At 70.3% G+C, this 57671-nt stretch carries 45 protein-coding genes and 3 pseudogenes (2 of these 48 cut by a window edge); 21 read left to right on the top strand and 27 right to left on the bottom strand.

The window, feature by feature from the left end; translation table 11 throughout:
* Nucleotides 1-655, top strand: the 3' portion of a protein-coding gene (locus JHY01_RS06730) for a hypothetical protein (RefSeq protein ID WP_205324840.1). The gene continues 161 nt to the left of window position 1, outside the view; only the last 655 of its 816 coding nucleotides appear in the window; its start codon lies beyond the left edge, outside the window; the stop codon is at nt 653-655.
* A 9-nt stretch (nt 656-664) separates the two neighbouring features.
* On the opposite strand, the gene JHY01_RS06725 is transcribed toward JHY01_RS06730, so the two are convergent.
* The 8 genes from JHY01_RS06725 to JHY01_RS06690 form a co-directional block, all read right to left on the bottom strand.
* Nucleotides 665-1804: a DUF5685 family protein gene (locus tag JHY01_RS06725; RefSeq protein WP_240192493.1), complete on the bottom strand. Its 1140-nt coding sequence runs from the start codon at nt 1802-1804 to the stop codon at nt 665-667.
* Nucleotides 1805-2117: 313 nt separating this feature from the next.
* Complete coding sequence (locus JHY01_RS06720) at nt 2118-3458, bottom strand: alginate lyase family protein (protein ID WP_205324838.1); 1341 nt, start codon at nt 3456-3458, stop codon at nt 2118-2120.
* A 422-nt stretch (nt 3459-3880) separates the two neighbouring features.
* Nucleotides 3881-4567: an SRPBCC family protein gene (locus JHY01_RS06715; protein ID WP_205324837.1), complete on the bottom strand. Its 687-nt coding sequence runs from the start codon at nt 4565-4567 to the stop codon at nt 3881-3883.
* A 25-nt stretch (nt 4568-4592) separates the two neighbouring features.
* The gene (locus JHY01_RS06710; protein ID WP_205324836.1) at nt 4593-6281 is read right to left on the bottom strand and encodes an RICIN domain-containing protein; all 1689 of its coding nucleotides are present in this window, start codon (nt 6279-6281) and stop codon (nt 4593-4595) included.
* 442 nt (nt 6282-6723) lie between these two features.
* Nucleotides 6724-7632, bottom strand: a complete 909-nt coding sequence (locus tag JHY01_RS06705) for a glycine betaine ABC transporter substrate-binding protein (protein WP_205324835.1) — start codon at nt 7630-7632, stop codon at nt 6724-6726.
* Between the two features lie 64 nt (nt 7633-7696).
* Nucleotides 7697-8596 (bottom strand): proline/glycine betaine ABC transporter permease, encoded by a 900-nt coding sequence (locus JHY01_RS06700; RefSeq protein ID WP_205324834.1) that lies wholly within the window; start codon nt 8594-8596, stop codon nt 7697-7699.
* Complete coding sequence (locus JHY01_RS06695) at nt 8593-9639, bottom strand: glycine betaine/L-proline ABC transporter ATP-binding protein (protein WP_205324833.1); 1047 nt, start codon at nt 9637-9639, stop codon at nt 8593-8595. The genes JHY01_RS06700 and JHY01_RS06695 overlap by 4 nt, the downstream gene beginning before the upstream one ends.
* A 281-nt stretch (nt 9640-9920) precedes the next feature.
* Nucleotides 9921-10820, bottom strand: a complete 900-nt coding sequence (locus JHY01_RS06690) for a hypothetical protein (RefSeq protein WP_205324832.1) — start codon at nt 10818-10820, stop codon at nt 9921-9923.
* Nucleotides 10821-11149: 329 nt separating this feature from the next.
* Between JHY01_RS06690 and dxs the strand changes: the two genes are divergently transcribed.
* Entirely contained in the window at nt 11150-13075 is a 1926-nt protein-coding gene (gene dxs / locus JHY01_RS06685) for a 1-deoxy-D-xylulose-5-phosphate synthase (RefSeq protein WP_240192463.1), read from the top strand.
* Here the strand turns inward: dxs and JHY01_RS06680 are convergent.
* Both JHY01_RS06680 and JHY01_RS06675 read right to left on the bottom strand, forming a co-directional pair.
* Complete coding sequence (locus JHY01_RS06680) at nt 13072-13656, bottom strand: hypothetical protein (RefSeq protein WP_205324831.1); 585 nt, start codon at nt 13654-13656, stop codon at nt 13072-13074. The two genes, dxs and JHY01_RS06680, sit on opposite strands and share 4 nt — an antisense overlap.
* Nucleotides 13657-13884: 228 nt before the next feature.
* Nucleotides 13885-16524: an SCO7613 C-terminal domain-containing membrane protein gene (locus tag JHY01_RS06675; protein WP_205324830.1), complete on the bottom strand. Its 2640-nt coding sequence runs from the start codon at nt 16522-16524 to the stop codon at nt 13885-13887.
* A gap of 179 nt (nt 16525-16703) precedes the next feature.
* On the opposite strand from JHY01_RS06675, the gene JHY01_RS06670 reads away from it, so the two are divergent.
* Nucleotides 16704-17357 (top strand): NADPH-dependent F420 reductase, encoded by a 654-nt coding sequence (locus tag JHY01_RS06670; protein WP_205324829.1) that lies wholly within the window; start codon nt 16704-16706, stop codon nt 17355-17357.
* Nucleotides 17358-17554: 197 nt separating this feature from the next.
* Here the strand turns inward: JHY01_RS06670 and JHY01_RS06665 are convergent, their stop codons facing one another.
* From JHY01_RS06665 to JHY01_RS06645, 5 genes are all read right to left on the bottom strand, one after another.
* Complete coding sequence (locus tag JHY01_RS06665) at nt 17555-19840, bottom strand: SCO7613 C-terminal domain-containing membrane protein (protein WP_205324828.1); 2286 nt, start codon at nt 19838-19840, stop codon at nt 17555-17557.
* A gap of 237 nt (nt 19841-20077) precedes the next feature.
* Complete coding sequence (locus JHY01_RS06660; protein ID WP_205324827.1) at nt 20078-20920, bottom strand: hypothetical protein; 843 nt, start codon at nt 20918-20920, stop codon at nt 20078-20080.
* A gap of 366 nt (nt 20921-21286) precedes the next feature.
* Nucleotides 21287-22405: a hypothetical protein gene (locus JHY01_RS06655; protein WP_205324826.1), complete on the bottom strand. Its 1119-nt coding sequence runs from the start codon at nt 22403-22405 to the stop codon at nt 21287-21289.
* A gap of 279 nt (nt 22406-22684) precedes the next feature.
* On the bottom strand, nt 22685-24769 hold the full coding sequence (locus tag JHY01_RS06650) for a 3-hydroxyacyl-CoA dehydrogenase NAD-binding domain-containing protein (RefSeq protein WP_205324825.1): 2085 nt from the start codon (nt 24767-24769) through the stop codon (nt 22685-22687).
* Nucleotides 24769-25959 carry a thiolase family protein gene (locus JHY01_RS06645; RefSeq protein ID WP_205324824.1) on the bottom strand — a complete coding sequence of 397 codons (1191 nt, stop codon included), beginning with the start codon at nt 25957-25959 and terminating at the stop codon, nt 24769-24771. The genes JHY01_RS06650 and JHY01_RS06645 overlap by 1 nt, the downstream gene beginning before the upstream one ends.
* A gap of 423 nt (nt 25960-26382) precedes the next feature.
* Here JHY01_RS06645 and JHY01_RS28035 point away from each other — a divergent pair.
* From JHY01_RS28035 to JHY01_RS06635, 3 genes and pseudogenes are all read left to right on the top strand, one after another.
* Nucleotides 26383-26490, top strand: a pseudogene (locus JHY01_RS28035) (hypothetical protein); the annotation flags it as partial.
* 6 nt (nt 26491-26496) lie between these two features.
* The gene (locus tag JHY01_RS06640; protein WP_205324823.1) at nt 26497-26643 is read left to right on the top strand and encodes a hypothetical protein; all 147 of its coding nucleotides are present in this window, start codon (nt 26497-26499) and stop codon (nt 26641-26643) included.
* Complete coding sequence (locus JHY01_RS06635) at nt 26643-27062, top strand: type II toxin-antitoxin system VapC family toxin (protein WP_205324822.1); 420 nt, start codon at nt 26643-26645, stop codon at nt 27060-27062. Before JHY01_RS06640 ends, JHY01_RS06635 begins: the two co-directional genes overlap by 1 nt.
* 67 nt (nt 27063-27129) lie before the next feature.
* On the opposite strand, the gene JHY01_RS06630 is transcribed toward JHY01_RS06635, so the two are convergent.
* Nucleotides 27130-28344 carry an HRDC domain-containing protein gene (locus tag JHY01_RS06630; protein WP_307814288.1) on the bottom strand — a complete coding sequence of 405 codons (1215 nt, stop codon included), beginning with the start codon at nt 28342-28344 and terminating at the stop codon, nt 27130-27132.
* A 255-nt stretch (nt 28345-28599) separates the two neighbouring features.
* Here JHY01_RS06630 and hemE point away from each other — a divergent pair, with 255 nt between their 5' ends.
* The 12 genes and pseudogenes from hemE to JHY01_RS26450 all read left to right on the top strand — a co-directional run.
* Nucleotides 28600-29655: a uroporphyrinogen decarboxylase gene (gene hemE, locus JHY01_RS06625; protein ID WP_205324821.1), complete on the top strand. Its 1056-nt coding sequence runs from the start codon at nt 28600-28602 to the stop codon at nt 29653-29655.
* A gap of 5 nt (nt 29656-29660) precedes the next feature.
* Nucleotides 29661-31058 (top strand): protoporphyrinogen oxidase, encoded by a 1398-nt coding sequence (gene hemG, locus JHY01_RS06620; protein ID WP_205324820.1) that lies wholly within the window; start codon nt 29661-29663, stop codon nt 31056-31058.
* A 40-nt stretch (nt 31059-31098) separates the two neighbouring features.
* Nucleotides 31099-31812, top strand: coding sequence for a hydrogen peroxide-dependent heme synthase (gene hemQ, locus JHY01_RS06615; protein ID WP_307814287.1), 714 nt, complete (start codon nt 31099-31101; stop codon nt 31810-31812).
* A gap of 9 nt (nt 31813-31821) precedes the next feature.
* Nucleotides 31822-32025: a hypothetical protein gene (locus tag JHY01_RS06610; protein ID WP_205324819.1), complete on the top strand. Its 204-nt coding sequence runs from the start codon at nt 31822-31824 to the stop codon at nt 32023-32025.
* Nucleotides 32012-32437: a S24/S26 family peptidase gene (locus JHY01_RS06605; protein WP_205324818.1), complete on the top strand. Its 426-nt coding sequence runs from the start codon at nt 32012-32014 to the stop codon at nt 32435-32437. Before JHY01_RS06610 ends, JHY01_RS06605 begins: the two co-directional genes overlap by 14 nt.
* 198 nt (nt 32438-32635) lie before the next feature.
* On the top strand, nt 32636-34480 hold the full coding sequence (gene ilvD, locus JHY01_RS06600; RefSeq protein ID WP_205324817.1) for a dihydroxy-acid dehydratase: 1845 nt from the start codon (nt 32636-32638) through the stop codon (nt 34478-34480).
* 108 nt (nt 34481-34588) lie between these two features.
* On the top strand, nt 34589-36274 hold the full coding sequence (locus JHY01_RS06595) for a hypothetical protein (RefSeq protein WP_205324816.1): 1686 nt from the start codon (nt 34589-34591) through the stop codon (nt 36272-36274).
* Between the two features lie 164 nt (nt 36275-36438).
* Nucleotides 36439-39210 carry an EAL domain-containing protein gene (locus JHY01_RS06590; RefSeq protein WP_205324815.1) on the top strand — a complete coding sequence of 924 codons (2772 nt, stop codon included), beginning with the start codon at nt 36439-36441 and terminating at the stop codon, nt 39208-39210.
* 226 nt (nt 39211-39436) lie between these two features.
* Nucleotides 39437-41296 carry an acetolactate synthase large subunit gene (locus JHY01_RS06585; protein ID WP_205324814.1) on the top strand — a complete coding sequence of 620 codons (1860 nt, stop codon included), beginning with the start codon at nt 39437-39439 and terminating at the stop codon, nt 41294-41296.
* Nucleotides 41296-41817, top strand: a complete 522-nt coding sequence (ilvN, locus tag JHY01_RS06580; RefSeq protein WP_205324813.1) for an acetolactate synthase small subunit — start codon at nt 41296-41298, stop codon at nt 41815-41817. Before JHY01_RS06585 ends, ilvN begins: the two co-directional genes overlap by 1 nt.
* Nucleotides 41818-41835: 18 nt before the next feature.
* The gene (ilvC, locus tag JHY01_RS06575; protein WP_205324812.1) at nt 41836-42846 is read left to right on the top strand and encodes a ketol-acid reductoisomerase; all 1011 of its coding nucleotides are present in this window, start codon (nt 41836-41838) and stop codon (nt 42844-42846) included.
* A 374-nt stretch (nt 42847-43220) separates the two neighbouring features.
* Nucleotides 43221-44294: pseudogene (locus JHY01_RS26450) on the top strand (DUF222 domain-containing protein); the annotation flags it as partial.
* Nucleotides 44295-45157: 863 nt separating this feature from the next.
* On the opposite strand, the gene JHY01_RS26445 reads toward JHY01_RS26450, so the two are convergent.
* From JHY01_RS26445 to JHY01_RS06520, 11 genes and pseudogenes are all read right to left on the bottom strand, one after another.
* Nucleotides 45158-45568 carry a roadblock/LC7 domain-containing protein gene (locus tag JHY01_RS26445; protein ID WP_240192490.1) on the bottom strand — a complete coding sequence of 137 codons (411 nt, stop codon included), beginning with the start codon at nt 45566-45568 and terminating at the stop codon, nt 45158-45160.
* 14 nt (nt 45569-45582) lie between these two features.
* Nucleotides 45583-48141 carry an ATP-binding protein gene (locus JHY01_RS06565; protein WP_205324809.1) on the bottom strand — a complete coding sequence of 853 codons (2559 nt, stop codon included), beginning with the start codon at nt 48139-48141 and terminating at the stop codon, nt 45583-45585.
* Between the two features lie 30 nt (nt 48142-48171).
* Nucleotides 48172-48897, bottom strand: a complete 726-nt coding sequence (locus JHY01_RS06560) for an ABC transporter ATP-binding protein (RefSeq protein WP_205324807.1) — start codon at nt 48895-48897, stop codon at nt 48172-48174.
* Entirely contained in the window at nt 48890-50587 is a 1698-nt protein-coding gene (locus tag JHY01_RS06555) for an ATP-binding cassette domain-containing protein (RefSeq protein ID WP_205324806.1), read from the bottom strand. The genes JHY01_RS06560 and JHY01_RS06555 overlap by 8 nt, the downstream gene beginning before the upstream one ends.
* Nucleotides 50587-51465, bottom strand: a complete 879-nt coding sequence (locus tag JHY01_RS06550) for a branched-chain amino acid ABC transporter permease (protein ID WP_205324805.1) — start codon at nt 51463-51465, stop codon at nt 50587-50589. Before JHY01_RS06550 ends, JHY01_RS06555 begins: the two co-directional genes overlap by 1 nt.
* Before the next feature lie 53 nt (nt 51466-51518).
* Nucleotides 51519-52694, bottom strand: coding sequence for an ABC transporter substrate-binding protein (locus JHY01_RS06545; RefSeq protein WP_205324804.1), 1176 nt, complete (start codon nt 52692-52694; stop codon nt 51519-51521).
* A gap of 287 nt (nt 52695-52981) precedes the next feature.
* Nucleotides 52982-53317, bottom strand: a pseudogene (locus JHY01_RS28030) (TetR-like C-terminal domain-containing protein); the annotation flags it as partial.
* Between the two features lie 222 nt (nt 53318-53539).
* On the bottom strand, nt 53540-54328 hold the full coding sequence (locus JHY01_RS06535) for a methyltransferase domain-containing protein (RefSeq protein WP_205324803.1): 789 nt from the start codon (nt 54326-54328) through the stop codon (nt 53540-53542).
* A gap of 68 nt (nt 54329-54396) precedes the next feature.
* On the bottom strand, nt 54397-54972 hold the full coding sequence (locus tag JHY01_RS06530; RefSeq protein WP_205324801.1) for a methyltransferase domain-containing protein: 576 nt from the start codon (nt 54970-54972) through the stop codon (nt 54397-54399).
* On the bottom strand, nt 54957-55178 hold the full coding sequence (locus JHY01_RS06525; protein ID WP_205324799.1) for a hypothetical protein: 222 nt from the start codon (nt 55176-55178) through the stop codon (nt 54957-54959). Before JHY01_RS06525 ends, JHY01_RS06530 begins: the two co-directional genes overlap by 16 nt.
* 98 nt (nt 55179-55276) lie before the next feature.
* Nucleotides 55277-55903: a TetR/AcrR family transcriptional regulator gene (locus JHY01_RS06520; protein WP_205324798.1), complete on the bottom strand. Its 627-nt coding sequence runs from the start codon at nt 55901-55903 to the stop codon at nt 55277-55279.
* Nucleotides 55904-55993: 90 nt separating this feature from the next.
* Here JHY01_RS06520 and JHY01_RS06515 point away from each other — a divergent pair, with 90 nt between their 5' ends.
* The 3 genes from JHY01_RS06515 to miaB all read left to right on the top strand — a co-directional run.
* A complete protein-coding gene (locus tag JHY01_RS06515) occupies nt 55994-57034 on the top strand; it encodes an aldo/keto reductase (RefSeq protein ID WP_205324797.1) in 1041 nt (346 codons plus the stop codon).
* A gap of 176 nt (nt 57035-57210) precedes the next feature.
* Nucleotides 57211-57585: a hypothetical protein gene (locus tag JHY01_RS06510; protein ID WP_205324795.1), complete on the top strand. Its 375-nt coding sequence runs from the start codon at nt 57211-57213 to the stop codon at nt 57583-57585.
* A gap of 66 nt (nt 57586-57651) precedes the next feature.
* Nucleotides 57652-57671: the 5' end (the start) of a tRNA (N6-isopentenyl adenosine(37)-C2)-methylthiotransferase MiaB gene (gene miaB, locus JHY01_RS06505; RefSeq protein ID WP_307814282.1), read on the top strand. The gene runs 1486 nt beyond the window's last position; only the first 20 of its 1506 coding nucleotides appear in the window; its start codon is at nt 57652-57654; the stop codon falls past the right edge of the window.

The raw sequence follows: 57671 nt of genomic DNA, 5'->3' as shown, positions 1-57671 counted from the left end.
CGCGCAGCGGTGGGGCCTCCTGCCGATGGAGGACCGTCCGAAGCAGGTCACGTGGATGCTCCAGCTCCTGTGGATCTACCTGGCCGCCGCCGTGCTGCTCACGCTGCTGTCGCTGGCGTTCTCGGCCATGCTCGCCTCGTTCCTCGGCTCCGGCGTGGGGCTCGTGCTCAACCTCGTGTTCGGTCTGCTCGTCGCCGCGGTCACCCTGGTGCTCATCTGGGCGATCGCCCGGGAGAACCTGGGCCGCTTCGGCTTCCAGGATCCGAAGCTCGTCTTCTACATCGGACTCGGGTTCCTCGGGCTGGTCTCCCTGTGCGGCTTCATCGGCGCGCTCAGGGTGCCGTTCGCGCTCGTGCAGCTCCTCGCCGTCCTCGGCGTGCTCGGCCTGGTCTTCACCAAGCCCGTCGCCGCATGGCTCCGCGAACGGCCCGGCAACCAGTCCAAGAAGGTCCCCGAGCAGCGCTCGGCCGCCGACGACCACCCGTTCCCCGGCTACCAGCCGCCGCCTCCCCAGTGGAGGGACGCCGCGCCGCAGCCGCCCGCAGTCGGCCCCGCGGCGGGAGGGTTCAATCCGCCTGCACCGCCGGCGAACCAGCCGCCCCCCGGCCCTGCAGGCCCGACGGCCCCCCAAGGCTGGCCGCAGCCGCCGCGGTAGCGAACCGCCTCAGTCGCAGCCGCAACCGCAGCAATCGCCGTCGCAGGGGCAGCAGTCGCAGCAGTCGCAGTCGCGGCAGCAGCCCTCGCGGCGCTTCCGCGACCACGGCCCTTCGTACTCCTCGCGGCAGCACATCTGGCACGTGCAGCACAGCACGGTGAACGCGCACAGCCCCGCGAAGAAGTTCCGCGGTTCAGGGCGGTGATAGCCGTAGTCGTAGCGGCTCCGCCGCTCGTGCCGTCGCTCCCGGCGGTAGTCGCGCCGCTCCCGGTAGCCGCGGCGCTCCGCGGTCTGGTGCGTCGAGCACGTCGACCCGAAGGTCTTCGTGAACGCATGGCGCGCATAGCGGTCCAGCAGCAGCTCGGTCAGCGTCGCGTCGACGATCACGGCCGAGTCCAAGGCGCGCTTCATGTCCGCCAGCGCGACCTTCGCCAGCGCCCGAGCGTCCTCGATGCCCGAGCCGGTGGCGGCCAGCGGGTTCCACGCGCCGCGCTCGGCGTCGTCCTCGAAGTCTTCCGCCGCGTCGAGCAGGTGCGCCAGGCGACCGAACGCCGCGCCCGCGGTCCGGAACGCCCCGGCGTTCTCCGGGCGGCCGCCGATGATCGCGGCGTGCGCGAAGAGCTCGGCCGTGGCCGCCTCCGTCGGGGCGGTGACCGCGGTGAGCGGCGTGCCCGGTCCGCAGTCGGCCTCGATCCCGCGCTGCCCCTCGATCAAGGCGACGAGCGCGGCGGTGTCGAGGTCGATGGAGTTCCCGATAACGGTCGCCTTGGCGCGCAGGCGGTCTGCGGTCAACCCTGCGATGCCCCGTGCTCCGGGTTTCGCTGCGAGGCCGTCGCCGTCCTCCACGTGGTCGCGGATCTTCGCCGAGGCGAGCAGCAGCGAGGCGGTCGCGGCGAGGCGTGGGCCGCCGCCTGTGGCGATGCGCTGGCGGCGCATGCCGCGCAGGGCGCAGGGGCCGGCGTTGCGGCTGTCGGCCTCGTCGCCCTGCTGGGCTTCCACGAGCACGGAGAGGGCCAGGGCGTCGTAGTTGGTGGCGAGCCGGGCGAACTGGCCCGCGTCGTCGCGCAGTTCCAGGCACAGACCGCAGAAATGTCCCATCCAGCGGGGTTTGAGGTCGTCGGGGGTGCGGGAGGGGCAGGGCGCGAGCATGCCGAACAAGTGGTCTCCTAGCGCTCGACGGCGGCCGCAACGAGCGTCGCGGCTCGCCGTTGGGGGCGTTCTCCGCAGATGGTAGCGGTGGGGCGCAACGCGGTGGCTACGGTGGGACCGGGCCGGACGCCCGTGGGACGCAACGCGACCGCCGTGCGCGGGCGGCCGGCGGTCGCGTGCGGGAGGCGTTCAGGGCGGTTGGGCGCTCAGCGAGGGGGGCGGCCCGCGAAGCGCTCTCATATATTAGCACATACGCATGAATTCTGAGGTGTTTCGCGAACCGTGCGACCGCCCCCCACGCGGCCCGTCCGGTTCAGCGGGCGAAGGCGAGGGTGCCGAAACCCAGTGCGTCGTAGCCACCGGAACCGCCGCCGTAGTCGCCGCCCCCGCCTTCGGGGCCGTTCTGGGCGATCATGTCCGCCACGTTCGGCATCTCCCTTCCCTGCCGTCCCGCGTAGTGGTGGTAGATCGACTCCCACACCGGCCTGACCTGTCCGCGCTGCGTTTCGGAGATCACCGTCTGCTCCCGCGGGGCGCAGGTCTGGCCGTGGCCCCACTGGTAGGTCGTGAACGGGACGTCTCTGCCGAGGTTGTAGCGCGCCACGTATTCGGCGCACTTGGCGACCTTGCCGTCGTCGTAGCCGTACAGGTCCACCCCCTGGTTCCAGGCCATCTCGCAGATCGCACCCAGCAGGCCGGTGGCCATGAGCGAGTGCGCCTGGTCGCGCCCGCTCTCCTGCTGCTGCGCGAGGCCTCCGTCGTGGACGAACGGGATGGCGTTGTCGAGTGAGCCGTTGCCTTCGCCGTTGTACATGTAATCCACGGCCCGATCGAACAGGCTCTGGTCTTCGTTGAACACGCCGATCGCCATCACCGAGGCGAGGTTGCACAGATCCCAGTTCGACCAGTAATTGGTGACGCAGGCGTCGTTGTGGTTGGTGAGGAAGTGGTCGTTGAGCGGGTAGAACACGTCGGCCAGCATGTCCTGGAACCGTCCGAGCTCGAAGCCGTCGACGTCGCGGACGAGTTCGGCGGCGTTGGCCGCCTGGTAGCCGTAGATCCCGGCGGCCAGGAACCGGTCGGCGTTGCCGTTGATCTCGGTCAGGGTCGCCGACCAGGCGTTGAGGATCTCGACCGCTTTGTCGCGGTGGGCTTCGTCGCCGCTGATCCTCCAGCGCAGGGCGTTCTGGTAGGCGGCGTGGACGTCGGTGAAGAGGACCCCGACGTTCGACCCGTCGCCGCCGCGGATGACGACCGCCGTGGGCCGGGCCCCCCAGTCGGCATGGGAGCGGCCGTTGGCGGTCAAGCGGTTCCAGCCCTCGATCCAGGGCGACTCGCCCGCGGACACCTTCTCGGCCATGCGGTCGAAGTCATCCTGAGTGTGGAGGAGTCCCGGGTGTCCGCCCTTGCCGGGCAGGGCCCCGTCCTTCGTGCTGTTCGCCGCGCCGCGCTCGCCGTCGGGTTCGGGACTGGGGCTGGCGGACGGCTCGGCGGTGGGCGACGCGGACTCCTCTGCCGTTGGGGGAGTGGCGGGTTCGTCGTCACTTCGGGTGAGCCAGTATCCGGCGGCGCTCGCCGCGGCGAGGCCTCCGGTGGCGGCGGCGCCCACGATGATGCGGCGTCGTTTCACGTTGTTCGCGCGGTGCTTCGACATGGTGCTCCTGGCGGTGGGGCAGCGCGCGTGCCGGGGAGTGCCGCTGCCGGGAGGGTGGTCGTCGCGGAAGCCGCAATGCTTCCGCCACAATTCTCACACATCACCGAGAATGCTCGAAATCGAACAGGGCGTGGCACGGACAGGCGCCGGCCCGATCAGATTCGGGTCGGTGTCGGTCGTCGGGCGGCTCGTCCCAGGTGAGGCGCACGTGGGAGAGCGTGCCGAACCCGAGGGTGTCGAACCCGCCGGAGATCGGGCCGTAGTCGCCGCCGCCTTCGGGGCTGTCGGCGCCGGCGAGGGCGCTGAACGTTCGGCGGTGCGAAGCCCTGGCGTGAGGGAGGGTGGGGTATCCCGTTGGGGCGTAACGCGAAAGCAGGTTGCTCGTGAGGTGGGTTGCACGCTCAGCGAGCCGGCCTGAAACGTCAGCTTCCGCTCGCTTCCACCATGCGCTTGATATTGGTGACGCTGCGATGCATCCCGGTCGAGAGTTGGTCCTCCAGCGAGTCGTCGACCGGGAAGTCCGCGCTGACGGTGAGCTTGGTGGTGCTCGGTCCCAGGGACTCGAAGACGGCACGAGCGGGGATCTGCATCGAACCGTCCGTGATCAAGACGCCGAACGCCCGGTCGCGCTCGAACTCGACGACTTCCATGGTTCCTTCGACGGGCGTGCCGAACCGGCTGTTCCGTCTCTGGATGACCATGCCGACATCGAGGGGTTCGTCCGAGTCCAGCCACAGCTCGATGTTCGGATCCCAACGCGGATGGTTCTGGACATGATCGTCCGCGTAGAAGGTGAAGACCGTGCTGACCGGCCGTTCAACGACCTCGGACACTTCGATGCTGACGGTCATCTTCCCTCGCATTCCTGAATGCCCGGCAGGCGTATCCGGGCAATGGTCGATGAGAACATTGTGCGGGCACCGGCGGCTGAGTGCCTGGCGAACGCGGGGAACCGCCTGCACCGGGTCCGCGATGTCACCTTCGGCGAGGACCGCCTCCAGATCCGCACCGGCACAGGGCCGCGCATCATGGCCACGCTGCGGAACCTCGTCATCAGCCTGCTCCGCCTCCCAGGCGAAACCAACATCCCCGCGATGGGACCGGGCCATTGCCCGGTCCCATCGCACGCGTGGCTCAAGCGATCCGCTTCAGGTTCCAGCGCTGCTGGACCCCGCCGTTGTCGGCCCACTGGATCGCGAGGCCGCCGTTCGCCTCGCCGTTGCCGTTGTCGAGTGCCTTGCCCGAGTGCTGGCACACGAGCTTGACGGCCTCGCCGCCGACGTCGGTGATCCGCCACCGCTGCGCGGCGCCCCCGTTGTCGGTCCACTGGACCACCTTGCCGCGGTCGGCGGTGAGCGAGAAATTGTCGAGTGCCTTGCCCGAGTGGAGGTTCACGAGCTTCCAGTACCCGCTCCCGACATCCGTGATCCGCCAGCGCTGCTGGACCCCGCCGTTGTCGGCCCATTGCATCGCTTGGGCCCCTTCGGTGGTGACCGAGCCGTTGTCGAGGCACTTCCCGGAGCGCTCGGACATGAGCGAGTACACGCCGCCGGAGACGACCGCCGGGGTGGGCCTGGTGTGTGCGAGCGTCCCGAAGCCCAGGGTGTCGAACCCGCCCGAGGTGGTGCCGTAGTCCCCGCCGCCGCCCTCGGCGCGCACCAGGGCGGCCATGCGGGCGACGTTGGGCATCCGCAGTCCGCGCCTGACGCTGTAGTGGTTGTAGACCATCTCCCACACCGGGCGCAGCTGGCCGCGCCCGTCAGTGCCCATGGCGGTGTGCTCGCGGTAGGCGCAGTTCTGGCCGGTGCCCCACGTGTACTTGGTGAACGGCAGGTCGTCGTACCCGAGGTTGTAGCGCGCCACGTACTCGGCGGCCTTGCCGAACGCGAGGTCGCGGGCGGAGTACAGGTCGATGCCCTGGTTCCAGGCCATCTCCATGAAGCTCGACATGAGGCCGATGCCCATGATCGAGTGCCCCTGGTCGCGGCCGGACTCCTGCCATTGGGCGAGGAATCGGCTGTGGACGAACGGGATGGCGTTCTCGATCGAGCCGTTGCCCTCGCCGTTCCAGAAGTAGTCGACGGCCGCGTCGATGATGCCCGAGTCGTCGCAGATGATGCCGATGGCGAGCTTGCTCGCCATGTTGCACAGGTCCCAGTTCGCCCAGTAGTTCGTGACGCAGGCGTCGTTGTGGTTGGTGAGGAAGTGGTCGTTCATCGGCAGGAAGACGCTGGTCATCATGTCCTGGAACGCGCCGAGGTCGAACCCGGGAGCGCCGCGCACGAGATCGGCGGCGCAGCAGAACTGGTAGCCGTAGATCCCGCTCGCGAGGAACCGGTCGGCGTTGCCGGTGACCTCCTGCAGCGTGCCCGACCAGGCGTTGAGGATCTCGACGGCCTTGTCACGGTAGGCGGTGTTGCCCGAGACCTTCCAGCGCAGGGCGCACTGGTAGGCGGCGTGGACGTCGTTGTAGAGCTGCGGGTAGTTCTGCCCGTCGCCGCCGCGGATGATGGTCGCGGTCGGCCTCGCGACCCAAGTGGACTGGGCGTGCCCGTTCGCGATGAGCCTCTCCCAGCCGCTGCGCCACGGCTCCTGGTAGGTGCTGACCCTCGCGTACATGCGGTCGATGTCGGCCTGGGTGTGCAGCATCCCGGGGTGGACGGCTTGGACGCCGATCTCGCCGGTCTGCGCGTTCGCCGCGGGGCTCGCGGCACCGAAGGCGGCGAGGCCGCCTGCGGCCGCCGCGCCCTGGAAGAGTCGGCGGCGGGGGAGTGCGGGGGCGGTCGATGTCGGGTGGTGGGTGAACTCGTTGTCGTGCGACATGGTGCTCCGTTGCGCCATGCGGTGTGCGATGCCGGGGAATGCCACCGCTACCTGTGGCGGCCGGTTCGGGAACCGGGTGCCATACGCCATATTAAACGAAATATCAACGAATATCAATAATAACGAACAGGGTCGGGGGGGGGCCGGGGGCCCCGGGCCGCCCCGGGGCCGCCCCCAGGGGGGGGGGCGGCCCGCCGCGCCCCAACAACAAAAAACAAAAACCCCCCGGGGGGGGGGGGGGGCCCGCCCCCCCCCCCCCCCCCCCGGGACCGCCACCTGTGGGGGGAACGGCCCGACGCGCACGGGCGAGGGCAGCGCTAGAGGTCGGCTGAGTCCTCGTTCCTGCCGCGGGGCGACGAGCCCCGGCACCGCCCGCGCTCCGCGCGGTCTTCGGGGGTGGTTCGCGGGTGCCGGAACCGCGGCGCGGTCCCGGCACCGTCGACTAAGCGACCAGGTCCGAGAACTCGTTGTCCTTCAGCCAAGCGGCCACGCCGCCCTCGACGTCGCCGCCGTTGTCGGTGAAGACCGTGTTCTCCAGGTTCGCGAGCTGCTCGTCGCTCAGCCTGAACGTCTCGAGCGCGGCGGCCACGTCGGGGAACTCCTCGGTGAAGCCCGTGCGCCCCAGCGTGTTGATGGTCTCCACGTCGCCCAGCGTGCCCTCGGGGTCTTCGAGGTTCTTCAGCTCGTACTTGGCGTAGGCCCAGTGCGGCTGCCACAGGGTGACCACGATCGGCTCCTGAGCCGCGATGGCTGAGTCCAGTTCGGCGAGCATGGTCGCGGTGGACGAAGTCTGGAGCTCCAGGCCGTCGAGGCCGTAGGTCGGGATGGTGTTGTTCAGGACCGCCTCGGTCAGGCCCGCGCTGGGCTCGATGCCGACGATCTTGCCGCCGAACAGGTCGGCCTGAGCGTTCAGCTCCGCCAGCGAGTTCACGTCGACGTAGGCGGGGACCGCCATGGTCAGGGCCGCGTTCTCGTTCCACGTGCCGATCTGCTCGATCCGGTCCCCGTATTCGTCCATGTAGGACTTGTGGGTGACCGGCAGCCAGCCGTCGAGGAAGAGGTCGACATCGCCCGTTGCCAGGGCCTCGAACAGGAGTCCGGCCTCGGCGATCTCCTGCACGTTCACGGTGTATCCGGCGCCGGTGAGCGCCTGGCGCCACAGCTCGGTGGCCACCACGCCCTCGTCCCAGCCGGGGATGACGGCCATGTTGACGGTGCCGGAGCCCTTGGCCAGGCCGCCGTCGACCTCGGCGGCGCCGTCGGAGCCGCCTTCCTCTTCTACCGAGCAGGCCGCGAGAGCCGAGACCGCGCCGATACCGAGAGCGCTCTTCATCATGAGACGACGTTGCATGCTGTCCTACTTTCCAGTGATGGGGGTGCGGGGTCGTACCTTGCTTTTCGGTGCGTTCACGACGTCATCGGGCGAACGCGGCGGCCTTGGCCACCGGGGTGCGATCGGCCAGGCCCTGCATGACCCGGTCGAGGAAGATCGCCAGGATCACGACGGCCAGTCCGGCGTTGAACCCCTTGGCCATCTCGACGCGGCCCAGCGCGGAGACGATGACCGATCCGAGGCCGCCGCCGCCGACCATCCCGGCGATGACCACCATCGACAGGGCCAGCATGATGACCTGGTTGAGCCCGGCCATCACGGTCGGCAGCGCCAGCGGCAGCTTGATCCGGGCGAGGATCGCGGCCGGCGAGGCGCCGAACGCCTGCCCCGCCTCGACGACCTCGCGGTCGACCTGCCGCAGGCCCAGCTCGGTGAGCCGGACGCCGGGCGGCATGCAGAACACGATGGTCGCGATGATGCCCGGGACCACGCCGATCCCGTAGAACATGACCACCGGCAGCAGGTAGACGAAGCCCGGCAGGGTCTGCATGAAGTCGAGCACCGGCCGCATGGCCGTCGAGACCGCCCGGTTCTCCGAGGCCAGGATGCCCAGCGGAATGGCGAGGACGGTGGCGAAGAACGCCGCGACCAGGACCATCGACAGGGTCTGCATGGTCTCGTCCCAGTACGGCGTCCACGCGGCGATGAACATCCCGACGCCGACCGTCGCGGCCAGCTTCCAGCCCTTGGTGGCGAAGGCGATCCCCGCGAAGATCAGGACCATCAGTCCCGAGGGCAGGAACAGCAGCGCCTCGGTCAGGCCGGTGTAGAGCGATTCGAGGAAGGTCTCGGTGCCGTCGAAGAACACCGACCAGGCGTCCCGCACCCAGCGTACGAACGATTCCATCCAGTCGCCGAACGGCATGTCGGGCAAGGGCTTCCAGATATAGGTCCAGAACCAGTTGCGGAGGTATTCGATCATGCGGGCTGACGCTCCCCTTCGATGTCGCCGGCGAGGTCGGGCGACAGCGACTTGATGATGGACCTGGGCGTGACGACCCCGAGCGGATCCGAGTTGTCGTCCACGACCAGCAAGGGAGCCTTGGAGCTCAAGACCGACTCATAGAGCTCGTTCACGGGCACGTCCGATTCGACCTTGGGGAACGCGCTGGTGTCCCGGGTCCCGCACGGTTCCATGACGGCCTCGGCGGTGAGCACGCGCGAGCGGTCGACGTCGGCGGTGAATTCGGCGACGTACTCGTCGGCCGGGTGCATGAGGAGGTCCTCGGCGGTGCCCAGCTGCTTCACCTCGCCGTCGCAGATGGCGATCCGGTCGCCGATCCGCATGGCCTCGTTGAGGTCGTGGGTGATGAACACGATGGTCTTGCCGAGCTTCGACTGCAGGTCGAGCAACTGGTCCTGCATCTCCTGGCGGATGAGCGGGTCCAGGGCGCTGAAGGCCTCGTCCATGAGCAGGATCTCGGTGTCGGCTGCGAGGGCCCGGGCCAGGCCGACCCGCTGCTTCATGCCGCCCGAGAGCTGGGCGGGGAGCTTGTCCTCGTGGCCGGAGAGGCCGACGAGCTCGACGACCTCCCTGGCGCGCTCCAGTCGCTCGGTCTTGCTCAGGCCCTTGATCTCCAGGCCGAACGCGACGTTCTCGACGACGGTGCGGTGGGGCAGCAGCGCGAAGTGCTGGAAGACCATGCTGATCTTCTCGCGGCGGAGGCGGCGCAGCTCGCGGTTGGAGAGCGAGCCGAGCTCGACGCCGCCGATGCGGATCGTGCCGGACGTGGGCTTGATGAGTCCGTTGAGCATCCGGATCAGCGTCGACTTGCCGGAGCCGGAGAGGCCCATGACGACGAAGATCTCGCCGGGCTCGATCGACCAGTTGTGATCGATCACCGCAGCCGTGACGCTCTTGGTGGTCAACTGGTCGCGCGGGGTGCCGCTCTTCAGCTGGGCGACGGCGCTTCGGGCGCCTTTGCCGAAGACCTTGTACAGGGAATCAACTGCTATCGCTGACATCTCGTCCTTTCGCAGCAGGGGGTTCCGGTTGGGGGCGGGAACCGGTGAAACACTAGTCAACGCCTGTGTTTTTTCAACCCGAGCAGTGCGTGAGAAGATCAACACGAAACGTACGAGAGCAGCGTTTTAGCAGCTCATCGCCTCGATCAAGGATGTCAAACGAAGGCTGGTTCGATTGTCTACAATCCGATGTTCTGAAGAATTGACGCTTCGCGGAGACCAAGCTGAGGCCTATTCGTGACGCTTCGCCGCCGCATCATCGAATAGCGCCCGGCGGGGCCTCAGAGGCGGGCCGTCTTCGCCCGCGCCGTCATGACCGCCAGGTCCGTCTCGCTCAGCCCCAGCGCCCGCGCCTTCTCGTACTCGCCCGCGATGGTCGTGCCCATCCGCATCGGCGAGTCCGTGCCGAGCACCACCGCCATCCCGGCCTCCAGGAACCGCGGCAGCGGGTGGTCCTCGAGCTTCGCCACCATCCCCAGCACCACCGCCGAGGTCAGGCACACCTCCACGGTCACACCGCGATCGGCCAGCAGCCGCATGATCCCCGGGTCGCTCGCCGCGCCGACGGCGTGCCCGATCCTCCCGATCTGCTCGATCTCCGCCAGCGACGCCAGGTTCGAGGCGTTGAACGCCCCTGCCGGCACGGTCACCCCCAGGCCGGCCGCGCCCGCCGCCTCGGCCACGATCCGGCCCCTCGTCCAGTCCGCCTCGGCCGCATAGGGAACGTAGATGATCTCGATGCCCGCCAGGCCCGCCGCCGCCGCGTCGGCGAACGCGTCGCACAGCTCCCGCAGCATCGGGTCCCACAGGTTCATGCTCAGCACGGCGCCCGCGTCGAAGCCCGGGTACGCCTCTGACACGCGTGCGCACGCCGCCGCGAACCGCTCCATGAACTGCGGGTACACCACCGATTCCTGCGGCAGCCGCAGCTCGGTGTAGACCGCGCCGCCGCGCGCGGCCGCGACGAGCGCGTCTTCGAGGATGCCCTCGTAGACCTCCGGGGCCACCGCGTCGAGGTCGAACCGCGGCACGGCCGACATGCGCTGGAGCCGCGCCAGTCCGGGAGGGGCCGCGGCCTGCACGCTCTCGCGCCGGTCGGCCCAGTCCACCGGGGAGGAGCTCAACACCTGATCGAGGCGCGCGGGCCATTCCGTGTTCTGGTGCAGGTCGATGAGGTCCATGTTGGGATGATCACATTTCGATCACGAAGCGGCCCGGCTTTCGCCCGGCGTGTCCCTTTCGGGGACTGACCGCTATCCGACAGTCGGGTCTGCGGACGGCGCCCGCGACCCGGAAATCCTCGCAGCCGTCCCTCTTGCGGATGAACTTCCGGTGCGCGCGAGCGGAGATCGAACACCGTCCGGTCTCGTCACCGCCGCCCGCGCGGACCGTGACCGCCGCTTCCCAAGGCCGGCCGCGCAGATCACGGTCCCCGCGGGCCCATGAGGCACATCCCAGCCGCACTCGCGCAGCTACCGCGCGCACCGTGCCACCGATAGACTTCGGCCTTATGAGTTCGCATTCGCTGCCCGAGATGGGCCCGCTGCTGTCCGGCATCGGCAGGCTGGCCGATTTCAAGTCGCTGGACGAGGACGAGCTCCCCGCGCTCGCCGAGGAGATCCGCGAATTCCTCGTCGACGCGGTCGCCAGGACCGGCGGCCACATCGGCCCCAATCTCGGCGTCGTCGAGCTGACCATGGCGATCCACCGGGTCTTCGACTCCCCGCACGACCAGATCGTGTTCGACACCGGCCACCAGTCGTATGTCCACAAGGCACTGACCGGCCGCGCCGGGGAGTTCGGCGGACTGCGCGGGCGCGGGGGCCTCACCGGCTACCCCAGCCGGGCCGAGTCCCCGCACGACCTCGTCGAGAACTCGCACGCGTCCACCTCCCTGTCCTACGCCGACGGCCTCGCGAAGGCCCACGCGCTCAGCGGAGCGGACCGGCACGTCGTGGCCCTGGTCGGCGACGGCGCGCTCACCGGCGGCATGTGCTGGGAGGCGCTCAACAACATCGCCGACCGCGACGACCTGAAGCTCGTGATCGTCGTCAACGACAACGGCCGCTCATACGCGCCCACCGTCGGCGGCCTCGCCAAGCGCCTCTCGGGCCTGCGCCTCAACCCCGGCTACGAGCCCGCGCTCAAGCGGATCCAGGAGATCGTCGAACGCATCCCCGTGTTCGGTCGCGCCGCCTACCAGGGCCTCCACGCCGCCAAGACCGGCCTCAAGGACGCCCTCGCCCCGCAGGGCATGTTCTCGGACCTCGGCATCAAGTACGTCGGCCCCGTCGACGGCCACGACATCGCCGAGCTCACCGAGGCCCTCGACCGCGCCAAGCGCTTCGGCGGGCCCGTGATCGTCCACGCCCTCACCCGGAAGGGCCACGGCTGGGCGCCCGCCCGCGCCGACGAGGCCGAGCAGATGCACGCGCCTTCGGCCGCGTTCGACCCGATCACGGGCGAACCGCTCAATGCCTCGAAGCGCCGCTGGACCGGCGTGTTCGCCGACGAGCTGGTGGCGCAGGCGAACCTCCGCCCCGAGGTCGTGGCGATCACCGCCGCGATGCCCGGGCCGACAGGCGTCGACAAGCTCATGAAGCGCCACCCCGAGCGGGTCTTCGACGTCGGCATCGCCGAGCAGCACGCGGTCACTTCCGCTGCGGGCCTGGCGATGAACGGCATGCACCCGGTCGTGGCGGTCTACTCCACGTTCATGAACCGCGCGTTCGACCAGACGGTGCTCGACGTCGCCATGCACAAGCTGCCGGTGACGTTCGTGCTCGACCGCGCCGGGATCACCGGCCCGGACGGGCCGAGCCACTACGGCATCTGGGACACCTCGATCTTCCGCGTCGTGCCCGGCCTGCGCATCGCCGCGCCGCGCGACGCGGCCTCACTGCGCGAGGAGCTCGCCGAGGCGCTCTCGGTCGACGACGGTCCGACGATGCTGCGCTTCCCGACCGGCGCGATCCCCGACCACGACATAGCGGCGGTCGAAGTCCACGAAGGACTCGACCTGCTCGTCAAGCACGAGGACGACGAGCTCCTGATCGTCGCCTGCGGCTCGTTCGCCGCGACTGCGGTCGCGGTCGCCGAGCTCCTGGTGGAGCAGGGCATCCGCGCCACCGTCGTCGACCCGCGCTGGATCTCGCCGGTCCCGGACGCGCTCGTGAAGCTCGCGGGCCAGTACCCGCTGGTGGCGACGCTTGAGGACGGCATCCGCACAGGCGGTTTCGGCGACGCGCTCGCGCAGTCCCTGCGCGACTCGGGCGACGAGACCCCGCTCGTGGACTTCGCCGTCGAACGCGGCTGGCACCCGCACGGCACCCGCGCGCAGCTCCTCGCCGACCTCGGCCTGACGCCGGAGGCGATCGCCGACCGCCTCGCCGCCGAAGTCCACCGCCGCGGCGAAGCCGAAGCGCACCACCACTAGCGGTCGCCGGAGATTCGTTCGGCGCAGCGCTCCTCGTCGATCTCGGAGAGGAACAGGGGGAGCACTTCGAGCGTCGCCGTGTCGACCACGACTTCGGCGACGTCGTCCGCGGTGAAGACCGGATCGTCCTCGTAGCGCCGGATGTAGTCGCGGTGCTCGAGCGTCTCGCCGCCACGGGTACCGCAGCCTTCGGTGTAGATGTAGGAGACGTCGAGGACTTCGCCTGAGGCGTCGAGCGCCTGGACTTCGACACTCCACTGCAGACCCAGCTCTCCCGCGGCGATCGAATCCATCGCCTGCGCGGCCAGGTCCGCATACTCCCGCTCGCCGAAGACCTCCGGGGTGATTGCAAAGGCTTCCATCATCATCTGCACGATCTGCTCGTCGGCGGCGTGGTTCTCCACGCGGTACTCGTAGACGGCCACGGCCGACTCGGGATCGTCGCCACCGGCCGCCCGGAATCCCGTGATCTCCACGGTCACAAGCTCATCGGCGGGTTCCAGGGTGGCGGCGTCCGACACGCAGAAAGCTGCGAGTACCGTCGCCGCGACCATCGCGAGTCCTCGGAGTCCTGGCTGCATCCGTCGCCCTTCCATCGCAGTCTCGACACAGCGGCGGGGGGGGGGGGGGGGGGGGGCCCCCCCCCCCCCGCCGCGCGCGGACGCCCCGGCGGCTGCGCCTGCGGGGGGCGTGCGCCACCGCCCCCCCCTCCCCCCAACCCCCCCCGGGGGGGGGGGGGGGCCCGGGCCCCCCCCCCCACGCCCGGTGCTCTCCGTAAGACGCCTGGACTGAGGCATCCGGTTGCGCCGCTAACGCATCGCCTTCAGCCCTTCCCTGATGCGGCGCAGGTCCCGGCGGCGCCGTTCGAAGGTGGCGCCCACACTGATGAGGATCGCGCCGCCGATCGCGGGCGGGACCCACACCGGGATGTGGCCCCGCAGGAGCAGCAGTTCGTTGACCGTGATGACCGCCAAGGCGATCGAGCCGAGCACGAGCGGCGCCTGCCAGCGGCGCGTGAGACCGGCGATGATCACCGCGATCGCGGCGGCCCCGACGCCGACGCGCCGGATCTCGTTCCCGCCCTCGAGCGCCAGTATCAGACTCGGGGCGATGCCCACGAGGATCGGCAGCGCGAGCGTCGACCACGACCCGACGTCCGGCCGCTTCTCCAGCCGCCACAGTCCGATGAGGAACACGACCGCGGCGGGCGGCGCGGTGAAGAACTCAAGGGTGTGCACCTCGAGCGCGTCGAGCATCGACCACCAGCCGAGCGTGCCGGTGCACAGCGCCGCGATCACATAGCCCCACTTCCGGACCGGCGCCATGATCGCCGCCCCGGCGAGCGCGAGCGCGTAGACCCCGAACTGGGCGGCCGGGATCAGGTCGGCGCCGTCGTCGTACGTCCAGTCGAAGACGTTGACGAGTCCGCTGATCACGGCGGTGGTTCCGGCGAGCACGTGGGCGAGGACCGCGGCGAGCACCCGGTCGGGGCGGCTGCGACGCGGAGCGCCCACGGCGACCACGAGCATGGTGGCGGCGGTGACGGTGAGCCACAGCGGGATCCAGCCTTCGCCCGGGTAGAGCGTGTCGCTGTTCGCGGCGGCGGCCCCGGCGAGCGGGGCCCACACGGTGAGCGCGACCCAGCCGGAGCAGCGGCCGGTGAGCGTCCCGGAGAACAGCGCCGAGGCGAGGCCCATCGCGGCGCAGACGATGAGGCCGATCGTGGGCAGCGCGTCGAAGCGGGCCTGATCCTGGTCCCACAGGAGGATCGCCGAGGATGCGATCGCGAACGAGACGGCGAGGGCCGCCCCGTTGAACCGGAACCGCTGCGGCAGCAGCAGCATCGAGGCGACGGCGAAGCCCAGCAGGACCAGCGGCACTTCGGCGTCGTACAGCGGCCAGCCGAAATCGTGTCCCCAGAACAGGTACCCGAGGCCGGAGAGGGCGATCAGGGCGGCCACGGCTGCCGTGCCGGTGCCGAGCAGATAGGAGGCGGTGCGGAAGGCGCCGCCGAGCGGTTCCGCGAGGACCGGGGCGAGCAGCCGCGCGGCGAGGAACGCCCCGAAGTACGCGGTCAGGTCCGGTGCGTTGAACGTGACGGCGGCGAACGCGGCCAGTCCGCAGAGCCCGGCGAGCACGGCCGTGTTGAACGCCCATGCCCTCCGATGGGCCTTGCCGGCCACGAGCGGGGTGAACACGGCGGCGAGCAGCGCGAGCGACGGGATGACGAGTTCGGGCGAGTCGGAGCGGCCCGCGAGGACCCACGCGCACAGCACGAGCGACCCGGCGGCGGAACCGGCGATGAGCATCGTGGTGAGCGAGACGCCGAGGCGGTGGGCGAGGTGGACGCCGATGAGGTTGGCGGCGGCCAGGACCGCGACGGCGGCGGCGATCGCCGGGACGACGGGGTCGGCGACGCCGAAGGCCGCGCGCAGGCCCGCCGAGCAGGCCGCGACGACGGCGGCGCAGGTGAGGAGCCGCCCGGCCCACAGGTCCGAGTCGGTGTAGTGGCTGGCGTTCTTACCGGTGACCCAGGCCGCGGCGCCGAGCGTCGCGGCGATGGCGAGCATGAGCGCGATCGCGGTGCCGATGCTCCCGGCGGCGGCGTACGACGCGCCGACGAGGGCCAGCGGCAGCATGGCCCAACTGGTCGCGGTGAGCTTCGCGAACGCCCGGTAGGCGGCGAGGACGACGAGGACGCCGGCGGTCCACGCGCCCACCGTCTCCGGCCCGAAGTCGGCGCCCGGCGGCCGGTACAGGTAGTACCCGGCGAGCGTGGTGCACCAGAGCGCCAGCGCGGCGAGGGCCGCGAAGGTCTCGGCGGTGGCCCAGAGGCGGAACCGCTTGAACGCGAACGGAACCGCGAGGAGCAGGAGGGTGACGCCGCCGAGGACGCCGGCCCGGCCGCCGTTGCCCATGTTGCGCCAGGCGACGGCGGTGAAGATGATGAGCGCGGCGGCGACGAGGAGCCCGCCGAGGCTGAGAAGCACGGTCTGGACGGTCTTGGTGCCGACCTCGCCGCGTTCGGCCGGCGGCGGGTACGCGCCGCCGGGCGGGGTCAGCCCGGCCTGCGGGTACGGCCGGATCCCTCCGGCGGGGGGCACGGGCGGCGCGCCGCCGGGCGGAGTGTGCGGCGCGGCCTGCGGGGCGGTGACCGGGCCAGCCGGGGTCAGCTGGTACTGCGGCGAGGGCTGGGGCGACGATTCTGCGGTGGCGGCCCGGCGCTCCGCCTCGGCGAGGTAGCGGGCGGCCACCTTCGTGAGGTCCCCGAGCACGCCGCGCCGTTCGGCTTCGACGGCCGCGCGGCTCTGCAGGGTCGTGGGCATCGCCGCGAGCACGGCGTCGAGTTCGCCGAGTCGTTCGAGCAGCGGTTCGCGTCCGCGCCCGCACGCCGGGCACCGCTCGGCCGTCGAGGGACTGCCGCAGCGGGGGCAGTTGTACGTGTTCATGTGCACAGTGTGCTGGTCCTGTCAACCTGTGATTCGGGCAAAACGGACGCGCTTTGTAGACCTGCCACAACGGGCACTGCGTGCGGGCCCGCATCCGGCTCCCATTCTTTCAGGATTCCTCTAAACGGATCGCCACCGCGGGTCTGATTGAATCGACGTTCGACTTGAAGGGCGGCGACATGAAGATCGCAGTACTGGGGACCGGATCGGTCGGGCGAGCGCTGGCCGGGCGGTTCGCCGAGCTCGGCCATGAGGTCGCGGTCGGCACGCGCGACCCGGCGGCGACGCTCGCTCGCGGCGACTACGCGGCCTGGGCGGCGGAGCGGCCGGGCATCGCCCTCGCGGCCTTCGCCGATGCGGCGGCGGGCGCCGAAGTGGTCGTCAACGCGAGTTCCGGCGCGCATTCGCTGGCCGTGCTCGCGTCGGTCGGTGAGGCGAATCTCGCCGGGAAGGTCCTCCTCGACGTCGCCAACGAGATGACCCCGTCCGACGGCCTGCCGCTGGTCGGCGCGAACGAGACCGCCTCGCTCGGCGAGCGGATCCAGCGGGCCTTCCCCTCCGCACGCGTCGTCAAGACCCTCAACACGATGAACTTCGAGGTCATGGCGAATCCGGCGCTCGTGGCAGGCGGCGACCACACGGTGTTCGTCTCCGGTGAGGACGCCGAGGCCAAGCGGGTCGCGACCGCGCTCTTGGAGCAGCTGGGGCACACCGACGTGCTCGATCTGGGCGGCATCGAGTCCGCGCGGGGTGCGGAGACCGCGCTCGCGTTCTGGCTGCGGGTGCGGATGGCCCTGGGCCACAACCGCTTCAACTTCAAGATCGCCCGTTGACATCCTCTCCGCCTTGAAGGGGCGGAGATTCCCGGCTTGCGGTTCGTCGTTGACGTTCCGTCCACGGGTGGGTTCGTCGCTCGAACGCGGGACTGCGAGCAGGCGATCGCCCGGATGCACCTCCGCCCTGAAGGACGGAGGTGCATCCGGGAAACCGATAGCGGTCGGGCTCCGCGTCGCCCGTTCCCATCGCGGCGCTACCGCATGGCTTTGAGGGAGCGGCTGAGGCGGGCGAGGTCGCGGCGGCGCTGCTCGAGGGTCGCTCCGGCGGCGATCAGGATCGCCCCGCCCACCGACAGGGGCGCCCACTTCGGCACCAGGCTCCACACGAGCACGATCTCGTTGACCGCCAATGCGGTCAGTACGACCGCGGCGAGCACGAGCGGGGCCTGCCAGCGCCGGTTGGCCGCGAGCAGCAGCACCGCGAGGGCGGCGGCGCCGACGGCGACGCGCCGCCACGGTTCGCCGTCCGGGCCGAGTGCGAGGGCCAGGGAGGGCCCGAAGCCGAGCACGAGTGCGGGGGCGAGCGCGGTCCAGGACCCGGTGTCGGGGTCGCGGCGCAGCAGCCAGAGGCCGACGCCGAGGAGCAGCGCGGCCGGCGGGGCCGTGTAGTACTCGACCGTGTCGGTGCTGCTGTAGGCGGTGAGCAGGAGCTGTGCGGCGATCGCGGCGGCGCATGAGCCGAGCACGTGCCCCAGGCGGTGCCGCTCGTCGGCGAGTGCGGCGACGGCGAGCGCCGCCGCGTAGGCGAGGAACGCCAGGGGAGCGAAGAGGCTCACGCCGTCGATGGCGCACATGATCGCGAGGGCGGCCAGGTAGACGCCGATCGCGGCGTGCGCGCAGGCGCGGGCGGCGGTGCGCGCCATCGCGGAGGCCGGGGGCCTGGCGTGGACGGCGGCGAGCAGCGCGGCTGCGCCTGCCGCAGCGGCCATGAACGCGGGCTGGATGTCGACATCGTTGCGGGCGGGTTCGTACGCGGCGGCGAGTGCGGTGGCGGCGATCCACAGGTGCGCCGTGATCCATCCGAGGACGCGGCGGCGCGGGCCGGGCGAGGCGAAGGCGACGGTGAGCGCCGCGATCGCGGCCACCGTGAAGGACGCGGTGGGCGCCCACGGGCGGTCCAGCAGTCCGCCCGCGCCGAGTGCGGCGACGGCGGTGACGAGGGCGAGGTAGTCGCGTTTCCAGCCGGACCGGATCATGGTGGCGCCGACGGCGCATGCCGCGGCGGTCGCGGGGATCTCCCAGCGCAGCAGGTCGACCGGCGCGGCGCCGAAGGCGACCGGGAAGGCCGTGAGGCTCAAGGCGGCGCACCAGGCGAGGACGACGACACCGACCGTGGAGGCGGCGCGGCGCATGGCGGTGGACAGCGGGGCGGGGAAGGTCGCCGCGGCGGCGAGCGCGAGTGCGGTAGCCCCGGCGTAGGCGGTGAGGGTGGAGGCGTCGGTGGTGACCGCGCCCAGCGCGGCGACGGCGGTGATGGCGACGGTGGCGGTGGCGGTCGGCGCGATCCAGGCGACGGTCTCGTCGCGGTCGCTCCAGGAGGCGAAGGCGACGATGGCGGCGATCGCGAGCCCGAACGCGGGCACGGCCAGCTGCGGTTCCTCGGCGCGGAAGGCCAGGATCCAGGTGGTGGCGGTGAGCGTGGCGGCGGCCAGTCCGAGCACGAGGACGGCCGGGCGGGCCGTGCCGGTGCCGTGGGCGTGGACGTGGGCGAGGAGCGTGGCGGCGGCGAGCAGGCCGGCGACGGCGGCGACGGTGGGCAGCAGCGCCGCGTCGAGCCCGAAGGCGGCGCGCAGGCCTGCGAGGAACGCGGTGGTGATCCCGGCGGCGATGAGCACGCGGGCCGACCACTGGTCGGAGGCGGTGTGGCGGGTCGGGGCGGCCTTCACGGTCCATGCGGCACCGGCGAGCACCGCGCCGATGAGCCCCATGTGGAGCGCCGCCGTGACGGCCTCGCCGAACGCGGCGAAGGCCGTTCCGGTGGCGGCGAGCGGGAGCAGGGCCCAGCCGGGGGCGCTGACTCGGGCGGCGATCCGGTAGAGGATCGCGGCGACGAGCACCAGGGCGGTCCAGCGGGCGACCGCGACGGCGGTGAGCCCGGTGCCGCTCGGCAGGTACAGGTAGTACCCGGCGAGGGCCGAGCACCACAGGGCGAGCGTGGCGGTGGCGGCGAGGGTCTCGGCGGTGGCCCACAGGCGGAACCTGGTGAGCGCCAACGGGACCGCGAGCAGCAGGCCGGTAGCTCCGGCGAGGATGGTGAGGCGGCCGCCGTCGCCGAGCTGGCGCCAGGCGACGGCGGTGAAGACGATGATGCCCGCGGTCAGTAGCAGCCCGCCGAGGCACAGCAGGACGATCTGGACGGACTTGGTGGTGAGTTCGGCGCGCCGCTCGGCGCGTCCGGCGGGAGGGACGTCTCGCGAAGGAGGGTCGGGGTAGGGCTGCGGGCCTTCGGTTCCGGGCCGAGGAGTGGCGGTTCGGTTCATACGGTCAGTGTCGAAGCGCTGTCAAACCGTGAATGGGGCGAATCGGACGCGCTTTGTGGGGCCTGCACAACTACGGGGACGCGCGCTCCGGTCAGGGCCCCGGTATTTCGTGGATTCCTCTAAACGGTTCCCGCGCAAGAAAATAAGGAACGGGACCCCCTCGGCGACGCTTGCGAGCCGTGCATCGGCTCTGGTCGCAGCAGCGGGGCCCCGTTCCATCGGGAGGTGGGAAAAGCCTCAGCTCGCGCTCTTGTAAGCGTCGATGATGTCCCAGGCGAGGCCTTCCCACTGGGCGTAGTAGTCGGGGAAGGCGGAGATCTGCACGGACTGGGCCGCTTCGGCGATCGACATGTTCTGCCAGCCGTCGACGTCCTCGAGGGCGCCGTAGAACTTGCTCGCGGAGGTCGAGACGTCCATGAGCTCCTCGATCGAGCCCCAGCCCATCGAGGTGCGCTGCTGGAAGATGCCGACCGAGTCGTGATCGGAGTAGGTGACGTCCGAGTCGGTGTACTCGAAGCTCTCCGGGACGGCCTCGGAGGCGGCGTTGTAGAGCTTCGCCTCCTGCATCGCGGTGGCGAGGGCGACGGCCCAGCCCTGCTCGTCGAAGCCCATCTCCTTGCCGGTCTCGATGATGGTGACCGCGTTGGCCTCCTGCTCGTCGTCGATGTCGCTGACGTCGATGTCGACGGGCCCGGCGGGCGCCTTCTCGGGGGAGGGGGCGGGGGCGGCGGGGGCCTCGGTCGTGGCCGGAGCCTCGGTCGTGGCGGGTGCGGGTGCGGGTGCGGGTGCGGGTGCGGGTGCGGGTGCGGGGGCCGGGGCGGTGGTCGCCGGGGCTTCGGTCGTCTCGGCGGGCGCCGCAGCGGCGGTCTCGACGAGGGGCTCCTCGGTGTTGCTGATGGCCCACACGGCGGTGGCGCCGGTGCCGGTGAAGACGGCGGCTGCGATGCCGACGACGGCGAGGCGGCGGACCCGGTGGTGCTCGCCCTCGCCGGAGAGGAAATTGCTCGACCGCTGGAAGATACCGGCGGCGGCGCTCCGGACCGTGCCGGTCACGCCTTCCAAGATCTTGGCAAAATGCACCGGGCAACCGTAGGGACGGAAAAGCCCAGGTCAAGGGCGGGCTTCTCAGGGAATTCCCAGGTCGGAAAGGGGTTTCTCTACTGGTCGGTAGGACCACGGCATTTGCCCGGCAGCGGCCGTATCGCGGCAATCGTGCGCGATCCCGGTGATCCTGGCGTGTTCCGCTCCGCCATTCGGCGGGGGCGTCGGCGCCTGTCGGATGAAAATGAAACCACCGAATGTTGATGTGATCGCGCTCATGTCACCGGAGTCGTCGAATGGTGACGGAACGTGTTGGTTACGCCTGCGGCGCGTACGGGAACGGGCCCCGCAGCAAAGCTGCGAGGCCCGTTCCTTCGGGAGGCGGAAGAGAAGCTTCTTCGTGTGCTAGGACTTGGCCTTCTCATAGGACTCGATGATGTCCCAGGCCAGGTCCTCCCACTGGGCGTAGGCGTCGGGGAATGCCGAGACCTGGACGGTCTGCGCCGCCTTGGTGACCGACATGTGCTCCCAGCCGTCGACCCGCTTGAGCGCCTTGTAGAACTTGGAGGCCGACTTCTTCGGGTTCATGAGGTCTTCGACCTCGCCCCAGGAAAGGCGCTGCTGGAAGAGGCCGACCGAGTCGTGGTCCGAGCCTTCGGCCTGGTAGTCGTAGTCGTAGGACTCCGGGACGTTCACGTTCGCGTAGTTGCGGAACTTGGACTCCTGCATGGCCGTCGCGAGGGCGACCGCCCAGGCGTCCCGGCCCAGGCCCTCGTCCTTGCCGGCCTCGATGATGGCGACGGCGTTGGCCATCTGGAGCTTGCTGAGCCCGCCGACGGGCTTGGGCGTGGCCGCTTCCTTCTTCGCCGCCTCGGCCGCAGCCTTGGCCTCGGCCTCGGCTTGGGCCTCCGCGGCCGCACGCTGCTCGGCTGAGATCTGGTTCGCGGCGGCCGCTGCGGACTCCTTGGAGAGCTCGACCTCGGCCGCGAGGACGGTGCTCGAGGACGACTGGCCCGTCGTCGGCTCTTCCATGCTGGTGATGGCCCAGGCGGTGCCGCCGGTGGAGCCGATGAAGATCGCGGTGGCGGTGCCCATGACGGTCATGCGCAGGCCGAATCGGTGGACGACCTTGGAGACGAGCGGCTTCACCAGGTCGACGACCTTGGAGACGAGCGGCCTTGCCAGGTCGGCGACCTTCGAAGCGACGACGAAGGCCACGTCCTGCAGCAGGGCGGTCCAGGGCTGGAGGCGGCGGCGCGTCCAGGAGATCAGCGGCTTGACGCGCTCGATGGCCGGAATCGCGGCGGCTCGGACCCGCTCTACGGCGGGAGCCGTGAAGTCACGGAGTCGTCCGAGGAGGGTCGCCGCGGCCGGAGCAGCGGTGTCCCGAAGAAACACCACGAGGGCCGCCAGGAGCGCTCCCAGGCGGGAGCTCCAGTTCTGGAACCGTTCGTTCACCCCGCTGATCAGCGGTTTCAGTCGTTTACGGATGGAGAGGGCGGCGCTCTGGGCGAAGCCAGTCACGCCTTCATTCGTCTGGCGGTTTCGCACCGGCCAAACGTAAGAGCAGAAATAGCCAGCCAAAAACCGGTCACTTCAAAGGAAGCCCAACCCGGAAAGCAATCACGACCCAGGCGTTTCGACTTGGGGGATTCGCCGGGAAGCTGCGGTATACCGCTCCCGTTCGGCTTCCTGTCCATTCCTGCCGTGTTAGCGCCGACCCCGCCGGTCCAGGAGACGAGTCCGGCCTCATCCTTACGGACAGGACCGGACTCGCCTGAAAGATAACGTGACCGGCGACACTCAGCCTGCCGCCGCGAACGCCGAACCGGACACCGCGGACGAAATCCCCGCCCGATCAAGGTAGGGCGTCAGCCCTCCCAGCCAGAACGGGAATCCGGCGCCCATGATCATCGCGAGGTCGATCTGCTTCGGCGAGGGCACCACGCCCTCATCGAGCATGTACCGTACCTCCTCGGCCAGACCGCGCAGCACCCGCTCCTTGACCTCCTCGGCCGACGACGGCTCGTCGCCCAGCTCGATCAGGCCCTTCGCCTCCTCGGTCAGCCGCCCCTTGCCCTTCGCCGCGGCGTCGAACACCGGGAAGGCGGCCTCGGCCATGCGCCGCAGGTTCTGCGACGCCGGGAACCGCGGCCCCAGGTCCTCGTTCAGGTGCTGGCACAAGTGCCACGCCACCTGCAGCCCCACGAGCTCCAGCAGCGCGAACGGCCGCATCGGCAGCCCCAGCTCGTCGAGCGCCACATCGGCGACCTCGATCGGCGTGCCCGCGTCCACGGCACCCGTGACCTCCGCGAGCATCCGGCCCAGCAGCCGGTTCACGATGAACGCCGGACGGTCGGCCGAACCCACCGCGGTCTTCTTCAGCTTCTTCGCCACCGCGTACGCCGTCGCCAGCGTCTCGTCGTCCGTCTTGTCGGTCGCGATGACCTCCACCAGCGGCATGACCGCCACCGGGTTGAAGAAGTGCATCCCCACCAGGCGCTCCGGACGCGCCAGCTTCGAACCCATCGCCGTGACCGACAGCCCCGACGTGTTCGTGACCAGCAGGCACTCCTCCGAGACGATCGGCTCGATCTCCGCGAACACCGCCTGCTTGACGCCCAGCTCCTCGAACACCGCCTCGATCACCAGATCGCAGTCGGCGTACACGGACTTGTCCGCGCTGGCCGACACGAGCGAGCGCAGCTTCGCGGCCTTGAGCCTCGACGTGCGGCCCTTCGCCTCGAGCTTGTCGATCTCGGCCCGCACGTACGCCAGGCCCTTCTGGGCCCGGTCCTCGTCCAGGTCCGTCATCACGACCGGCACCTCGAGCCGCCGCGCGAACATGAGCGCGATCTGCCCGGCCATGAGCCCGGCCCCGACCACGCCGACCTTGCCGATCTCCTTCGCCAGCCCCGGGCTCGGCGCGCCCTCAGGGCGCTTGCCCAGGGCCCGAACGAGGTTGAACGCGTAGATGCTCGACTGGAACTGCGGTCCGGCCTCCAGATCCGCCAGCGCCTCGTCCTCGGCGAGCGAGCCCTCCTCGAACGTGGCGGTCCGCGCCAGCTCCAGCAGGTCCAGCGCCCGCACGGCCGCAGCGGAAGCGTTGTGGACCTTCTCGTCCACGAGCTGCCGCGCCCCCGCGATCACCGCCGGCCACACGTCCCGGTCGATCTCGGGGCGCTCCACCGCGGTCTCGCCGGAGACGACCTTGACGGCCCACTCCAGCGACTCCTCGAGGAAGTCCGCGCCCTCGAACTGCGCGTCCGCGATGCCCATCGGCACGAGGTCGGTGCCGCGCAGCATCTTGTTCTGGTTCAGCGGGTTGCCGACGATGACCTGCGCGGCCTTCTCGACCCCGATGAGGTTCGGCAGGATCTGCGAGCCGCCCCAACCGGGGATGAGCCCGATCGAGACCTCGGGCAGGCCCAGGCCGTTGGCGCTGGTGCTCACCGTGCGGTAATGGCAGTGGAGCGCCAGCTCGAAGCCGCCGCCGAGGGCGACGCCGTTGATGAAGGCGAACGTGGGGACGGCGGAGTCCTTGAGCCGCTTGTAGACCGCGTGCCCCGCCTGGGCGAGCATGAGGCCCTGCTCGCGGGATTCGAGGCTCGGCATGAGCTTGATGTCGGCCCCGGCCAGGAAGATGAACGGCTTGCCGGTGACGGCGATGAGCTTGACGTCCTCTTCGGACTCGACCTCGTCGAGTGCGCGCCACAGGTTCTTGAGCCCGCCGGGTCCGAAGGAGCTGGGCTTGGTGTGGTCGTAGCCGTTGTCGAGCGTGATGAGCGCGGCCTTGCCGCCGAGCCCGCGCGGTCGCAGGTACCGGACGTGGGCCTCGGTGACGACCTCTTCCTCGAAATCGGGAAGGTCGAGCGGAGTCGCGTACATTACTTGGCCCCCTTGAAGTTCGGGTTCTCCCAGATGACCGTGCCGCCCTGGCCGAGGCCGACGCACATGGTGGTGATGCCGTAGCGCACCTCGGGGTGCACGGCGAACTCGCGGGCGAGCTGCGTCATGAGGCGCACGCCCGAGGAGGCCAGCGGGTGGCCCATGGCGATGGCGCCGCCCCACGGGTTGACGCGCGGGTCGTCGTCGGCGATCTTGAAGTGGTCGAGGAACGCCAGGACCTGGACGGCGAAGGCCTCGTTGATCTCGAACAGGTCGATGTCCTCGATGGACAGCCCGGCGCGGGCGAGGGCCTTCTCGGTGGCCGGGATCGGACCCGAGCCCATGGTCTCGGGGTCGACGCCCGCGAACGCGAAGCCGACCATCTTCATGGCCACGGGCAGCCCCAGTTCTGCGGCGGTCTCGGCGTCGGCCAGGAGGCACGCGGTGGCGCCGTCGGTGAGCGGCGCGGAGGTGCCGGCGGTGACGCGGCCGTGCGGGCGGAACGGGGTCCGCAGGGAGGCGAGGCCTTCCAGGGTCGTCCCGGGGCGCGGCAGCTCGTCGGCCGTGGCGACGGTCCAGCCGTCGTCGGTCGAGCGCGCGGCCATCGTGGTGACGTCGGCGCTGAGCCGCTCGACGGCGGCGGCGTAGCGCTGCTGCGTGCCCACGGCGTACGCGTCGGCCCGTGCCTTGGTGATGTGCGGGTAGAGGTCGTGCAGGTTCTCCGCCGTGTTGCCCATGTTGAGCGCCTCGGGGTCGACCAGCTTCTCGGCGATGATGCGCGGATTGGGGTCGACGCCCTCGCCCATCGGGTGGTTCGACATCGACTCGACGCCCCCGGCGATGGCGATGTCGTACTGTCGGGCGGCGATCGCGGACGACACGCTGGTCACCGCCGTCATCGCGCCCGCGCACATGCGGTCGATCGAGTAGCCGGGCACCGATTTCGGCAGTCCGGCCAGGAGCGCGGCGGTGCGGCCGAGCGTGAGGCCCTGGTCGCCGATCTGCGTGGTGGCCGCGAGGGCCACTTCGTCTACTCGCTCAGGCGGCAGCCCCGGGTTGCGGCGCAGCAGCGACCTGATGCAGCGGATGATCATGTCGTCGGCGCGGGTCTCTTCGAAGAGTTTCCCCGCCTTGCCGAACGGGGTCCGAACCCCGTCGACGAAGACGACATCGCGGATGGTGTCGTTCACGCCAGCCCCTCCTTTGGGTATGCAGCGTTGAGAGTGCAACGTCACAACGAATGTTACCCGCAAGTAAGTTCGAAGTCACGGCCCGCCCCGGGCGGACTTCCCGATGCTTTCACGGACGGCCGTCCCGGCACGTCAGAACCAGGGTGTGCCGCGTGAGCGAACCCCGCGATCCGGTCCCGGAACCCCTCGTGCCCCGAGTGGTGCCGCTCGTCGCGGTCGCGCTCACCCTCCCCGCCTCGGGCGGCCTCGTCGTCCGGTGGACCAGCGTCGAGGACGCGACCTGCGCTTCCGGCGCCGTCCTTGCCTGCGGCGAAGCCGTCTGTTGCGAAGGGCGGCCCGGCCCGATCGAACCGGAGGATCCCCGAAGGTGTGTCGCTCCCAGGTTCTTCGCGGTAGCATCGATATCGTCAGGGGGTGACAACGATGGCAGAAGCAACCAGGGCGGTCTACCTCAGAGGTCTAGACCCGGAAACCTACACGTGGCTGAAGATTCGAGCGGCCCAACACGACCGCTCCATGCAAGCGGAGCTTCGAGCGATGATCCTCCGGATCAAGGATGCCGACGAGGCTGGGGACAGCTCGGCCGAGGCGATGTTCGAGGAGATCATGGGCGACTCCGAAGGCTTCGGCGAGTTCGTGATCCCGCGCCGCGAAGGCAAGTTCAGGCCGGTGGACTTCGGTTGATGATCATCCTTGATACGAACGTCGTCTCCGAGCGATTTCGGCCTGAACCGGATAGACGAGTCAAACACTGGCTTCGCACGGTCGGGCGGGCCGAGATCGCTATTACCGCTATCACAGTGGCTGAATTGCGCATCGGCACGGCGGGTATGGCCCAAGGACACAAGCGGGTCGAACTCGAATCGAAGATCGACCGGCTCGTCAGGGAGGAACTCCGAGATCGCATCGAAGACTTCGACCTCGCCGCAGCGGACATGATCCCGAGGGTGATCTCCGAGCGGAATGGACTCGGTCGCCCGATCACCATGGAGGACGCCATGATCGCGGCCATCTGCCTCACTCGCGGGGCCATGCTCGCAACCCGGAACACCAAGGACTTCGACGAGGTCGGCATTACGCTCATCGACCCCTGGAAGGATTGACCGGCACCCCGCTCTATCGCGACCGATCAGGGCAGCGGCGTTCCCGCCGTTGCCTTTTCGTTCGCGCTCAGGCCTCGAGGGCCTTCGCCAGGCCTGCTGCCAGGAGGCCGATCTGCCATTCCCGCGCGCCGTTCTCGGCCAGCAGCGTGCGGATGTGCTGCTCGGAGACCTTCTTCGGCGGTTCCCACGCGAGGCCGCGGACCAGGGCGGGCGCGATGAGGTTCTCGGGCGGGAGGTTGTGCTCCTCGGCGGTCGCGGTGACGACCTCGCGGGCGGCGGCGAGGCGTTCGGCCGCGACCGGGTCGCGGTCGGCCCAGCGGTGCGTGGCGGGCGGGCCGTCCTGAGGCGGGGTGGTCGAGGGCAGCTCGTCGCTCGGAACCTCGCGGGCGTCGGCGAGGGCCGCGAGCCACAGGCGCGCGTTCGTGCGCCCGCCGCGGCGTCGGAAACCGGGCAGGCTCATCAGCTCGGCGAAGTCGGTCGGGTCCGCGGTCGCGGCCTCGACGATCGCCGCGTCCGGCAGGACCTTCCCCGGGGCGCGATCGAGCTTGCGGGCCAGGTCGTCCCGGGCCTCCCACACCGCGCGGACCCGGCCGAGGGCTTTGGCGCCGCGCACCTTGTGGATGCCGCTGGTGCGCCGCCACGGCTCCTTGCGGGGCTTCGGCGGACCGGCGAGGCGCACGTGCTCGAACTCGGCCTCGGCCCACTCGGACTTGCCCTGATCGGCGAGCTCCGCCGCGAGCTTCCCACGCAGTTCGGTGAGCAGCTCCACGTCGAGCGCGGCGTAGACGAGCCAGTCGTGGGGGAGCGGGCGCGAGGACCAGTCGGCCGCCGAGTGCTGCTTCTCCAGGCGGTAGCCGAGGAGCTGCTCGGTGATCGAGGCGAGCCCGACCTTCTCGAAATTGCACAGGCGCGCCGCGAGCTCGGTGTCGAACAGCTTCGTGGGCCGCAGCTCCAGCTCCTCCAGGCACGGCAGGTCCTGGCTGGCGGCGTGCAGGATCCACTCGGGGCCCGTCAGCGCGCGGCGCAGCGGCGCGAGGTCCTCGATCGGGATGGGGTCGACCAAGACCGACCCGGCGCCCGCGCGGCGCAGCTGGATGAGATACGCGCGACCCGAGTAGCGGAAGCCGGAGGCGCGCTCGGTGTCGATGGCGATGGGACCGGACCCGGCCTCGAGACGCTCGGCGGCCTCCGCCAGCTCGGCGGAGGTCTGGATGAGCGGCGGCATGCCCTCACGCGGCTCGGTGAGGAGTTCGGCTTCGACTTCGGGCTGGGGATCGGTCACTTGTTCACCGTACGGCCAGGTAACCTGCCCGCGCTACTGCCCCGCCGCGCTGGAGACCGATTTCCACCCGATAGTGGGTCAATCGCCTATTTTGCACTCCATAATGGACGGCCATGCGAAGGGTCGTCCGCCACACTTCAAGCGCGAGTGCGGGCCACATCGCAGCGGCACGGACGGAAAGCGGTCGCACCGATGCGGGCCACATCGCACTCGCCGCTGCGGGCGACCGTGCGGTCGGCGTGACAGGATTGGACCGTGTCGAATGCAGCAGCGGTACCCACAGCGTCCCCGTTCCTCGCGGCCTGCCGCGGTGAAGCGCCGAGCCGGACCCCCGTCTGGTTCATGCGCCAGGCCGGGCGCTCGCTGCCCGAGTACAAGCGGGCCCGCGCCGGCACCACGATGCTCGAAGCCTGCAGCACCCCCGAGCTCGTCGCCGAGATCACGATGCAGCCGGTGCGCCGCTACGGCGTCGACGCCGCGATCTTCTTCTCCGACATCGTCGTACCGCTCGCCGCCATCGGCGTCGACGTCAAGATCGTCCCCGGGGTCGGCCCCGTCGTCGCCGAGCCCTTCCGCACCGCGGCCGACGTCAAGCGCCTGCGCAACCTCGACCCGTGCGACGTCCCCTACATCACCGAGGCCATCGGCCTGCTCGTCAAGGAACTCGGCGACACGCCGCTCATCGGCTTCGCCGGAGCCCCCTTCACCCTCGCGTCCTACCTCGTCGAGGGCGGCCCGAGCCGCGACCACGCGAAGACCAAGGCGCTCATGAAGTCCCAGCCCGACGTCTGGCACGGCATCGCCTCACGCCTCGCCGCCATCTGCGGCGAATTCCTCCGCGTCCAGGTCGAGGCCGGCGCGCAGGCCGTGCAGCTCTTCGACTCCTGGGCCGGGGCGCTCTCCGAGGCCGACTACCGCGAGTTCGCGCTGCCGCACTCCACCGCCGCGCTCGCGGGCGTCGCGAACTCCGTGCCGCGCATCCACTTCGGCGTCGGCACCGGGCACCTCCTCGAAGCCATGACCGAGACCGGCGCCGAAGTCAGCGGCGTCGACTTCCGCATCCCGCTCGACCAGGCGGCGAAGCGCCTGCCCGACAAGGTCCTCCAGGGCAACCTCGACCCGGCCCTGATCCTCGCCGACGACGAGGCGCTCATCAGCGAGACCGACGCCGTGCTCGACGCCGCCAAAGGCGCCAAGGGCCACATCTTCAACCTCGGCCACGGCGTCCTCCCCGACTCCGACCCCGCGAAGCTCAAGCTCGTGGTCGACCGTGTTCATGAAAGGTCCAGTCACGGGGCCACCGCTCGATGAGCCCGATGACGCCCGCCCGCTTGACGGGCACGCCCGGCCGGACCCGGGTCCTCATCGTCGGCGGCGGCATCACCGGCCTCGCCGCCGCGCACCGCCTGCGCGAGCACCTCGGCCCCGACGCCGAGATCGTCGTCGCCGAACAGGCCATGCGCCTCGGCGGCAAGATCCACACCGTCGACTTCGCCGGACGCCCCGTCGAGACCGGCGCCGAATCGCTCCTGGCCGCCCGGCCCGAGGCCATCGAGCTCGCCAGGGCCGTGGGCCTCGGCGACGCGCTCGTCCACCCCTCGGCCGCCAAACCCGCCTTGAGCATCGGCGGCGAACTCCTCGACTTCCCGGCCGGGCACATGATGGGCATCCCCGGCGACCCCGCCGACGTCGCGGCCATCGCGAACGCCAAGGAGCGCCCCGACAACGGCCTGCCGATCCTCGAACCCGGCGCGGACATGTCCGTCGGCGCGCTGGTCCGCTCCCGCCTCGGCGACGAGGTGCTCGACCGGCTGGTCGCCCCGATGCTCGGCGGCGTCTACGCCGGCGACGTCGACCGGCTCTCCGTCCGCGCGGTCATGCCCCAGCTCGCCGCCGCCCTCGAACGCCATTCGCGCCTGACCGACGCGGTGAACGAGATCAAGCGCCCCCCGGGCGACGGGCCCCGCAAGCCGGTGTTCGCCACGATCGACGGCGGCCTCGAACGGCTCGTCACCGCCACCTCGGCCACCGCACGCGCAGAGATCCGCCTCGGCATGACCGTGCGCGAACTCCGCCAGACCCCCTACGGCTGGGAGGTCATCGCCGGGCCCGTGCCCGACCCGATCAAGATCAAAGCGGACGCCGTCATCCTCGCCGTCCCCGCCTCGCCGGCCGCCGTGCTCCTGCGCGACGTCGAGCCCCAGGCCGCCGCCGCACTCTCCGGCGTCGCCTACGCCTCGGTCGCCTTGGCCGCCTTCGCGTTCGACCAGATCGACCTGCCCGAGCGCTCCGGTTTCCTCACGCCCGCGTCCGAAGGCAAGACCGTCAAGGCCGCCACCTTCGCCAGCAAGAAGTGGCCGCACCTCGGCCGCCGCCGCCAGATCGTGCGCGTCTCCATGGGCCGCATCGGCGAGGAGGCCCTCCTCCAGTACGACGACGCCACCCTCGCCAAGACCGCCCTCCGCGAGCTCGGCGAACACCTCGGCCGGCGCCTGCCCGACCCCCTCGAGCAGCGCATCGACCGCTGGGGCGGCGCCCTCCCGCAGTACGCCCCGGGCCACGACGCCCGCATCGCCGCCGCCCGCGAAGCGCTCGGCGCGCATCGCGACATCGCGATCGCCGGCGCCGCCGTGGACGGCGTCGGCATCGCCGCGTGCATCGCCTCCGGCCAGCGCGCGGCGGACGCGATCGCAGCCTCGGTGAACCGTCACTGAGCACAAGCAGTTGAAGGACTCGAACGAGAAGGGCCGCAACGTGGCTGAACACCATGGGAACAACCCGAACGCGCAGCGCATCAAGGAACTGAACGAGACCATCCGCTACACCCTGTGGTCGGTGTTCCGCGTCCAGGAGCCCATGCCGTCGATCCGCCAGGACCTCGCCGGCGACACCGAGGCGTTCTTCGCGAAACACTGCGGCGACCAGGGCGTCACCGTGCGCGGCACCTACGACCTCACCGGGATGCGCGCCGACGCCGACCTCATGGTCTGGTGGCACGCCGAGTCCAGCGACCAGCTCCAGAAGGCCTACTCGGACTTCCGCCGCACCGCCCTCGGCCGCCACCTCGCGCCGGTCTGGTCGAACATGGCCCTGCACCGCCCCGCCGAGTTCAACCGCAGCCACCTCCCGGCGTTCCTCACCGAGGACCCGAAGGGCTACGTGTCGGTCTACCCGTTCGTGCGGTCCTACGACTGGTACCTGCTCCCGGACGAGGAGCGCCGCGACCTGCTGCGCGAGCACGGCCAGATGGCGCGGGACTACCCGGACGTGCGCGCGAACACCGTCCCCGCCTTCTCGCTCGGCGACTACGAGTGGATCCTCGCGTTCGAGGCCGACGAGCTGCACCGGATCGTCGACCTGATGCGCGAACTGCGCGCCTCCCGCGCGAGACTGTATGTGCGCGAAGAGATCCCGTTCTATACCGGAAAGCGCCGCTCCATCACCGACATCATCAACGACCTGCCGTAGGGTCTGGGCATGGACCCCATCAACGTCGACGGCTCCGCACCGGGCTTCGTGGCACTCAACATCCTCGTAGTCGTCCTGGTCGCGGCCTGCTTCGTCTACGGGGTGGTCGTGGTCATGGCCGCACTGGGCCTGACCTCGTTCTCGATCTTCGAGCGCTTCCGGAGGAAGCCGCAGGAAGAGACCGAAGACGGCGGCATCGATGACCTCTTCTGACTGGCTCTCCATGCTGGCGCTGGTCGCCGTGGCCGCGCTCATGGCCGAGTCGGTGCGGCAGCTGCGTCGGCGCTGGGTGCTGGTCAAGGTCGAGGGCGCCTCGATGGAGCCGACGCTGCGCGACGGGCATGAGGTCCTCGCGAAGCGGACGCGGCGGATCGCCGCTGGCGACATCGTGGTGGTCGCCGCGCCGGACCCGGATCTCGGTTGGTCGGAGACGAAGCGGGCCAAGGGGCCGTGGTGGATCAAGCGCGTCGCCGCCGGGCCGGGGGAGCCCATGCCCGGTTCCGGCGATCCCGTCCCGCCCGGGCACTACTTCCTGCTCGGCGACAACCCCGCGGGGGAGGACTCCCGCCGCCACGGGCCGTGCCCGGCGGCGGCCGTCTTCGGCACGATGGTTCGCGAGTTCTGACCGTATCGGCGGTGTCACCCCGTCCGGGTGCTCCTGCGCTCCGTTCCTTCATGGCTCGCACGCTTCGCCGCGGACGGGCCCTGAAGGGGATATATCGGGCATATCATGGCTTCAGCTGATCATCCCTCGGCATCGCCTTAGTCAATCCTAAGGTTCGGGCGACGCATTCCAATATCTGGAACGTGGCAGACTTGATCCATGCCAGCGCTACGTTCACGCACTTCCACTCACGGCCGCCAGATGGCGGGCGCTCGCGCGCTCTGGCGCGCAACGGGCATGACCGACTCCGATTTCGGCAAGCCGATCGTGGCCATCGCCAACTCGTACACGCAGTTCGTCCCCGGACACGTGCACCTCAAGGACATGGGCGACATCGTCGCCGAGGCCATCGCCGAAGCCGGTGGCGTCTCCAAGGAGTTCCACACGATCGCCGTCGACGACGGCATCGCCATGGGCCACGCGGGCATGCTCTACTCCCTGCCCAGCCGCGAGATCATCGCCGACTCCGTCGAGTACATGGTCAACGCGCACTGCGCCGACGCACTCGTGTGCATCTCCAACTGCGACAAGATCACCCCCGGCATGCTCATGGCCGCGCTGCGCCTGAACATCCCGGTCGTCTTCGTCTCCGGCGGCCCGATGGAGGCCGGCAAGACGATCGACGTCAACGGCGTGGTCACGCAGAAGCTCGACCTCATCGACCCGATGATCGCCGCCGCGAACGACGACGTCTCCGATGCGCAGCTGCTCAAGATGGAGGAGTCCGCCTGTCCGACCTGCGGCTCCTGCTCGGGCATGTTCACCGCGAACTCCATGAACTGCCTCACCGAGGCCCTCGGGCTGTCCCTGCCGGGCAACGGCTCGACCCTCGCCACGCACACGGCCCGCCGCGAACTCTTCACCGAAGCCGGCCGCGTCGTCATGGACCTGGCCCGCCGCTACTACGACCAGGACGACGAGTCGGTCCTGCCGCGCAACATCGCCACTCGGCAGGCGTTCGAGAACGCCATGGCACTCGACGTCGCCATGGGCGGGTCCACGAACACGATCCTGCACCTGCTCGCGGCGGCCCGCGAAGCCGAGCTGGACTTCAACGTCGCGGACATCGACGCGATCTCGCGCCGCGTCCCCTGCCTGTCGAAGGTCGCCCCGAACTCGCAGAAGTACCACATGGAGGACGTGCACCGCGCCGGCGGCATCCCCGCGATCCTCGGCGAGCTGTACCGCGGCGGCCTCATCAACGACGACGTGCACACCGTCCACTCCCCGTCGATGGCGGACTGGCTCGGCAAGTGGGACATCCGCGCGGCGTCCCCCGCCCCCGAGGCGATCGAGCTGTACCACGCCGCGCCCGGCAACGTGCGCACCACGCAGGCCTTCTCCACCTCGAACCGGTGGAAGAGCCTCGACACCGACTCACGGGAAGGCTGCATCCGCTCCGTCGAGCACGCCTACACCAAGGACGGCGGCCTGGCGGTCCTGTTCGGCAACCTCGCCGTGGACGGCTGCGTCGTCAAGGTCGCGGGCGTGCCCGAGGAGAACTGGACCTTCACCGGTCCCGCGCGCGTCTTCGAGTCGCAGGACGACGCGGTGCAGGGCATCCTCGACAAGTCCGTGCAGGAGGGCGAAGTCGTCGTCATCCGCTACGAGGGCCCCAAGGGCGGCCCCGGCATGCAGGAGATGCTCTACCCGACCTCGTTCCTGAAAGGCCGCGGCCTCGGCCGCAAGTGCGCGCTCATCACCGACGGCCGCTTCTCCGGCGGCACCTCCGGCCTCTCGATCGGGCACGTGAGCCCCGAGGCCGCGGGCGAGGGCCTGATCGCCCTCGTCGAGGACGGCGACATCATCGAGATCGACATCCCGGCGCGCAAGCTGGAGCTGAGGGTCGACGACGCCGTGCTGGCCGAACGCCGCGTGGCCCAGGAGAAGCGCGAGCAGCCCTACACTCCGGTGAGTCGCAACCGCGTGGTCTCCCGCGCCCTGCAGGCGTACGCCTCGATGGCCACCCCGGCCAGCGACGGCGCGGTCCGCAAGGTCAACTAGCTTCACCGCCGGCGGCGGGGTCCCCTTTTCTCGGGGGACCCCGCCGTTGGCGCGTTCCGGGCACAATGAACAGCGCCCGAACCCCGCGATTCCCCCGGAGTGTGCCCGATGGCCCGTGTGAGCCAATGGAACTGGTCGGACTTCTCGCAGGAGTGGTCCCAGACCAGCGCGATCAACGACCTCGACGAAGAACTGTCCGCCGAACGCCGGGCCCGGACCCGCCAGGCCCGGCGGTTCGAGGACGCCCAGCAGCAGCTCAAGCAGCAGGTCGACTCGAAGCTCGACTCCGTCTCCGAGCGGATCGAAGCGGTCCTCGATTGGACCGAGCTGCGGTTCCAGCAGGTCGAATTCGACGAGTACCAGGCGCGCAAGGCGATCCGGAACACGGTCCGGGCCATCGCCGAGGGCCGCCGGCCGCTCCTGCACGGCTTCGAGGACGTGCCCGGCTACTGGCTGCCGTCCGCGGCCGCCGCGGTGCTGCCGCTGGTGCTGCGCGACCGGGTGCCGGAGCAGCGCAGCACCGGGAACGCGTTCACGGACCTCAAGACCGGGCTCGAGAACGCGCGCGAGCGGGACGCGGTGCGCACCGAGCTGTTCAGCCTCGCGGTCGGCCGCTGCTTCGGCCAGCCCGCGTTCATCGACGCGGCAGTGCTGCGGCTGCTGACCGAGTCCGCCGATCTCGGCGTCGTGGAACCGGGCCAGGTCGCCCACGGCTGGCGGACGCTGTGGGAGCAGTCGGCGCTCGGCGCCTTCGGGCCGGGCGCCGAGGCGCAGATCGCCTCGCTGCTGCGCGAACGCTTCGATGCGGCGGCGCTCGACGAGGAGACCCTCGCGGACTGGGACGAGACCATCGAGCAGTTCGGCGCGACGCACGCCGAAGCCTTCGCGGCCCTCGAAGCGCATTTCACGGCGGAGCCCGACCCCGCGAACCGAGCCGCCGCGAACGCGGGCGAGCCGCCGCAAGACGAGGCGAATCCTGACGGCACCACTGCCGAGACCGGCGGACGGCGCCGCGACGAACCGCCCTACGACGACACCGCCTGGCGCTGCTACCTGCAGGAACTCATCGAGGAGCCGAGCCCCGCCGAGTTGCCGATCGTACGGCGGATGGCGGAGCTCGACCCGGCTCCCGACGGGCGCGAAGCCGACCGCCGCTCATGGGCCGCCCCGGCCGGGACCTTCGCCGAACTCGTCCGCCGCGACCTGTTCGACCCCGAGGCCCCGGTCCCGTTGCGCCGCCTCGCCCTCGACCTCACCGCACCGATCCTCCGCTCGCGCCTCGACCGCCTCGAAGCCTCGCTCGGCACCACCGGGGAGGTCACCGTCACCGTCCGCCGCCGCGGCGAGTACATCGCCGTCACCAGCGACGGCCACGACCCCGAGCAGTTCGCCGCCGTCGAACGCCGCGTCGACCAGGCCTTCGCCGCCGCCGAACCCTCGAAGCCCCTCGCCATCGCGATCGCGGCCTCACTCGGCCTCCTCGGCGTCCTCATGATCCTCTTCGGACAGTGGTTCGCCGCCGTCCTCTTCGCCGCCGCCGCGATCATCCCGATCTGGAAGTACCGCGGCGACGCGGGCAAGGCGACGAAGGACCGCGCGCGCCGCGACGACCAGCTCGCCGAGATCCGCACCGCGCTCGTCAAGGCCCGCAAGGACGCCGAACGGCAGGAACGCGAAGCGACCGAGCACGGCCTCGCCACCGGAGCGGCCCTCGAACGCCTCCGCGAAGCACTGCCCGCCGAACCGACGCCGAACGCGCTCAGCGAACCCGGCCCGGACGCGCTCAACGGATGACCCGCTCGCGGGCCGCAAGGCTCCGTAAGCCGCGATCCCGGCGAAGTCGGACTCCCGCAGGCCCACGCGGCACCCCCGCCCGCACTTGCGGAGGGCCCGATACGCATCGGTACGAGGATGCGGCATCCTGTTAAGCACGAAGTTTCCTACGATTGGGTCAGTGGATGGCGCCAACCCCCCGCCGCGTGCGGCAGCTGCTGTCATGGATCGCGACCGCCGCAGTGTGGTGCTCCGTCCTCACCGCCGTCATCGTCGTAGGCGCGCACTCGGCCTTCCCGCGCATCGACCCCGCCTCCGCCGCCGTCCTCGGCGGCATCGGCGCCGCCTGCGCCGGACTCCTCATGTGGCGCGCCGCCGGACGCATCGCACCAGGCCGCCGCGTCACCTACCAGCTCCTCGCCGCGGGCATCCAGACCATCGCCGCCGCGATCGCCGCCTCCTGCTGGCTCCCCGGCGGCGCCGCCTCCGTCACCGCGGGCCTCGGCTTCAGCACCGCCGTCGTCATCTGGTCCCTCGCCCTGCTCCGGCTCCCGGACAACGGCTGGGACCCCCAAGCCGTCCAGCGCCGCCTCGTCGACGGCGCATTCGTCGGCCTCTGCTTCCTCTTCGCCCTCTGGCTCCTCGCCTTCAGACCGCTCTTCCAGCAGTACCGCGGCCACCTCGCCGACGGCGACCTCGCCATCGTCATCCCCGCGATGATGGGGGTCATCATGCTCGGCGTCGGCTTCACCACCACCTTCCGCATCCAGCGGTGGCGCCGCCGCCACGCCCTCGCGTACATGGCCGTCTTCGCCGTCCACCTCACCGCCATGGCCACCTTCATCACCTGGCAGTGGAACCGCCCCGACGAACGCGTCCTCTGGTGGTCCGTCGCCTGGGTCGCCACCTGCGCCGCCCTCCTCGGCGTCACCTACCTCGCCCGCACCCAGAAACCCGCCCCCGTCGACAAACCGAACTACCCCGGCGTCCACTACACCGTCATGGGCGGCGCCGCCGGACTCGCCGCCGCCGCAGTGCTGTTCAACGGCGCCCACGCAGGCGCCCTCCCGCTCGACGCCGCGCTCCTCGCCCTCGCCGCCGCCGGAGCGCTCGCCGCCCGCCTCGTCCTCACCTACTTCGACGTCCGCCGCGTCACCGGCGAAGCCGCCGCCCGCCAGCGCAAGCTCTCCGCCATCGTGGGAGTCGCCTCCGACACCGTCCTCGTCCTCGACCCCGACCTCACCGTCACCTGGCACCCCGAGGACTCCGCCTGGCGGCCCGCCACCGAATCCGGCAGCTGCGTCGGCGCGTCCTTCCTCGACCTCGTCCACATCGACGACCGCCGCGGCGCCGAAGAGGACCTCCGCGCCCTCCTCGACGGCATCAGCCACACCCGCCACGTCTCCCTCAACGTCCGCGTGCGCGACTCCGCCCGGCGCTGGCGGCACACCGAGACCGTCGTGACGGACCTCCGCGGCAAACCCCAAGTACGGGGCCTGGTCGCCCGCGTCGAGGACGTCGGCGCCCGCCGCAGCCTCGAGACCGAACTCGCCCGCATGGCCTACACCGACCCGCTCACGGGCCTCGCGAACCGCCGCGCGCTCCTCCAGAGCCTCGAAGACGGCGTGAGCGCCGAAGAGCACCAGACCGCACTGCTCCTGCTCGACCTCGACGGCTTCAAGAACGTCAACGACACCCGCGGCCACGACTTCGGCGACGAACTCCTCGTCGAAGTCTCCAGGCGCATCAAGGAACTCCTGCGCCCCACCGACGTCGGCGCCCGCCTCGGCGGCGACGAATTCGCGATCCTGCTGCGCGCCAGCTGGTCCGAAGCCGTCGCCACCGGCAAAGCCCTCGTCGCCCGCCTCGGCGAGCCCTACGACTTCCACGACGAGTCCACCGTCTTCACCACCGGCTCCGTCGGCATCGCCACCGCCGCCGAAGGCCTCGGCGACCCCGAGATCCTCCTGCGCAACGCCGACCTCGCCCTGCGCGCCGCGAAACAGGCCGGGAAGAACCGCTACGCCACCTACGACGCCGAATTCGACCGCAAGGTGCGCCGCAGGAACGAGCTCACCCAGGAACTGCGCGGCGCCATCCGCCGCGACGAGCTCCGCCTGGTCTACCAGCCCGTGTTCGCCACCGCCGACCGCTCCATCGTCGGCGCCGAAGCCCTCATGCGCTGGCACCACCCCCGGCTCGGCCACGTCAGCCCCGGCGAGTTCATCCCCGCCGCCACCGAGTCCGGTCTCACCCAGGACCTCGCGGTCTGGACCGTCAACCGCGCCGCCGAGCAGCTCGCCACCTGGGCCGCCGCCGGGATCAAAGCCTGGATCTCCGTGAACGTCTCCGTCAAGGAACTCCACACGCACCTGTTCGCCACCGAAGTGAACACCGCGCTCATCGCCGCGGGCGTCCCGGCCCGCCGCCTCGTCCTCGAAGTGACCGAGCACGACTTCTCCCACCAGATGAACACGCTCGTCGCCCAGCTCAGCGCCCTCCGCGGCGCGGGCGTGCGGATCGCCCTGGACGACTTCGGATCCGGCTACTCCTCGCTCGGCCAACTCGACCGGCTCCCGGTCGACATCCTCAAGATCGACCGCGACCTCGTCGCCAAGGACGACGGCGGCGTCGGCCCGCTCGCCGCCGTCACCGTCGAACTCGGGCGCCTCCTCGGCATGGAGGTCATCGCCGAAGGCGTCGAGACCGACACGCAGCTCAACGCCATGATCGCCGCCGAAGCGCCGCTCGTCCAGGGCTACCTGCTCGCCAAACCGATGGAACCGGACGACCTGACGCGCTGGCTCGCCGACGACCCGAAGTCCCTGCCGCCGGCGCTCCCGGCGCAGAGTGCGCCCGCCGAGCCGGTCGCGCCGGTGACCGTCCCGGACGATGCGGCCGAGGCCCCGCAGACCGGCGACACGCCGAACGACGTCCCGAAGTCTGAGAAAAGTTGACTCACGGGCCGGAATCAGGCATCCTGGGGAGCGTGCCGAAGCAGAACTACGACCAGAGCATCGCGACCGCGCCCGCCGCGCGGCCGCTCGTCGTAGTACTTATCTAGCGCACCGTCGTTCTCCGACGGTGCGCTCGCCCCGTGCGTCTAGCACGCGGGCGATTTTTTCTGCCCGGGGAACGACGCCACATGTCGAACCAGCCACATCTCCCTATTGGACGAAGGACATGAGCACACCAGTGAAGGCACCGAAGCCAGGGCCGCAGGCTGCCAAAGCTCAGCCCGCGAGGCCGAAGGCCCCCAAGCCGGCTCCTCCGATCGGCGCCCCCGGCGCCGCGCCCGTCCTCACCGGCGCGCAGGCCGTCGTCCGCGCGCTCGAGGAGCTCGAGGTCGAGGGCGTCTTCGGCATCCCGGGCGGCGCGATCCTCCCGGCCTACGACCCCCTCCTGGACTCCGAGAAGGTGCGCCACGTCCTCGTCCGCCACGAGCAGGGCGCCGGCCACGCCGCCCAGGGCTACGCCCTCGCCACGGGCAAGGTCGGCGTCTGCATGGCCACCTCCGGCCCCGGCGCGACCAACCTGGTGACCCCGCTGGCCGACGCGCACATGGACTCCGTCCCGATCGTGGCCATCACCGGCCAGGTCGCGTCCTCCGCGATCGGCACCGACGCCTTCCAGGAAGCCGACATCTGCGGCATCACGATGCCGATCACCAAGCACTCGTACCTGGTGACCGACGCCGAGGACATCCCGCGGGTGCTCGCCGAGGCGTTCTACGTGGCCGCCACCGGCCGCCCCGGCCCGGTCCTGGTCGACATCCCCAAGGACATCCTCAACGCGCAGGCCCCCTTCGTGTGGCCGCCCAAAATGGACCTGCCGGGCTACCGGCCCACGACGCAGCCCCACGGCAAGCAGATCCGCGAGGCCGCCGCGCTCATCGCCGAGGCCAAGAAGCCCGTGCTCTACGTCGGCGGCGGCGTCGTGAAGTCCGGTGCGCACGCCGAACTGCTGGCGCTCGCCGAGCTCACGGGCGCTCCCGTGGTGACCACGCTGATGGCGCGCGGGGCCTTCCCCGACTCGCACCCGCAGCACCTGGGCATGCCCGGCATGCACGGCACGGTCCCGGCCGTGCACGCGCTGCAGAAGTCCGATCTGCTGGTGGCCCTGGGCGCCCGCTTCGACGACCGCGTCACCGGCAAGCTCTCGTCCTTCGCCCCCGAGGCGAAGGTCGTGCACGTCGACATCGACCCGGCCGAGATCGGCAAGAACCGCGAAGCGGACGTGCCGATCGTGGGCGACTGCAAGGCCGCCATCTCGGCGATGATCGAGGCCTACGAGGACGGCGGCAAGGAGCGCCTGAAGACCTGGTGGGAGACCCTCGACGACCTGCGCGGCCGGTACCCGCTGGGCTACGCCGACATCGACGACGGCCTGACCTCGCCGCAGTACGTGATCGAGCGCCTCGGCGTCCTCGCCCCCGAGGACACGATCTGGACCACCGGCGTGGGCCAGCACCAGATGTGGGCCAGCCAGTTCGTCAAGTACGAGCAGCCGGGCACGTTCCTCAACTCGGGCGGCCTGGGCACCATGGGCTTCGCCGTCCCGGCGGCCATGGGCGCCAAGCTCGGCCGGATGGACCGCACCGTGTGGGCGATCGACGGCGACGGCTGCTTCCAGATGACCAACCAGGAGCTCGCGACCTGCGCGGTCGAGGGCATCCCGATCAAGGTCGCCGTCATCAACAACGGCAACCTGGGCATGGTGCGCCAGTGGCAGACCCTGTTCTACGACAAGCGCTACTCGCAGACGAACCTGTCCACGCACCACTCCGAGGCCTCGCCCCGCATCCCGGACTTCGTGAAGCTCGCCGAGGCGCTCGGCTGCGTCGGCCTGCGCGCCGACACCGTCGATGAGGTCGACGACATCATCAAGCAGGCCAACGCGATCAACGACCGCCCGGTCGTGGTCGACTTCACCGTCGGGCCCGACGCGATGGTGTGGCCGATGGTCCCCGCCGGCGTCTCCAACGACGAGATCCTCTACGCGCGCGACGTGCGCCCGAACTTCGACGACGAGGGGCAGATCTGATGAGTACCCACACCCTTTCCGTCCTGGTCGAGAACAAGCCGGGCGTCCTCGCCCGCGTCGCCGCCCTGTTCTCCAGGCGCGGCTTCAACATCGACTCCCTCGCCGTCGGCGAGACCGAGCACCCCGGCGTCAGCCGCATCACCATCGTGGTGGACGTCGAGGCGGGCTCGCTGGAGCAGGTCACCAAGCAGCTCAACAAGCTCATCCACGTCCTGAAGATCGTGGAACTGGAAGCGGGCTCCTCCGTGCAGCGCGAACTGCTGCTGGTGAAGGTCCGCGCCGACGCCGCCACCCGCGGCCAGGTGATCGCCGCCGCCGAGCTGTTCAAAGCCCGCTCGGTCGACGTCACACCCGACACGGTCACCTTCGAGGTCACCGGGAACTCCGACAAGATCGAGGCGTTCCTGGAAGTCCTCGAGCCGTTCGGGATCAAGGAGCTCGTCCAGTCGGGGACCGTCGCGCTCGGGCGCGGCGCCAAGTCGATGGCGTCGCTGTCTCGCTACGTCTCTCCGAACAGCTAGTAACGAAGGAAGCAGTACATGTCCGCTGAAGTGTTCTACGACGACGACGCCGACCTGGCCCTGATCCAGGGCAAGAAGGTCGCCGTCCTCGGCTACGGCTCGCAGGGCCACGCCCACTCGCTGAGCCTCCGCGACTCCGGTGTGGAGGTCGTCATCGGCCTGCAGGAGGGCTCGAAGTCGCGCCCGAAGGCCGAGGAGGCGGGCCTGAAGGTGCTCACTCCGGCCGAGGCCGCCGCGTGGGCCGACGTCATCATGATCCTCGTCCCTGACACCGCGCAGGCCAAGCTGTACGCCGACGAGATCGCCCCGAACCTGTCCGCCGGGAACAGCCTGTTCTTCGGCCACGGCTTCAACATCCGCTACGACCTGATCCAGGCCCCCGCGGACGTGAACGTCGCCATGGTCGCCCCGAAGGGCCCGGGCCACATGGTTCGCCGCCAGTTCGTGGACGGCAAGGGCGTTCCCGCGCTCGTCGCGGTGGAGCAGGACCCGTCGGGCGACACCCAGGCGGTGGCGCTGTCCTACGCGAAGGCGATCGGCGGCACCCGCGCGGGCGTCCTGAAGACCACCTTCAAGGAGGAGACCGAGACCGACCTGTTCGGCGAGCAGGCCGTGCTGTGCGGCGGCGCCGCCGAGCTCATCAAGGCCGGCTTCGAGACCCTGGTCGAGGCGGGCTACGCCCCCGAGGCCGCGTACTTCGAGTGCCTGCACGAGCTCAAGCTGATCGTGGACATGATCTACGAGGGCGGCATCGCCAACATGTGGTACTCCGTCTCGGACACCGCCGAGTACGGCGGCCTCACCCGCGGCCCGCGCGTCGTCAACGCCGACACCAAGGCCGAGATGAAGCGCATCCTCACCGAGATTCAGGACGGCACCTTCGCCAAGGAATGGGTCGCCGAGTCCGAGAAGCGCGAGAACTACAAGAAGCTCCAGCAGGAGCAGTCGGACCACCAGATCGAGGAGACCGGCGCCAAGATGCGCGCTCTGATGCCTTGGGTCCAGCGCAAGATCACCGAGACCGCTTAAGCAGCGAGTGTCGTAAGAGGCCGGGAACCGCACCGCGGTTCCCGGCCTTCGCCGTGCATGCCCGCGCCGTCTTGCATGCGGTTCAGGCGGCGGCGATGAAGAGGTGTGCGGATGGCGCGGGCTGGTGGCGGCGGAGATGCCGAGTTCGGTTGCGGCCCAGTTCGACCGAGGTGACGCATCGATACTCCTCAATGGAATATTCACCCTATCGAGTGATGCAATGGGAGCATTGCCGTGTCATGATTGATCTAGTACAAGAAGTCTAAAACAAGACAGGTATTCGAGGATCAGCGAGGAGGTGAGATCCAGTGGCCCGATGCAACACCACTCCTGAGGCGCGTGAAGAGCAGCGCGGGCGAGCCCTGGCCACTCGGATGCTCCTCGATGACACCGCGGCGGTGATCAACGCCCACAACGCGACGGCACTGCGGATCGTGATGGACGCCTTCGAAGCCAACATCCACCGTGACGTGGATGGCTTCTCGGCCCAACGTGACTGGCTGCTCTCCCACTTCGACTTCCCGTTCCAAACCGCAGGGAACATCGTCTCGATCGCCAAGCTCGCGAAGAAGTTCAGTGTCCTGTCCGAGGCGGCCTTGTCTGGGTCTGCGCGGATCGACCAGGTCGCCTACGCCATGAACCAGTTGAACCGGACCACGGCGGCGGCCCTGTTCGCCCGCACTCCCTTCAACGCGCCGGCACCTTCCCCCTTCGACGCCGAGACCCTCTGCGCGACCCCCGAAGCCCTGGTCGCCGAATACGCCGCCCACGCCTCCTTCAAGACGCTGAAGCGGCACTTGGAAGAACTCCACGCGAATCTCGCCGAGGACGCCGAACTCCTCGACTCGCTCGGTGAAGCGTCTCTGCAGCGCCTGGACCTGACCGAGGACCTCGACGGCGGCATGTGGACGCTCTCGGGAGTGCTCTCCTCCACCACGGGCATGCTGCTCGACAAGTACTTGAAGACCGCCGTCCCCCCGCCCCGCCAGGACGAGGTCGACGCCTACGGGGTGCTGCCGCCCCAGGCGACCCGAAACGCCGAGGCCCTTCACCAGCTCCTCGCCGGCTACGGGGCCTCCCCGCAGGCGGCGACCCGGCACGGCCACACCGCCACTCTCGATCTCGTAGTGGACATCGAGACCCTGCAAGGCAGGGACACCGGCCGCCTCCCCCTCCTGGAAGGCCAGCCGATCAGCCTCGCCCGGGCCCGGCTCCTGGCCTGCGAAGCCGTCGTGTTCCCCTCCGTGTTCAACTACGCCACCGGCGAAGCGGTCGAACTCGGTCGGGCCCTGCGCCTGCCCAACGCGGCCCTCCGCCGCAAACTGGAGCTCGAGCAACCGGAAGGTTGCGCCTGGGAAGGCTGCGACCGCCCGGTCGCGTGGACCGAGGCCCACCACATCGTCCACTGGGCCGACCAGGGCTCCACCGATGCGGACAACCTGATCCTGCTGTGCCGTTTCCATCATGGCCGCATCCACACCGCCGGCTGGACCGTGACCAAGACCGGCCCCGGCCGGGCATTGATCGTCCACCACGAGGACGGCTGCTCCCGCGGGGCCTCCACCCGTTGCGGTCAGAGCGCCGACGGCCTCATCGACCCGACCGCCCCTGCTGATGCCGCAGGCGAATGCGGGTGCTCCGACTGGCGCAGCGACGCCGACATGGAGGCCATGGTCCAGGGCGACGAGAAGGATCTCTTCCCCACCGGCCTGTTCCCCTTCGAGTGGTCCGAGGCGATGACGCCCGCCCTCGAATGGATCGCCGAACAGGTCGACGAGGCCCGCGGCTACTTCGAACACGGCATCAACCGCCGTGGCTACCAACCCAAGGCTCTCCGCTTTGAAGATGACGAACCACTCAAGATCCGCGAAACTCCGGTCACCGATCCGCCACCTTGCTACGGCGAAAGGGGCTCCGCAGAGGACCTGATTCCCTTCTTAGGCAGCCTGCCGGGGCGGCAATCCCGGCGGGGAAAGCAAGCAGCGCAGCACACCAAGGCCCAGGTGGCAAGAGACAGGGCCGAACCATCGAAGGCGCTCAGGCCTGGACCCCTGCGGTCCGGGCCTTTCCCCGTGCCCTCCAAGCTCCGAGCAGGCGCAGCACCCCAGCGGACCGGAAGACCGCCGAGTCCGCCCGGCCCCTCCAGCCACCGCTCGTCGCCGCCCGCTCTGACCGCGACAACGACCGACCAGCAAGCCGCCCAACCTGCCCCGCCGCATCGGACCCCGCGTCACCGGCACGAGCCCCACACCGGCGCAAAGAGAGGCCGGGACCATGTCAGGGGCCCGGCCTCTCATCGCGTGTCGTATGTCTACTGGCGGTACTGGGCGGCGGCGACCTGGCGGGCCGCCGGAGTGAGGGCCGGGCCGACCTGGTTGATGAGGTTCGCCAGTTCGTGGCCCACCTGGCCGATGTCGCAATGCAGCCCGGCGAGGGCGAGGAGACTCGCGCCGCTGGAGACCGACATCGAGAACATGAAGCCGCCGTTCATCTCCGTCAGGTTGCTGATCACCGGGTCCGCCTGCAACGAACGCGCGGCGCCTGCCAGCAGACTCGTCAGACCGGAGGCGATCGCCGACAGGCGCTCCGCCTCGTCGCGCGGCAGCGAGTTGTTCGACGCGATGAGCAGCCCGTCCGCCGCCACCGCGAGCACGTGCGTCACGTGCGGCACCCGGCCGACGAAGTCGTTGAGTAGGAAATCCAGTTGAGCGCTAGTGGTCATGGTCGATCCTCGGGTCATTTCTCATGTTGCGATTGAGGCGTCCTACTGCCGGTGAGGCCGCGGGCATACGCAGAGTACGTCGCCCCAATACTGCGCGGATTGCGTTCGATCGCCTTGCCCTCCTGGCCGGGAGAGGGCGCGATCGCGCCGGGCACCAGGTTCGACATCGGCTGCCGTTTGGGCAGGCCGTTAGGCCCGCTCAACGGCACTGCCGACTCGGGCCGTGGCAGCGGCTGGCCCGCCCGCAAGGACGGGTCGGCGTGCACCACGGTCATGTCGAACTTGATCTCGGGGATTTCGGAGAGGAACGCCGTCGCGGCCGAGGAGAGCACCGGCAGCGGCCGCGTGTCCCCTTCGATCACCTTGGGGCCGGACGGGCCCGCCGGCAGCGCTCTCTGCGCGGGAGGAAGGGGCCGCTGCACCTGGTTCTGCTGTGCCGGGTTGCGCTGCACGGGAACCTGCGGAAGCGCGGTGTTCTGGGCGAACAGCGGCGCGTTCTCGCGCTGGCGCGGCGCAGGCACCTGCTGCGGCTGCGGCTGCGGCACGGGGGCCGCGATCACCGCAGGCTTGGCCGGCGGCCGCTCGACACGCGGCGGCGGAGTGAACGAGAGCAGTGAACCGGGGATCGCGACCTCGGCGACGACGCCGCCGCCGATCGAAGGCCGCAGCTCCACCTCGATGCCGTGCCGCCCGGCCAGGAAACCCACCACCGTCAACCCCATGGCCTGCATGGCCTCCAGGTCGACCGGGGTGTCCCGGCGCAGGCGCTCGTTGAAGCGCTCCAGGCGTTCGGGCTCGATCCCGATACCGTGGTCGCGCACCTGGATGATCACCTTGCCGGTGAGGACCCGCGCCGTGATCTCGGCCGCGGACTCCGAATACCGGGTCGCGTTGTCCATCAACTCCGCGAGCAGCTGCACCACGTCATCCACGATGTCGGCCTTGACCCAGGCGCCGTCGTCGGCCGCGGCCTCGATGCGGGTGTAGTACTCGATGCGGCTCTGCGCCGCCTGCAGCACCTCGTCCAGAGAAGCGTCCGTGGTGCGCACCTTCGCCGCCGACGAACCGCCGAGGACGAGCAGGGAGTCGTTCGCGCGGCCGATCAGCGACGCCAGGTGGTCGAGCCGGAACAGCCGCTGCAGCCGCTCAGGGTCCTGCTCGTTGCGTTCGGCCTCATCGAGTTCGGCGGTGAGCCGGCCCGTCAGCGAGTGGCCGCGCCGGGCCAGCCGCACGAAGATCGCGCCGACGTGGAAGCGCAGCAGCGCCTGCTGCGCCGAAACGCGGATCGCCTCGCGGTGCACGATGTTGAACGCCTCGCCGACCTCGCTCAGCTCATCCTCACCCTGCACCTGCAGCGGCGGGGTCGTGCGCGCCGCGTACTCGAACGGGCTCAGCCCGCCCAGGCCCTGCTGCTGGTCGACCCGTTTGACCGCCTGCGGCAGGTCCACCATCGCGATGCGCCGGGCCGAACCCGACAGGTCCCGCAGACCGCGCGTGACCGAGCGGCCGATGCCGTACGCGATGAGGACCGCGAGCGCCAGGGCCACAACGGCGATGAGGCCCTCGATCGCCAGGCGCTGGAGCGCCGCGGTGGTGATCGCCTCCGCCTGCGATCTCGCCTCGTCCAGCGAATCGCCGACCAGTGCGACCGTGGCCGCGTGCCTGGCGTCGTACGCGGGCATGAGGGCGGCGTGGTCCACCGTCTGAGTGTCGTCCGAACGCGAACCGGCGACCTCCGACTCGAACGCGTTCGCCGGGCGCGCTTCGGCGTCGCCGATGCCGCCGACCTTGAACACCGCGGCGTCGGGGTCGGTCTGGGCCAAGATCCGGCGGTACTCGTTGAGCGACTCCTCGCGGGCCGCGGACAGCCGCATGAACATGCGGTGCTTCGCGGCCAGCGGCTTGCCGTCCTCAGCGGACAGAATCAGCAGGCGCAGCTGCTCGGAGTACTCGTCGATGCCCGCGAGCAGGCTCGCGGTGCGCACGATCCGGGTGAGGTCGGCGGTGCCCGCGTCGTCCACGACGTGGTCGAGCACGGCCGTCAGGCGGGACACCACGGAGTTGTACACCGTCAGGTGGACCGCCTCGACCGTCCCTTCCCGGACGGCCTGCCGGACCGTCGAGAGACGCTCCAGCGGGGTGTCGGCCCGCCCCAGCAGCGCGATGTCCTCCTCATCGAGATCGAGCTCCTCCCGCGTCGCCGTCAGCGCATCGAGCGCCGCCCCGGTCGCCGCCTCGTGCTCCTCGAACGAGGCGACCAAGGTCGCCGAGTCCCCCATCTGGGTGTCCTCGAAGTACACCAGCATCGCCGCGTTCGTACGCTCGGCCTGGATCGCGGCGATCACGTCGCTCACGTCACCGGCCAGCTCGACCGCGTTCGCGGTGGCCCCGACTTCCCGGGCCTCCTGCGCCGATTCGACCAGCCGCAGCACGACCATCCCGGTGAGGGTGAGCGCCGGGACGAGCAGCATGACCGTCAGCTTGGTCCGGATCCTGACGCTCGACCACATCCGGCGGCGCGGATTGGGCCGCCTCGCATCCGATGGCGGCTGGACGACTGGCTCATCGTTCATCTCAGGGGTTCCTTCATTGGGGCGCGAGCGCTACTCGACGCCCAGATAGGCTTTCACGACTCTGGGGTCTTTCAGCAGGTCGGCGGCGGGGCCGCTGTGCGCGATCGCCCCGGTCTCCAGGACGTGCCCGGTGTCGGCCGCCCGCAGCGCCCGGCGGGCGTTCTGCTCGACCAGGACCACGGTGACGCCCGAAGCGCGGATCCGCTCGATGACGGCGAAGACCTCGTCCACCATCTTGGGGGCCAACCCCATCGACGGCTCGTCCAGCAGGACGACCCGCGGTTTGGCGATCATCGCGCGCGCGATCGCCAACATCTGCTGCTCGCCGCCCGACAGCGCGCTGGCGGGGAGGGCCCGCCGTTCGGCGAGGACGGGGAACAGCTCGTACATCTCGGTTTCGGACGCGGCCTGGCGGCGGCGCCGGTGGGCGCCGAGGAGCAGGTTCTCGGCGACGGTGAGAGTGCCGAGGATCTGGCGGCCCTCGGGGACGAGGACCAGTCCGGCGCCGACCCGCTTGTGCGCGGGCCAGCGGGTGATGTCGTTGCCTTCCAGGCGGATCCGGCCCGATCCTGGCCGTACGAGTCCGGAGACGGCGGCGAGCACGGAGCTCTTGCCGGCGCCGTTGGCGCCGACGAGGGCGATGAGGCCGCCTTCGGGGACGGCGAAGGAGACGTCGCGGACGGCCTGGACGCGTCCGTAGGCGACGTTGACCGATTCGACTTCGAGGATCGGAGCCGCTTGCTCGTGATCAGACATGTTCGACCTCACCGTCTTCGATGTCTTCGGTGCCGAGGTAGGCCTCGACGACCGCCGGGTCCGCGGCGACCTCGCTCGGATCGCCTTCGGCGATGACCTCGCCGAAGTTGAGGACGACGAGCCGGGTGCAGGTGTCGAGGACCATCTTCACGTTGTGCTCGATGAACAGGACCGTGACGCCGTCTTCGGCGAGGCCGCGGATGAGCCCGGAGAGTTCGGCGGCCTCGACGTGGTTCATGCCCGCGGCGGGCTCGTCCAGGATGAGCAGGGTGGGGTGGGCGGCGAGGGCGCGGGCGATCTCGAGCCGCCGCTGGTCCCCGTAGGACAGGGCGCCGGGCCGCAGGTTCGCGCGGTCGGCGAGGCCGACGCGTTCGAGTTGCGCCCAGGCGAGGGCGAGCGCACGGCGTTCGTCGCGACGGGCCGAGGGGAGCCACAGGAGCCTGCGCAGGTACGTCGACTTGCTGACGGCGTGGGTGCCGACGAGGACGTTGTCGAGCACGGTGAGGCGGTCGAACAGCTTGGAGTGCTGGAAGGTCCGGCTCACGCCGGCCTGTGCGAAGCGGTGCGCGCCGCCGGTCGCGGCGAGGCGGACGCCGAGGACTTCGCCTTCGCCCGAGGTCGGCGCCTCGAGTCCGCTGATCATGTTGACCAGTGTCGTCTTGCCCGCGCCGTTGGGGCCGATGACGCCGAGGACTTCACCGGAGCGGATCTCGAGGTCGATGTCGCGCACGGCCTGGACCGCGCCGTAGGCCTTGCCGAGCCCGCGCAGTCTGGCGATCTCGGTGCCCCTGTCGGGCAGCGGGTCGAGTCCGTCGGGTGGGGTGCGGCCCGGGTCGGGTGCGGCGGGGACGCGGCGGAGCCGGTTGAAGATCGTGGAGAGTCCGCCGGGCAGGAACAGGATCACGGCGAGCAGGAGCAGACCGGTGACGAGCGGGTGGATCCACCCGGCTTCGAGGCCGACCGCGTCTTGGATCTCGGGGACGGCGGTGAGGAAGCCCGAGCCGAGGATCGGCCCGAAGAACACGAGGTACCCGCCGAGGACGGCGGTGATGAGGCCGTCGACGGTGAGTCCGAAGTCGAAGGTCGCGGGGGTGATGCGGCCGTAGAAGTACGCGAACATGACCCCGTAGACGCCGGCGATGGCGCCGGAGGCGGTGAACGAGAGCATCCGGGTGCGGACCACGTTGACGCCCATGGAGCTGGCGGCCAGTTCGTCCTCGCGCACGGCGGCGAAGGCGCGTCCGGTCCGCGAGGGCCCGAGGCGCCAGAACAGGTAGGCCAGGACGGCGACGACGATCCACGCGAAGTCGAACGTCACCCATTTCTCGACGCGCATGCCGAGCGCGCCGTTGGTCCATTCGGCGTTGTTCATGAACACGCGGACCATCTCGCCGAAGGCGATGGTGCCGATGGCGAGGAAGACGCCGCGCAGGCGCAGCACCGGCATCCCGACGAGGAACGCGGCCGCCGCGCCGACCGCCGCGCCCACGGGGAGGCCGACGATGACGGGGGAGAGCGAGCCGAACAGCGGCTCGGTGGGGACCACGAGGGTGGCGACATACGCTGCGAGCGAAGCGAACCCGGCTTGGCCGAGACTGAGCTGCCCGGCCATGAGGACGACGTGGAACGAGTAGGCCAGGATCGCGCCGAGCGCGATCGTGGTGATGAGCGTCTCGTATCCGGCGAACATCAGACCTCCCTGACCTTGACGTGTCCGAAGAGGCCGCGCGGGCGCAGCACGAGTACGGCGAACAGCAGCGCGAAGGCGACCAGGCTCTTCCACGTGGAGTCGAACAGGTGGATCGTGAGGGCCTCGGCGAGGCCCAGGATCACCCCGGCGGCCATGGCGCCCCAGAGGGATCCGAGGCCGCCGAGGATGATGACGGCGAAGCCGATGAGCTCGATCGAGGCGCCGAGTTCGCGTCCGGCCTGGCCGAGGTTGAGCGCCAGCAGGGCCCCGGCGATGGCGCCGAGGCCGGAGGACAGCGCGTAGGTCCCGGCGGTGACGCGGCCGACGTTGACGCCGACCACGGTCGCGGCCGTGGGGTTCTCGGCCACGGCCCGCATGGCCCGTCCCAGCGGTGTCGCCGAGACGAGCCATGCGAGTCCGAGCATGAGGACCAGGGCCAGGCCCAGGGTCACCAGTTGCGTGAGGGTCACGCGGATCCCGGCGAACTCGAACAGTTGGTTGGGGAAGTACTCCTGCGGGAAGCTCTGCGGTTCGGTGCCGTAGCGCGCTTGGAGGAGCGCGATGACGACGCCGCCGAGGGCCACCGAGGAGATGAGCCCCGCGAAGTGCTCGTCGTCCCGGCCGCGGAGCGGTCGGAATGCGATGCGCTCCACCAGGACTCCGGCGAGCGCGCCGAAGGCGGCGATGACCGGGAACAGGATCCACACCGGGATCTCGGTCCGCGTCGCGACTTCGATGCCGACGAACGCGCCGGCGGTGAAGATCGCGGGGTGGGCGAGGTTCAGGTGTCGGAGGATCCCGAACACGAGGGTGAACCCGATCGCGAAGAGCGTGTAGATCGAGCCTGCGAACACGCCGTTCGCCAACTGCTGTGCCATCTCTGGTTTCCCTGTAAGGAGGTTGGGACGAGAGCCACCGGGATCGGTGGTGCTTAAAGGATGGTGAAGGCGCCGTCGCGGATGATCTGGACGACCGGGGTCTGGGTGACCTCGCCGCCCTCGTCGATCGAGATCGGGCCGAGGATGGAGTCGAACTCGAGGATCTGGCCGAGGTTGTCCTTGATCGACTCGCGGTTGGCGTCGCAGTCGGCGCGGATCGCCTGGTCGATCAGGTACGCACCGGTGTAGGCCTGGGCGGCGAACTGGTCGGGCTCGCGGTCGTACTTCGCGGTGAAGGCCGAGATGAACTCGGCGTTGCCCGTGGTCTCGGAGGCCGCGCTCCAGGCGCCGCCGACGATGAGGCCTTCGGCGGCGTCGCCGAGGGCGCCGACGAGGACGGGGGAGTTGAAGGCGTTGCCGCCGACGATCGGGGCCGTGATGCCCAGGTCGCGGGCCTGCTTGACGAGCGGCACCGTGGCGCCGGGCAGGGCCGAGAGGATGACGGCGTCCACCTCCTCTTCCAGGACCTTGCCGAGCTGGGCCGAGAAGTCGGTGTCGGTGGTCCCGAAGCTCTCGTCGACGACGATCTCGATGTTCTGGTCGCGGAGCTCGTCGGTGATGGTGTTGTAGGCGGAGGCGGTGAACTCGTCGGCGCTGTCGTGGAGGACGGCGACTTTCTGCATGTCCAGCGTCGCTTTGGCGGCCGGGATGCTGGCGGCCAGCGCGACCTGCTCGGGGACCGAGGCGCGGAAGATGTAGTCGCCGATCTCGGGGATGCCTTCGGCGGTGGTGGAGACGCCGAGGGCGGGGACGCCGGCGCTCTGGGCGTCGGTGTAGGTCGAGAAGGCCATGCCGGAGAGGGTGGGGCCGATGATGGCGCTCACCTCGTCGCGATTGATGAGCTTCTCGAAGGCGACGGTGGAGCCGTCGAGGGTGGTGCCGTCGTCCTCGAGGATGAGTTCGTATTGGATGCCGCCGGCGGCGTTGAGCTCTTCGACGGCGAGTTCCAGACCCTGCTTCTGGTATTCACCGGCGAACGCGGCGGCCTCGGTGAGGCTGAAGACGGCGCCGAGCTTGACGGTCTCGTCGATGGTGCACTCTTCGCCGGCGCCGGCGCCGGAGAGCGCGCTGTCGCTGGTGGTGTCGGCACCGGTTTCGGAGACGCACGCGGCGGTCGCGAGCAGGGCGGCTGCGGCCAAGGCCGCGCCGGAGGAGGTCTTGAGGCGCATGTACTTCCCTGAGTGATGAGGCAGTCGGGGGTCTATCGGTGGGGCGCGCCGGCGTCCGGTCGTGGACGCAGCGGCACGGTGGTCACCTTATAAGGACCACCAGTGAGGCACAAGAGCGGACTAGAATTAGTTTCCGCGAATGGCTCGCCTCCCCGGAAACATTGGGGGAGAACGCATCTCATTCAGTGAAATGTTACGGTCGTTCTCCCGACGAACTGTGCACTGTGGGCGATCGAAGGGTCGCGGTGGGTTCGCCTCCGGGTCTCCGGGGCGCTCGTTGTGGGCGGTCACATTTCTGCCCGTCCCAGGTGGACCAGGCCATATACCGAATAGTCACGCAAGATCGGCATACTGATCGTGCGTCGCGATGTTCGGCGAGTGAGCACGACTCCCTTCGTCGCCCGCCACCGCCGCCGGTGCCCGCCGCTGACCAGCGCTCGGTGGCGCAGGGGCGCCGACACGGCGCGAATCACATCGTCGGGGTCGGTCCTCGCGGGGATCGCGCCGCGCTCGACCGCCGCCCTGGCGCACGGCGCCCACTCCTCGGTCCGCGCGCGGTGACACCGGTGCGGCGCGGCGGGCGTCCGCCGGTCGCGGTTCGCCGCACCGATGAGTGCCCGGAGTGGCGGTCGCGGTCGCTCATAAGTGCAATATGGACGGAACTAGTCGGGTCGGCGCGGTCAGTAGCCCAGGAGCGATCCGGTTATCGCGCGCGGCAGTGAATCGGCGGCCATATTCGGGGCGCGCGTCATTCATGACGGGTCTCCGGTTCCACCCTGAGGCCGACCAGGTCGCAAGCGCCGGCGGCCGGGAACCGCACCGCGGTTCCGGGCCACCGGTCCTGGTCATTCCGGTTTGCGCGGGTAGAAGACGTGGGCGAGGACCTCGTAGCGCCGGGCGTTGCGCTCGCCCGCCGCCCCTTCGAACGTGTCGACCGCGGGTCCGATCCGCACGCCGGTGAAGCCGGCCGCCTCGATCAGTGTTCGCCACTCGTCCAGCGAGAGTCCGCCCGCGATGCAGTCGGTCCACAGGCCGATGTCGCACGTGGCGGCCTCGGGGAGCGTCCGGCCCACGGCGATGTCGGCGAACTGCAGCCGGCCCCCGGGTCGCAGCACTCTGCACGCCTCGGCGAGCGCGGTGGCCTTGTCGGCGACCAGGTTCAGCACGCCGTTGGCGATGACCACGTCGGCCCAGCCACGGTCGACGGGCAGGTCTTCGGCGATGCCCTCCCGGAACTCCACGTTGAGGAGCCCGAGGCGGACCGCCGTCTCGCGGGCCTTGGCGAGCATCTCCGGTGTCATGTCGACGCCGATGACGCGGCCGTTCGGGCCGACCAGCCGCGCCGCGACGAAGGCGTCGAAGCCGCCGCCGCTGCCGATGTCGACGAGCCGGTCCTCCTGACCGACCGGGTGGAACCCGAACGGGTTCGCGACCCCTGCGAAGGACGCCACGGCCCGGTCGGGAAAGGCGCTGGTCAGCGGTTCGGCGTACCCCAGCCGCGAGGCCAGGGCCCGCCCGGTGTGGAAATGGAAGCGGCCGTTCGGATTGAGCGCCACCTCCCGGTACTTCTCGCGAACGGACGCGCGCAGCCGCTCGGGGTCGACTGGCGGGCCCGTGTCGATGAGCGTCTTCATGGTCTCCTCCAATCCTCGGCCCGGATGGGGTCATGGGTGAGGACGACCGGGCGGTGCCGTCCGTTGCGTCAACCGGGAAACCGCGCTTTCGCTATGACGCTGGTGGCGATCCGCCGCTGCTGCCCGGCGGGCACGGTTCGCCGCATCAGCTCGATGACCGCGTCGTCGAACAGCGGGTAGACGGCGATGTCGTCGATGCCGAACGGTGTCCGCTCGCCCAGTTCGATCTCGGTGAAGCCGGCCTTCGCGAGTTTCTTGACCAGCACCGATTCCGACAGGGCCCCGGACAGGCAGCCGGCCCAGGCCGCCGCCGAGGTCAGGACCTCGGGAGGCAGGTCGTCGTTGACGACGAAGTCGGCGATGCGGAGGCGCCCGCCGGGGCGCAGCACCCGCGCGGCCTCCGCCAGCGCCCGGCTCTTGCGCGGCGAGAGGTCGACGACGCGCTCGCCCGGCCGCAGCGCGGCGTGCGCGACGGGGTTGCCGACGCCGAGCGACCAGTCGATCGCCTCGTCCGGGAGCCCGTCGAGCTGGTCGTCGCGGTAGAGCCGCGCGGCCATGGTGCGGCCCGCCCCGTTGGGCAGCCGCCCGTAGGTCGAGCGGATGACGTGGCGGATCTCCGCCTGGAACATCAGGTCCTGGGCCATGCGAACTCCCTAGTCCTCGAGTCCGTCGATGAACGTTTGAAGGAGGCGCTGCGTGTCGGTGGGCATGGCGGGTTGTGGGTGCCGTCCTTCCAACTGCTGGATGCGCGGAACGTGAACGCGCCGAGGGCGCCGTCGTCCTCGATCGCGCCGATGGTCGCGAGCAGTTGGTCGACGTCGATCCCGTTGCGGATCGTGGTGGTGGTCATCCGGCTCCCCTCCTTTTTCGAGTCCTGGGGCGGCCGAGTGGACGACCGCTGTCTTCTAGGACGAGGGCGCCATTGCATCGGGCCGGGGATCCGTCGGGTCAGCCGTTCGCGGTTCGTACGGCGAAGGCCCCGGCTCGGGCCGCGGTGGCGGCTGCGAGGGCGGCGCGGTCGGCGGCGGCCCGGTCGATGGGGTCGCCGCCGATGAGGAGGCGGTAGTAGAGGGGCGCTGAGACGGCGCGGATGACTTCCGCGGGGTCGGTGCCCTCGGGGACCTCGCCGCGTTCGATCGCCGCGGTGACGCACGGCGCCCATTCCTCGGTGCGGATGCGGTAGAAGCGGTGCAACGCGTCGGCGGTCTGGCGGTCGCAGGCGGCGGCGGTGATGAGGGCCTTGAAGAGCGGTCCCTGCCTTGTGTCGCTCAATGTGGACTGGACGAGGCGGGCCTGCGCGGTGAGGTCGCCCAGGAGCGTACCGGTCTCGGTGCGCGGCAGGGATTCCTCGGCCATCTCGGTCAGCAGGTCGGCCACGAGCCCGGGCACGGTGCCCCAGCGCCGGTACACCGTCGTCTTGCCGACTCCGGCGCGGCGGGCGATCTCGGCCAGGTCGAGGCGGTCGAAGCCGTCCTCGGCGAGGGCGTCCCCGGCGGCGCGGAGCACGGCCTCGCGGACCTTCGCGGTCCGACCGCCGGGTCTGACGGTGCCGGGTTCGGGACGCTCGTCACTCATAACGGGACTCCAGTTGCGTTAAAGGTGCTTCGCGAGTTAGCTTAGTCGAAGTTCTTAACGGAACTCCAGAACCTTTAGAAGGGAACCGTCATGGAATACCGCAGGCTCGGCGCCTCAGGCCTCCACGTCCCCGCCCTCAGCTTCGGCGCGGGCACCTTCGGCGGGCGCGGCCCGCTCTTCAGCGCCTGGGGCGACACCGGCGCCGAGGAGGCCCGCCGCATGGTCGACATGGCGCTCGACGCGGGAGTCACCATGTTCGACTCGGCCGACGTCTACTCCGACGGCGAATCCGAGCGCGTCCTCGGCCGGGCCCTCAAGGGACGCAGGCACCGAGCCCTCATCTCCACCAAGGCGGGCCTCCCGATGGGGGAGGGGCCGCAGGACGCGGGCACCGGCCGCTCACGCCTCGTCGCCTCCGTCGAGTCCGCGCTCGAGCGCCTCGGCACCGACTACATCGACCTCTTCCAGCTCCACGCCTTCGACGCGGGCACTCCCGTCGAGGAGACCGTCGCGGCCCTCGACGACCTCGTCCGCGCGGGCAAGCTCCGCTACATCGGCGTCTCGAACTTCGCGGGCTGGCAGCTCATGAAGTCCCTCGCCGCCGCCGACGCGCACGGCTGGACCCGCTATGCGGCCCACCAGGTCTACTACTCCCTCGTCGGCCGCGACTACGAGTGGGAGCTCATGCCGCTGGCCCATGACCAGGGCGTCGGCGCGGTCGTCTGGAGCCCCCTCGGCTGGGGCCGCCTCACCGGCAGGATCCGCCGCGGGCAGCCGCTTCCCGAAGGCAGCCGCCTCCACGAGACCGCGCAGTGGGGCCCGCCGGTCGCCGACGAGCTCCTCTACGACGTCGTCGACGTCCTCGACGCGCTCAGCGAGGAGACCGGGAAGACGATCCCCCAGATCGCCCTCAACTGGCTCCTGCGCCGCCCCACCGTCGCCTCCGTCATCGTCGGCGCCCGCAACGAGCGCCAGCTGCGGGACAACCTCGGCGCGATCGGCTGGGAACTGACCCCCGACCAGGTCGCCCGCCTCGACAAGGCCAGCGCCCGCACCGCGCCCTACCCCTACTACCCGTACGAGATCCAGGAGGGCTTCGCCCGTCTCAACCCGCCGCTCCTCTCCACCTGACGCGCGGCGGCCGGGCCGCGATTTCCCCGATCGCGGACCGGCCGCCCCGCACCCGGCGATGATTGAGGGATACCCGCGCCATCGCGGCCGGGAACGCGCGAGGCGAGTGACGAGGCCTTCGACCGATCGCCAGGCGTCGCGGCGCGTGCTCCGGCCGGACAGGGAGGAGCAGCATCATGCCGAAGACATCGAAGGCCGGGGCCGCCGAAACGGCGGTCATGGAGGGCTATGAAGGCCATTTCACCGAGCTCGACACCGGTTACACGGTCGCCTTCGAGACCTATACCGCCGACGCCGACCTCGCCGAGTTCTTCAAGGGCCTGCCCGACGACCGCTGCCAGTGCCCGCACTGGGGCTACGTGTTCAAGGGCAAGGTGACCTTCAAGACCGCCGGCGGGGACGAGACCTTCGTGGGCGGGGAGGCCTACCATGTCGGCCCCGGGCACACGCCGGTCCTCTACGACGGCACCGAACTCGTCGAGTTCAGCCCCACCGAGGAGCTGAATCGCACGATGGAGGCGGTCATGAAGAACATGGAGGCGGCCGGCTGAGGCACTGTGGCAGTGAGCACCGGTCGCTCGATGGAGCGCCAGGGGGGTGCTGGCTAAGCTAGGTGGGTGGTTGACCAAGCGGTGAA

It is taken from the genome of Glycomyces sp. YM15 (genome assembly GCF_016918015.1).
Lineage (GTDB): Bacteria > Actinomycetota > Actinomycetes > Mycobacteriales > Micromonosporaceae > Glycomyces.
Note: the sequence above shows the minus strand (reverse complement) of the source record. Positions and strands in the feature narration are given on the sequence as shown.

Coding starts and splice junctions, on each gene's coding strand:
- JHY01_RS06635 (WP_205324822.1), top strand. CDS start 26,643: ATGATCATCCTTGATACGAACGTCGTCTCCGAGCGATTTCGGCCTGAA.
- JHY01_RS06610 (WP_205324819.1), top strand. CDS start 31,822: ATGGACCCCATCAACGTCGACGGCTCCGCACCGGGCTTCGTGGCACTC.
- JHY01_RS06690 (WP_205324832.1), bottom strand. CDS start 10,820: ATGGACCTCATCGACCTGCACCAGAACACGGAATGGCCCGCGCGCCTC.
- JHY01_RS06520 (WP_205324798.1), bottom strand. CDS start 55,903: ATGAGTGACGAGCGTCCCGAACCCGGCACCGTCAGACCCGGCGGTCGG.
- JHY01_RS06590 (WP_205324815.1), top strand. CDS start 36,439: ATGGCGCCAACCCCCCGCCGCGTGCGGCAGCTGCTGTCATGGATCGCG.
- JHY01_RS06640 (WP_205324823.1), top strand. CDS start 26,497: ATGATCCTCCGGATCAAGGATGCCGACGAGGCTGGGGACAGCTCGGCC.
- ilvN (WP_205324813.1), top strand. CDS start 41,296: ATGAGTACCCACACCCTTTCCGTCCTGGTCGAGAACAAGCCGGGCGTC.
- JHY01_RS06720 (WP_205324838.1), bottom strand. CDS start 3,458: ATGTCGAAGCACCGCGCGAACAACGTGAAACGACGCCGCATCATCGTG.
- JHY01_RS06525 (WP_205324799.1), bottom strand. CDS start 55,178: ATGACCACCACCACGATCCGCAACGGGATCGACGTCGACCAACTGCTC.
- hemG (WP_205324820.1), top strand. CDS start 29,661: ATGACGCCCGCCCGCTTGACGGGCACGCCCGGCCGGACCCGGGTCCTC.
- JHY01_RS06535 (WP_205324803.1), bottom strand. CDS start 54,328: ATGAAGACGCTCATCGACACGGGCCCGCCAGTCGACCCCGAGCGGCTG.
- JHY01_RS06545 (WP_205324804.1), bottom strand. CDS start 52,694: ATGCGCCTCAAGACCTCCTCCGGCGCGGCCTTGGCCGCAGCCGCCCTG.
- JHY01_RS06510 (WP_205324795.1), top strand. CDS start 57,211: ATGCCGAAGACATCGAAGGCCGGGGCCGCCGAAACGGCGGTCATGGAG.
- JHY01_RS06515 (WP_205324797.1), top strand. CDS start 55,994: ATGGAATACCGCAGGCTCGGCGCCTCAGGCCTCCACGTCCCCGCCCTC.
- JHY01_RS06565 (WP_205324809.1), bottom strand. CDS start 48,141: ATGAACGATGAGCCAGTCGTCCAGCCGCCATCGGATGCGAGGCGGCCC.
- JHY01_RS06665 (WP_205324828.1), bottom strand. CDS start 19,840: ATGAACCGAACCGCCACTCCTCGGCCCGGAACCGAAGGCCCGCAGCCC.
- JHY01_RS06530 (WP_205324801.1), bottom strand. CDS start 54,972: ATGGCCCAGGACCTGATGTTCCAGGCGGAGATCCGCCACGTCATCCGC.
- JHY01_RS06680 (WP_205324831.1), bottom strand. CDS start 13,656: ATGCAGCCAGGACTCCGAGGACTCGCGATGGTCGCGGCGACGGTACTC.
- JHY01_RS06670 (WP_205324829.1), top strand. CDS start 16,704: ATGAAGATCGCAGTACTGGGGACCGGATCGGTCGGGCGAGCGCTGGCC.
- JHY01_RS06555 (WP_205324806.1), bottom strand. CDS start 50,587: ATGTTCGCCGGATACGAGACGCTCATCACCACGATCGCGCTCGGCGCG.
- ilvC (WP_205324812.1), top strand. CDS start 41,836: ATGTCCGCTGAAGTGTTCTACGACGACGACGCCGACCTGGCCCTGATC.
- JHY01_RS06595 (WP_205324816.1), top strand. CDS start 34,589: ATGGCCCGTGTGAGCCAATGGAACTGGTCGGACTTCTCGCAGGAGTGG.
- JHY01_RS06550 (WP_205324805.1), bottom strand. CDS start 51,465: ATGGCACAGCAGTTGGCGAACGGCGTGTTCGCAGGCTCGATCTACACG.
- JHY01_RS06585 (WP_205324814.1), top strand. CDS start 39,437: ATGAGCACACCAGTGAAGGCACCGAAGCCAGGGCCGCAGGCTGCCAAA.
- JHY01_RS26445 (WP_240192490.1), bottom strand. CDS start 45,568: ATGACCACTAGCGCTCAACTGGATTTCCTACTCAACGACTTCGTCGGC.
- dxs (WP_240192463.1), top strand. CDS start 11,150: ATGAGTTCGCATTCGCTGCCCGAGATGGGCCCGCTGCTGTCCGGCATC.
- JHY01_RS06705 (WP_205324835.1), bottom strand. CDS start 7,632: ATGCAACGTCGTCTCATGATGAAGAGCGCTCTCGGTATCGGCGCGGTC.
- JHY01_RS06695 (WP_205324833.1), bottom strand. CDS start 9,639: ATGTCAGCGATAGCAGTTGATTCCCTGTACAAGGTCTTCGGCAAAGGC.
- ilvD (WP_205324817.1), top strand. CDS start 32,636: ATGCCAGCGCTACGTTCACGCACTTCCACTCACGGCCGCCAGATGGCG.
- JHY01_RS06710 (WP_205324836.1), bottom strand. CDS start 6,281: ATGTCGCACGACAACGAGTTCACCCACCACCCGACATCGACCGCCCCC.
- JHY01_RS06700 (WP_205324834.1), bottom strand. CDS start 8,596: ATGATCGAATACCTCCGCAACTGGTTCTGGACCTATATCTGGAAGCCC.
- JHY01_RS06675 (WP_205324830.1), bottom strand. CDS start 16,524: ATGAACACGTACAACTGCCCCCGCTGCGGCAGTCCCTCGACGGCCGAG.
- JHY01_RS06715 (WP_205324837.1), bottom strand. CDS start 4,567: ATGGCCCGGTCCCATCGCGGGGATGTTGGTTTCGCCTGGGAGGCGGAG.
- JHY01_RS06560 (WP_205324807.1), bottom strand. CDS start 48,897: ATGTCTGATCACGAGCAAGCGGCTCCGATCCTCGAAGTCGAATCGGTC.
- JHY01_RS06725 (WP_240192493.1), bottom strand. CDS start 1,804: ATGCTCGCGCCCTGCCCCTCCCGCACCCCCGACGACCTCAAACCCCGC.
- JHY01_RS06650 (WP_205324825.1), bottom strand. CDS start 24,769: ATGTACGCGACTCCGCTCGACCTTCCCGATTTCGAGGAAGAGGTCGTC.
- JHY01_RS06605 (WP_205324818.1), top strand. CDS start 32,012: ATGACCTCTTCTGACTGGCTCTCCATGCTGGCGCTGGTCGCCGTGGCC.